The organism is Pseudomonas sp. 18175 (assembly GCF_050432925.1).
Lineage (GTDB): Bacteria > Pseudomonadota > Gammaproteobacteria > Pseudomonadales > Pseudomonadaceae > Aquipseudomonas.
This window is the reverse complement of the sequence record NZ_JBKFTO010000006.1, coordinates 55,587-110,976: the sequence shown is the minus strand read 5'-3', so window position 1 is coordinate 110,976 and position 55,390 is coordinate 55,587. Positions and strand designations below refer to the sequence as shown.

General features: G+C 60.8%; 59 protein-coding genes and 1 pseudogene (1 of these 60 running past the window's edge). 35 read left to right on the top strand and 25 right to left on the bottom strand.

Annotated features, from left to right (window positions below; genetic code table 11):
* The 5 genes from mrdA to ACLD1Y_RS10295 all read right to left on the bottom strand — a co-directional run.
* Positions 1–1,435, bottom strand: the 5' portion of a protein-coding gene (gene mrdA, locus ACLD1Y_RS10315; protein ID WP_429477783.1) for a penicillin-binding protein 2. Its footprint begins 464 nt before the window's first position; 1,435 of the gene's 1,899 nt are visible here — the first part of the coding sequence; it begins with the start codon at positions 1,433–1,435; its stop codon lies off the left edge, out of view.
* Between the two features lie 15 nt (positions 1,436–1,450).
* Positions 1,451–1,918, bottom strand: a complete 468-nt coding sequence (gene rlmH / locus ACLD1Y_RS10310) for a 23S rRNA (pseudouridine(1915)-N(3))-methyltransferase RlmH (RefSeq protein ID WP_003176297.1) — start codon at positions 1,916–1,918, stop codon at positions 1,451–1,453.
* A 9-nt stretch (positions 1,919–1,927) separates the two neighbouring features.
* Complete coding sequence (rsfS, locus tag ACLD1Y_RS10305) at positions 1,928–2,422, bottom strand: ribosome silencing factor (protein WP_010206793.1); 495 nt, start codon at positions 2,420–2,422, stop codon at positions 1,928–1,930.
* A gap of 69 nt (positions 2,423–2,491) precedes the next feature.
* Positions 2,492–3,136 (bottom strand): nicotinate-nucleotide adenylyltransferase, encoded by a 645-nt coding sequence (gene nadD / locus ACLD1Y_RS10300; RefSeq protein ID WP_429477779.1) that lies wholly within the window; start codon positions 3,134–3,136, stop codon positions 2,492–2,494.
* Complete coding sequence (locus ACLD1Y_RS10295) at positions 3,136–4,401, bottom strand: glutamate-5-semialdehyde dehydrogenase (protein ID WP_429477777.1); 1,266 nt, start codon at positions 4,399–4,401, stop codon at positions 3,136–3,138. The genes nadD and ACLD1Y_RS10295 overlap by 1 nt, the downstream gene beginning before the upstream one ends.
* A 175-nt stretch (positions 4,402–4,576) precedes the next feature.
* Between ACLD1Y_RS10295 and ACLD1Y_RS10290 the strand changes: the two genes are divergently transcribed.
* Positions 4,577–5,260, top strand: coding sequence for a DNA-3-methyladenine glycosylase (locus ACLD1Y_RS10290; RefSeq protein ID WP_429477775.1), 684 nt, complete (start codon positions 4,577–4,579; stop codon positions 5,258–5,260).
* Between the two features lie 169 nt (positions 5,261–5,429).
* Entirely contained in the window at positions 5,430–6,746 is a 1,317-nt protein-coding gene (locus ACLD1Y_RS10285) for a bifunctional DedA family/phosphatase PAP2 family protein (protein ID WP_429477773.1), read from the top strand.
* Here ACLD1Y_RS10285 and ACLD1Y_RS10280 read toward each other — a convergent pair.
* The 3 genes from ACLD1Y_RS10280 to ACLD1Y_RS10270 are packed head-to-tail and all read right to left on the bottom strand — an operon-like array spanning position 6,743 to position 8,421.
* Entirely contained in the window at positions 6,743–7,333 is a 591-nt protein-coding gene (locus tag ACLD1Y_RS10280; protein ID WP_429477771.1) for an LON peptidase substrate-binding domain-containing protein, read from the bottom strand. The genes ACLD1Y_RS10285 and ACLD1Y_RS10280 overlap by 4 nt on opposite strands.
* A 21-nt stretch (positions 7,334–7,354) precedes the next feature.
* Complete coding sequence (locus tag ACLD1Y_RS10275; RefSeq protein WP_429477769.1) at positions 7,355–8,071, bottom strand: LrgB family protein; 717 nt, start codon at positions 8,069–8,071, stop codon at positions 7,355–7,357.
* Positions 8,068–8,421 (bottom strand): CidA/LrgA family protein, encoded by a 354-nt coding sequence (locus ACLD1Y_RS10270; protein ID WP_429477767.1) that lies wholly within the window; start codon positions 8,419–8,421, stop codon positions 8,068–8,070. The genes ACLD1Y_RS10275 and ACLD1Y_RS10270 overlap by 4 nt, the downstream gene beginning before the upstream one ends.
* 160 nt (positions 8,422–8,581) lie before the next feature.
* On the opposite strand from ACLD1Y_RS10270, the gene ACLD1Y_RS10265 reads away from it, so the two are divergent.
* The 3 genes from ACLD1Y_RS10265 (at position 8,582) to ACLD1Y_RS10255 (ending at position 11,532) form a co-directional block, all read left to right on the top strand.
* Positions 8,582–9,037 (top strand): MaoC family dehydratase, encoded by a 456-nt coding sequence (locus ACLD1Y_RS10265; RefSeq protein ID WP_429477765.1) that lies wholly within the window; start codon positions 8,582–8,584, stop codon positions 9,035–9,037.
* A 105-nt stretch (positions 9,038–9,142) separates the two neighbouring features.
* Positions 9,143–10,861, top strand: a complete 1,719-nt coding sequence (locus ACLD1Y_RS10260) for a C13 family peptidase (protein WP_429477763.1) — start codon at positions 9,143–9,145, stop codon at positions 10,859–10,861.
* 29 nt (positions 10,862–10,890) lie between these two features.
* Positions 10,891–11,532, top strand: a complete 642-nt coding sequence (locus ACLD1Y_RS10255; protein WP_429477761.1) for an oxidoreductase — start codon at positions 10,891–10,893, stop codon at positions 11,530–11,532.
* A gap of 121 nt (positions 11,533–11,653) precedes the next feature.
* Here the strand turns inward: ACLD1Y_RS10255 and ACLD1Y_RS10250 are convergent, their stop codons facing one another.
* The 5 genes from ACLD1Y_RS10250 to ACLD1Y_RS10230 form a co-directional block, all read right to left on the bottom strand.
* Positions 11,654–11,938 (bottom strand): YceK/YidQ family lipoprotein, encoded by a 285-nt coding sequence (locus tag ACLD1Y_RS10250; protein WP_429477759.1) that lies wholly within the window; start codon positions 11,936–11,938, stop codon positions 11,654–11,656.
* Complete coding sequence (gene ubiX / locus ACLD1Y_RS10245) at positions 11,931–12,560, bottom strand: flavin prenyltransferase UbiX (protein WP_017735613.1); 630 nt, start codon at positions 12,558–12,560, stop codon at positions 11,931–11,933. Before ubiX ends, ACLD1Y_RS10250 begins: the two co-directional genes overlap by 8 nt.
* Positions 12,557–13,906 carry a UDP-N-acetylmuramate:L-alanyl-gamma-D-glutamyl-meso-diaminopimelate ligase gene (gene mpl / locus ACLD1Y_RS10240; protein ID WP_429477757.1) on the bottom strand — a complete coding sequence of 450 codons (1,350 nt, stop codon included), beginning with the start codon at positions 13,904–13,906 and terminating at the stop codon, positions 12,557–12,559. Before mpl ends, ubiX begins: the two co-directional genes overlap by 4 nt.
* 143 nt (positions 13,907–14,049) lie before the next feature.
* A complete protein-coding gene (locus ACLD1Y_RS10235) occupies positions 14,050–14,961 on the bottom strand; it encodes a hypothetical protein (protein WP_429477755.1) in 912 nt (303 codons plus the stop codon).
* Positions 14,962–15,264: 303 nt separating this feature from the next.
* Positions 15,265–17,172: a sigma-54-dependent Fis family transcriptional regulator gene (locus ACLD1Y_RS10230; protein WP_429477753.1), complete on the bottom strand. Its 1,908-nt coding sequence runs from the start codon at positions 17,170–17,172 to the stop codon at positions 15,265–15,267.
* A gap of 272 nt (positions 17,173–17,444) precedes the next feature.
* Here ACLD1Y_RS10230 and exaC point away from each other — a divergent pair, with 272 nt between their 5' ends.
* The 21 genes from exaC (at position 17,445) to dxs (ending at position 39,762) form a co-directional block, all read left to right on the top strand.
* The gene (exaC, locus tag ACLD1Y_RS10225) at positions 17,445–18,965 is read left to right on the top strand and encodes an acetaldehyde dehydrogenase ExaC (RefSeq protein ID WP_429477751.1); all 1,521 of its coding nucleotides are present in this window, start codon (positions 17,445–17,447) and stop codon (positions 18,963–18,965) included.
* Positions 18,966–19,176: 211 nt separating this feature from the next.
* Positions 19,177–20,610: an ethanolamine permease gene (eat, locus tag ACLD1Y_RS10220; RefSeq protein WP_429477749.1), complete on the top strand. Its 1,434-nt coding sequence runs from the start codon at positions 19,177–19,179 to the stop codon at positions 20,608–20,610.
* 52 nt (positions 20,611–20,662) lie between these two features.
* Positions 20,663–22,057 (top strand): ethanolamine ammonia-lyase subunit EutB, encoded by a 1,395-nt coding sequence (locus tag ACLD1Y_RS10215; RefSeq protein ID WP_429477747.1) that lies wholly within the window; start codon positions 20,663–20,665, stop codon positions 22,055–22,057.
* The gene (eutC, locus tag ACLD1Y_RS10210; protein WP_429477745.1) at positions 22,054–22,887 is read left to right on the top strand and encodes an ethanolamine ammonia-lyase subunit EutC; all 834 of its coding nucleotides are present in this window, start codon (positions 22,054–22,056) and stop codon (positions 22,885–22,887) included. Before ACLD1Y_RS10215 ends, eutC begins: the two co-directional genes overlap by 4 nt.
* A gap of 92 nt (positions 22,888–22,979) precedes the next feature.
* A complete protein-coding gene (locus ACLD1Y_RS10205) occupies positions 22,980–23,438 on the top strand; it encodes a GNAT family N-acetyltransferase (protein WP_003176320.1) in 459 nt (152 codons plus the stop codon).
* A gap of 322 nt (positions 23,439–23,760) precedes the next feature.
* Positions 23,761–24,417, top strand: coding sequence for a DedA family protein (locus ACLD1Y_RS10200; protein ID WP_429477743.1), 657 nt, complete (start codon positions 23,761–23,763; stop codon positions 24,415–24,417).
* Positions 24,418–24,423: 6 nt separating this feature from the next.
* Positions 24,424–25,239 carry a zinc-dependent peptidase gene (locus ACLD1Y_RS10195; RefSeq protein WP_429477741.1) on the top strand — a complete coding sequence of 272 codons (816 nt, stop codon included), beginning with the start codon at positions 24,424–24,426 and terminating at the stop codon, positions 25,237–25,239.
* A gap of 109 nt (positions 25,240–25,348) precedes the next feature.
* Positions 25,349–25,876, top strand: a complete 528-nt coding sequence (ppa, locus tag ACLD1Y_RS10190) for an inorganic diphosphatase (RefSeq protein WP_003219382.1) — start codon at positions 25,349–25,351, stop codon at positions 25,874–25,876.
* Between the two features lie 213 nt (positions 25,877–26,089).
* Complete coding sequence (locus ACLD1Y_RS10185) at positions 26,090–26,863, top strand: LexA family transcriptional regulator (RefSeq protein WP_429477738.1); 774 nt, start codon at positions 26,090–26,092, stop codon at positions 26,861–26,863.
* A 656-nt stretch (positions 26,864–27,519) separates the two neighbouring features.
* Positions 27,520–28,920, top strand: a complete 1,401-nt coding sequence (locus ACLD1Y_RS10180; protein WP_429477736.1) for an amino acid permease — start codon at positions 27,520–27,522, stop codon at positions 28,918–28,920.
* Positions 28,904–30,175, top strand: a complete 1,272-nt coding sequence (locus ACLD1Y_RS10175; RefSeq protein ID WP_429477734.1) for an aspartate aminotransferase family protein — start codon at positions 28,904–28,906, stop codon at positions 30,173–30,175. Before ACLD1Y_RS10180 ends, ACLD1Y_RS10175 begins: the two co-directional genes overlap by 17 nt.
* A gap of 75 nt (positions 30,176–30,250) precedes the next feature.
* On the top strand, positions 30,251–30,979 hold the full coding sequence (locus ACLD1Y_RS10170) for a TetR/AcrR family transcriptional regulator C-terminal domain-containing protein (protein ID WP_429477732.1): 729 nt from the start codon (positions 30,251–30,253) through the stop codon (positions 30,977–30,979).
* A gap of 119 nt (positions 30,980–31,098) precedes the next feature.
* Positions 31,099–33,111, top strand: coding sequence for an acetoacetate--CoA ligase (locus tag ACLD1Y_RS10165; RefSeq protein ID WP_429477730.1), 2,013 nt, complete (start codon positions 31,099–31,101; stop codon positions 33,109–33,111).
* Complete coding sequence (locus ACLD1Y_RS10160; RefSeq protein WP_429477728.1) at positions 33,108–34,286, top strand: thiolase domain-containing protein; 1,179 nt, start codon at positions 33,108–33,110, stop codon at positions 34,284–34,286. The genes ACLD1Y_RS10165 and ACLD1Y_RS10160 overlap by 4 nt, the downstream gene beginning before the upstream one ends.
* 1 nt (position 34,287) lies before the next feature.
* Positions 34,288–34,674 carry a Zn-ribbon domain-containing OB-fold protein gene (locus tag ACLD1Y_RS10155; protein ID WP_429477726.1) on the top strand — a complete coding sequence of 129 codons (387 nt, stop codon included), beginning with the start codon at positions 34,288–34,290 and terminating at the stop codon, positions 34,672–34,674.
* Between the two features lie 105 nt (positions 34,675–34,779).
* Positions 34,780–35,412 carry an isochorismate family cysteine hydrolase YcaC gene (gene ycaC / locus ACLD1Y_RS10150; RefSeq protein WP_135290124.1) on the top strand — a complete coding sequence of 211 codons (633 nt, stop codon included), beginning with the start codon at positions 34,780–34,782 and terminating at the stop codon, positions 35,410–35,412.
* Between the two features lie 117 nt (positions 35,413–35,529).
* The gene (locus ACLD1Y_RS10145) at positions 35,530–36,174 is read left to right on the top strand and encodes an NAD(P)H-dependent oxidoreductase (RefSeq protein WP_429477724.1); all 645 of its coding nucleotides are present in this window, start codon (positions 35,530–35,532) and stop codon (positions 36,172–36,174) included.
* Positions 36,113–36,490, top strand: a complete 378-nt coding sequence (locus ACLD1Y_RS10140; RefSeq protein WP_429477722.1) for a MerR family transcriptional regulator — start codon at positions 36,113–36,115, stop codon at positions 36,488–36,490. The genes ACLD1Y_RS10145 and ACLD1Y_RS10140 overlap by 62 nt, the downstream gene beginning before the upstream one ends.
* A gap of 136 nt (positions 36,491–36,626) precedes the next feature.
* Positions 36,627–36,869, top strand: coding sequence for an exodeoxyribonuclease VII small subunit (locus tag ACLD1Y_RS10135; RefSeq protein WP_003176346.1), 243 nt, complete (start codon positions 36,627–36,629; stop codon positions 36,867–36,869).
* On the top strand, positions 36,866–37,753 hold the full coding sequence (gene ispA / locus ACLD1Y_RS10130) for a (2E,6E)-farnesyl diphosphate synthase (RefSeq protein ID WP_429477719.1): 888 nt from the start codon (positions 36,866–36,868) through the stop codon (positions 37,751–37,753). Before ACLD1Y_RS10135 ends, ispA begins: the two co-directional genes overlap by 4 nt.
* 110 nt (positions 37,754–37,863) lie before the next feature.
* Positions 37,864–39,762 carry a 1-deoxy-D-xylulose-5-phosphate synthase gene (gene dxs, locus ACLD1Y_RS10125; RefSeq protein WP_429477717.1) on the top strand — a complete coding sequence of 633 codons (1,899 nt, stop codon included), beginning with the start codon at positions 37,864–37,866 and terminating at the stop codon, positions 39,760–39,762.
* A gap of 162 nt (positions 39,763–39,924) precedes the next feature.
* On the opposite strand, the pseudogene ACLD1Y_RS10120 reads toward dxs, so the two are convergent.
* From ACLD1Y_RS10120 to nrdR, 11 genes and pseudogenes are all read right to left on the bottom strand, one after another.
* Positions 39,925–40,020, bottom strand: a pseudogene (locus ACLD1Y_RS10120) (cobalamin-binding protein); the annotation flags it as partial.
* 2 nt (positions 40,021–40,022) lie between these two features.
* Positions 40,023–40,442, bottom strand: a complete 420-nt coding sequence (locus tag ACLD1Y_RS10115) for an MFS transporter (protein ID WP_429477715.1) — start codon at positions 40,440–40,442, stop codon at positions 40,023–40,025.
* On the bottom strand, positions 40,439–41,056 hold the full coding sequence (ribA, locus tag ACLD1Y_RS10110; RefSeq protein ID WP_016978544.1) for a GTP cyclohydrolase II: 618 nt from the start codon (positions 41,054–41,056) through the stop codon (positions 40,439–40,441). Before ribA ends, ACLD1Y_RS10115 begins: the two co-directional genes overlap by 4 nt.
* Positions 41,057–41,185: 129 nt before the next feature.
* A complete protein-coding gene (locus ACLD1Y_RS10105; RefSeq protein WP_429477713.1) occupies positions 41,186–41,914 on the bottom strand; it encodes an ABC transporter substrate-binding protein in 729 nt (242 codons plus the stop codon).
* A 54-nt stretch (positions 41,915–41,968) separates the two neighbouring features.
* Positions 41,969–42,934: a thiamine-phosphate kinase gene (gene thiL, locus ACLD1Y_RS10100; protein ID WP_429477711.1), complete on the bottom strand. Its 966-nt coding sequence runs from the start codon at positions 42,932–42,934 to the stop codon at positions 41,969–41,971.
* Between the two features lie 18 nt (positions 42,935–42,952).
* Positions 42,953–43,453, bottom strand: a complete 501-nt coding sequence (gene nusB / locus ACLD1Y_RS10095; protein ID WP_429477709.1) for a transcription antitermination factor NusB — start codon at positions 43,451–43,453, stop codon at positions 42,953–42,955.
* Positions 43,450–43,926 (bottom strand): 6,7-dimethyl-8-ribityllumazine synthase, encoded by a 477-nt coding sequence (gene ribH, locus ACLD1Y_RS10090; RefSeq protein WP_003194576.1) that lies wholly within the window; start codon positions 43,924–43,926, stop codon positions 43,450–43,452. Before ribH ends, nusB begins: the two co-directional genes overlap by 4 nt.
* A gap of 88 nt (positions 43,927–44,014) precedes the next feature.
* Positions 44,015–45,106: a bifunctional 3,4-dihydroxy-2-butanone-4-phosphate synthase/GTP cyclohydrolase II gene (gene ribBA / locus ACLD1Y_RS10085; RefSeq protein WP_429477706.1), complete on the bottom strand. Its 1,092-nt coding sequence runs from the start codon at positions 45,104–45,106 to the stop codon at positions 44,015–44,017.
* 15 nt (positions 45,107–45,121) lie between these two features.
* Complete coding sequence (locus tag ACLD1Y_RS10080) at positions 45,122–45,784, bottom strand: riboflavin synthase (RefSeq protein ID WP_429477704.1); 663 nt, start codon at positions 45,782–45,784, stop codon at positions 45,122–45,124.
* Positions 45,785–45,832: 48 nt separating this feature from the next.
* Entirely contained in the window at positions 45,833–46,969 is a 1,137-nt protein-coding gene (gene ribD, locus ACLD1Y_RS10075) for a bifunctional diaminohydroxyphosphoribosylaminopyrimidine deaminase/5-amino-6-(5-phosphoribosylamino)uracil reductase RibD (protein ID WP_429477702.1), read from the bottom strand.
* Positions 46,966–47,430 carry a transcriptional regulator NrdR gene (gene nrdR / locus ACLD1Y_RS10070; RefSeq protein ID WP_185708644.1) on the bottom strand — a complete coding sequence of 155 codons (465 nt, stop codon included), beginning with the start codon at positions 47,428–47,430 and terminating at the stop codon, positions 46,966–46,968. The genes ribD and nrdR overlap by 4 nt, the downstream gene beginning before the upstream one ends.
* A 139-nt stretch (positions 47,431–47,569) precedes the next feature.
* Here nrdR and ACLD1Y_RS10065 point away from each other — a divergent pair, with 139 nt between their 5' ends.
* The 4 genes from ACLD1Y_RS10065 (at position 47,570) to trxA (ending at position 50,886) form a co-directional block, all read left to right on the top strand.
* Complete coding sequence (locus tag ACLD1Y_RS10065; RefSeq protein WP_429477700.1) at positions 47,570–48,025, top strand: YbaY family lipoprotein; 456 nt, start codon at positions 47,570–47,572, stop codon at positions 48,023–48,025.
* Positions 48,022–48,675, top strand: a complete 654-nt coding sequence (locus tag ACLD1Y_RS10060; RefSeq protein WP_429477698.1) for a class I SAM-dependent methyltransferase — start codon at positions 48,022–48,024, stop codon at positions 48,673–48,675. The genes ACLD1Y_RS10065 and ACLD1Y_RS10060 overlap by 4 nt, the downstream gene beginning before the upstream one ends.
* Before the next feature lie 263 nt (positions 48,676–48,938).
* Positions 48,939–49,940, top strand: coding sequence for an Abi family protein (locus ACLD1Y_RS10055; RefSeq protein WP_429477696.1), 1,002 nt, complete (start codon positions 48,939–48,941; stop codon positions 49,938–49,940).
* Positions 49,941–50,013: 73 nt separating this feature from the next.
* Positions 50,014–50,886 (top strand): thioredoxin, encoded by an 873-nt coding sequence (gene trxA, locus ACLD1Y_RS10050; RefSeq protein ID WP_429477694.1) that lies wholly within the window; start codon positions 50,014–50,016, stop codon positions 50,884–50,886.
* On the opposite strand, the gene ACLD1Y_RS10045 is transcribed toward trxA, so the two are convergent.
* The gene (locus ACLD1Y_RS10045) at positions 50,883–51,224 is read right to left on the bottom strand and encodes a hypothetical protein (RefSeq protein WP_429477692.1); all 342 of its coding nucleotides are present in this window, start codon (positions 51,222–51,224) and stop codon (positions 50,883–50,885) included. The two genes, trxA and ACLD1Y_RS10045, sit on opposite strands and share 4 nt — an antisense overlap.
* Before the next feature lie 132 nt (positions 51,225–51,356).
* Between ACLD1Y_RS10045 and ACLD1Y_RS10040 the strand changes: the two genes are divergently transcribed.
* From ACLD1Y_RS10040 to ACLD1Y_RS10020, 5 genes are all read left to right on the top strand, one after another.
* Positions 51,357–51,947, top strand: a complete 591-nt coding sequence (locus ACLD1Y_RS10040) for a DUF2796 domain-containing protein (RefSeq protein WP_429477690.1) — start codon at positions 51,357–51,359, stop codon at positions 51,945–51,947.
* A gap of 6 nt (positions 51,948–51,953) precedes the next feature.
* Positions 51,954–52,664, top strand: a complete 711-nt coding sequence (locus tag ACLD1Y_RS10035; protein ID WP_429477688.1) for an ABC transporter ATP-binding protein — start codon at positions 51,954–51,956, stop codon at positions 52,662–52,664.
* A 1-nt stretch (position 52,665) separates the two neighbouring features.
* Positions 52,666–53,931 carry an ABC transporter permease gene (locus ACLD1Y_RS10030; RefSeq protein WP_429477686.1) on the top strand — a complete coding sequence of 422 codons (1,266 nt, stop codon included), beginning with the start codon at positions 52,666–52,668 and terminating at the stop codon, positions 53,929–53,931.
* 11 nt (positions 53,932–53,942) lie between these two features.
* On the top strand, positions 53,943–54,464 hold the full coding sequence (locus ACLD1Y_RS10025; RefSeq protein ID WP_429477685.1) for a DUF3299 domain-containing protein: 522 nt from the start codon (positions 53,943–53,945) through the stop codon (positions 54,462–54,464).
* A gap of 94 nt (positions 54,465–54,558) precedes the next feature.
* A complete protein-coding gene (locus tag ACLD1Y_RS10020) occupies positions 54,559–55,257 on the top strand; it encodes an OmpW/AlkL family protein (protein ID WP_429477683.1) in 699 nt (232 codons plus the stop codon).
* Positions 55,258–55,390: the final 133 nt, after the last annotated feature.

Sequence of the window (55,390 nt, the reverse complement as noted above, 5' to 3'; positions counted from 1 at the left end):
GCGGACGGTTCCAGATGCCTTTGTTGGCCACCAAGGCCGTGGCCTGGGCCAGTTGCAGCGGTGTGGCCTGCATATAACCCTGGCCGATGCCGAGGATCAATGTCTCGCCCGGGAACCACGCCTGGCGGCGGGTCGCACGTTTCCATTCCCGCGATGGCATCAGGCCAGGGGATTCTTCGAACATATCCAGGGAGACTTTCTGACCGAGGCCAAACTTGCCCATATAGGCAGACAGGCGGTCGATCCCCAGCTTGTGGGCCAGGTCGTAAAAATAGGTGTCGTTGGAGCGCATGATTGCGGTGTCCAAATCGACATAGCCGTCACCGGTGCGGTTCCAGTTACGGTATTTGTGATCGTAGTTGGGCAGCATGTAGTAGCCCGGGTCGAACACCCGGCTGGAGGCCGTGACCACGCCCGCATCCAGGCCGGCAATCGCCACCGCGGGCTTGATGGTCGAGCCCGGTGGGTACAGGCCGCGCAGTACGCGGTTGAACAGTGGCCGGTCGATCGAGTCACGCAACTCGGCGTAGGCCTTGAAGCTGATGCCCGTGACGAACAGGTTGGGGTCAAAGCTCGGCTGGCTGACCATCGCCAATACTTCGCCGGTCTTCGGGTCCAGGGCCACCACTGCGCCACGCCGCCCGCCCAACGCCATCTCGGCCGCTTCCTGCAGCTTGATGTCCAGGCTCAGCACAATGTCTTTGCCCGGCACCGGGTCGGTGCGCTTGAGCACCCGCAGCACGCGGCCACGGGCGTTGGTCTCGACCTCTTCGTAACCCACCTGGCCGTGCAGTTCAGGCTCGTAGAAACGCTCGATGCCGGTCTTGCCGATATGGTGGGTGCCGCTGTAGTTCACCGGATCAAGGCTTTTGAGCTCTTTCTCGTTGATCCGCCCCATGTAGCCGACAGAGTGAGCAAAGTGCGGACCTTGCGGGTAATGCCGCACCAACTGCGCCACTACTTCTACACCCGGCAAACGGAACTGGTTTACCGCGATCCGGGCAATCTGCTCTTCGGTCAGCTCAAACAGGATCGGCACCGGCTCAAACGGCCGGCGCCCCTGCTTCATGCGTTTTTCAAAGACCACCCGGTCTTCCGGCGTCAGTTGCAGTACCTCGACGATGACATCGAGGATCTGCTGCCAATCGCCGGACCGTTCGCGGGTCATGCTCAGGCTAAAACTGGGCCGGTTGTCCGCGACCACCACACCATTGCGGTCGAAAATCAGTCCACGGGTCGGCGGAATCGGCTGCACATGCACCCGGTTGTTCTCCGACAGCGTGGAGTGATAGTCGTACTGGATCACCTGTAGGAAATACAGGCGCGCAATCAACACGCCGATCAATCCCACCACCAAAAACGCGCCAAAGACTACGCGCGCGCGTACCAGACGTGCGTCTTTCTCGTGGTCCTTGATACGGATCGGCTGAGTCATCGGGAGGGGCGCAGACTATTTGTGGTAAGGGTGCCCGGACAGAACTGTCCAGGCGCGATACAGCTGTTCACCGATCAGAATCCTTACCAACGGGTGCGGCAACGTCAGCGCCGACAGCGACCAGCGCTGGTCCGCCCGCGCGCACACTTCCGGCGCCAGCCCTTCGGGGCCGCCGACCATGAAGTTGACAGTGCGCGAGTCCAGGCGCCAGCGGTCCAGCTCCACCGCCAATTGCTCGGTGCTCCAGGGCTTGCCGTGCACTTCAAGGGTGACGATGCGCTCGTTGGGGCCGACCTTGGCCAACATGGCTTCGCCTTCCTGACGGATAAAGCGGGCCACGTCGGCATTCTTGCCCCGGGTGTTGAGCGGAATCTCTACCAGTTCCAGCGACAGCTCAGCGGGCAGACGCTTGGCATACTCGTGCCAGCCTTCTTCCACCCACTTGGGCATGCGTGAACCGACAGCAATCAGACGCAGGCGCACAGCCGTTCCTTATTCCTGGTCTTTGTTCAGCTTGTCGAAGTGCGCGTGGCCCACTTCCGGGCTGTGGTGCTTGCCATCAGCGGCACGGCTCTGCTCGGCGCCTTTCCACAGACGCTCCAGGTCGTAGAACTGACGGGCGTTGGAGGTCATCATGTGAACGATCACGTCGTCCATGTCCAGCAGTACCCAGTCGCTGTCGCCCTTGCCTTCTTCACCCAGTGGCTTCACGCCTTGGGCTTTGACGGCTTCGCGAACCTTGTCCAGCATCGCGCCGATCTGGCGGTTGGAGGTACCGGTGGCGATGATCATGTAGTCGGTGATGCTTTGCTTGTCACGCACGTCCAGCACCTGGATGTCCTGGGCTTTAACGTCTTCCAGGGCGGCCACGGCGACTTTGACCAGTTCTTCGCCCGCCAGCTCAGGGCCGGTGTGGGCTTCGACTGGCAGCGGGGCGCTTTTGAAGGTGCCTTTGCGCTTAACTTTGCTTACGTCTTTGTTCGTCATATAAAACTCGTTTTGCTCGTATGTTCGGGCGCTCGCTGTACGACTGTTCGTACGATCAAGCGCGCCTTTTCAGTTCGACGCACGGTAAAGCCCGTGCGCATCGATGTAGGCCAGGACCGCGTCAGGCACCAGGAAACGTACCGACTTACCGCTGGCCAGCAGTTGACGGATCTGGGTGGCGGACACCGCAAGCGGGGTCTGCCAGACGAATGCAATATTCCCGCTTGGTCCGGTCAGGGCCAAGGGGTCACTTACCGACCGCGCAGCCAGCAGGTTGCGCAAGGCATCCGGCGGTTCGCTGTCGGCATCCGGGCGTTGCAAAACCAGGATGTGGCAATGCTGGAGGAGTTCCTCCCAGCGATGCCAAGAGGGCAGGCCGCAAAATGCGTCCCAGCCCAAAAGCAGAAACAACTGGTCATCGGCGCCCAACTCGGCGCGCATCAGCTCCAGGGTGTCAACAGTGTAGGACGGTTTATCGCGCTTGAGCTCGCGGTCGTCCACCACCAACGGCGCTATGCCCTCAACGGCAAGGCGCACCATTTCCAGGCGTTGTTGCGGCGACACCTGCGGTGTATCGCGGTGCGGCGGCCGGAAATTGGGGGTCAGGCGCAACTCATCCAGCGCGAGGGCATCCGCGACTTCCAGGGCACTGCGCAAATGGCCAATGTGCACGGGGTCGAAGGTACCGCCGAGCAGCCCGATGCGTTTAGCCATCAAGTGCGCACATGACCGTCGCCGAACACCACGTACTTCTCACTGGTCAGGCCTTCCAGGCCAACCGGGCCACGGGCGTGCAGCTTGTCGGTGGAAATACCGATCTCAGCCCCCAGGCCGTATTCAAAGCCGTCGGCAAACCGCGTCGAAGCGTTGATCATCACCGAAGCAGAGTCCACTTCGTTGAGGAAACGCCGCGCATCGCTGAAATGCTCGGAGACAATGGCGTCGGTGTGCTTGGAACCGTAGGTGTTGATGTGCTCGATGGCCTCATCCAGGTCATCGACGAGCTTGATCGACAGGATCGGCGCGGTGTATTCGGTGTACCAGTCAAGCTCGGTGGCTTCGATCACGTCCGCGCCCAACAGTGCACGGGTACGCACGCAGCCGCGCAACTCCACGCCCTTGTCGCGATAGATGGCAGCCAGCGGCGGCAGCACACGCTCGGCGATGCCGGCGTGCACCAGCAGGGTTTCCATGGTGTTGCACGGCGCGTAGCGGTGGGTCTTGGCGTTGTCGGCGATGCGAATGGCTTTGTCGATGTCGGCAGCGATGTCGATGTAGACGTGGCACACGCCGTCCAGGTGCTTGATCACCGGCACCTTGGCATCGCGGCTGACGCGCTCGATCAGGCTCTTGCCACCGCGTGGCACGATCACATCGACGAATTCCGGCATGGTGATCAGCGCGCCGACGGCGGCGCGGTCGGTGGTTTCCACCACTTGCACCACTTCGGCAGGCAACTCGGCCACGGCCAGGCCCTGCTGGATGCAGGCTGCGATGGCACGGTTGGAATTGATCGCCTCGGAACCGCCCCGCAGGATGGTGGCGTTGCCGGACTTGAGGCACAGGCTCGCGGCGTCGATGGTCACGTTCGGGCGCGACTCATAGATGATGCCGATCACGCCCAGGGGCACGCGCATCTTGCCCACTTGAATGCCGGACGGCAGGTAGCGCATATCGCGGATTTCACCGATGGGGTCAGGCAGCTTGGCCACCTGACGCAGGCCTTCGATCATGTCGTCGATACGTGCCGGGGTCAGCGCCAGGCGATCCAGCAGCGCTGGCTCCAAACCATTGGCACGGCCGTTGGCCAGGTCCAGTTCGTTGGCGGCGGTGAGCTCGGAGCGCGAAGCATCCAGAGCGTCGGCGGCGGCCAACAGGGCGCGATTCTTCTGCGCAGTGCTCGCACGGGCGATCAACCGCGAGGCCTGACGGGCAGCGCGACCCAGGCGGGTCATGTAGTCAAGAACGGACTCAGTCATGGTCAGGGAGTCTTGGCAGGGAGGAAAGCGGCAGATTATAGCTGTGACGCCGCCCGACTGACAGCGGTGAGGGGCGGATGGTCGAAATGAACTGTAAAAACTTGGGGTTCAGGCGAAATTAAGCTGGGAGTTGTTACTATTCCGTCACATTTAGCCGTATTAACCTCAGACCGCCATGCCCAGCCCAGCGCCCCAACACCCCGCCAGCGCCCTGCCCGACAGCTTCTTCGACCGTGACGCGCAAATGCTAGCGCGAGAATTGCTCGGAAAAGTCATACGCCATCGCGTCGGCGAAATCTGGCTTTCGGCGCGAATTATTGAAACCGAAGCCTATTACGTGGCCGAAAAAGGCAGCCACGCTTCACTGGGCTACACAGAAAAGCGTAAGGCTTTGTTTCTAGATGGTGGCCACATCTACATGTACTACGCCCGTGGCGGCGACTCACTGAACTTCAGCGCCCAAGGGCCGGGCAATGCGGTGCTGATCAAATCGGCCTATCCGTGGGTCGATGAGGTGTCCGGGCCGGCGAGCCTGGCGCAGATGCTGCTGAATAACCCGGATGCCAACGGCCACCCTCGCCCGTCACAAAAGTTGTGTGCCGGCCAGACGTTGCTGTGCAAGGCCTTGGGTTTGAAGGTGCCGATGTGGGATGCCAAGCGTTTCGACCAGGAGCAACTGTTCGTGGAGGACGTAGGGCAGACACCGGGCCAGATTATCCAGACCACGCGCCTGGGCATCCCCAGCGGGCGTGATGAGCATTTGATGTATCGCTTCGTCGATGCTGGCTACGCGCCGTATTGCACGCGGAACCCGCTGCGCCGAGGCCAGGTCGAAGGCCGGGATTATTTTTTGGTTTGAGCATTGATACCCGCCACACCACAGATCCAATGTGGGAGCGGGCTTGCTCGCGAATGCGGTGGATCAGCAATACATGCATTGACTGACACACCGCATTCGCGAGCAAGCCCGCTCCCACAGTTGATCTTCACGGTCTCAAGTTATGTATTTCAAGAATGGAGTTGAGTGTATGGGCCAATGGCTCGATAGCATCACTGGTTGGCTGACCCTGAACCCACAATGGCTGGCGGTGGCCGTATTTATCGTCGCCTGCGTGGAGTGCCTGGCCATCGCCGGGCTGATCGTGCCAGGCACGGTGTTGCTGTTTGCCATTGCGGCGCTGGCCGGCAGCGGTGCGTTGTCCCTGAGTGAAACCCTGCTGCTGGGTTTTCTAGGCGGCTTGTTGGGTGACGGGGTTTCCTACTACCTGGGCCGACATTTCCACCAGAACATCCGGCGCCTGCCCGGCCTGCGCCATCACCCCGAGTGGATGAATGGCGCAGAAACCTACTTCCACAAATACGGTATCGCCAGCCTTCTGGTAGGACGCTTCATCGGCCCGCTACGCCCCATGCTGCCGATGGTTGCCGGGATGTGTGACATGCCCTTCCCGCGCTTCGCCGTGGTGAGCATCCTGGCTGCCGCCGGTTGGTCGGTGGCTTACCTGCTGCCGGGCTGGGCCACCGGCGCGGCGTTCCGCCTGCCATTGCCGGAAGGTTTCTGGCCCGAGGCGGGGGTTGTCGCGGCAAGCATCGCGGTGTTGCTGGGGTTGAGCTTGAACAGCAGCCTGCGCGGTCACCGTCGCGCCATGTTATGGGTTGGCTGCGCCAGCCTGACCTTGTTGATCGCACTGTTTATCGGCTATCCGCACCTCAACGACTTTGATCAGGGCTTGAGCGCCTTGGTACAGGAACACCGCAGTCCGTGGCTGGACGAGGTGATGGTGCGCGTCACCCTGCTGGGTGAGTTCAAGAAGATGTTTATCGCCAGCGCCCTATTCACCGGCCTGCTGCTACTGGCACGGCAATGGCGTCACGCGCTGTTTGTCGGCGCCACACTGGCTGGCGCGGCGGTGATCAACACCGGCACCAAGTTGTTTTTCGCCCGTGGCCGCCCGGAAATCCTCACAGACCCGCTCACCAGTTTCAGTATGCCCAGCGGTCACGCGTCCGGCGCGTTTGCGTTTTTCCTGGCGCTGGCAGTGCTGGCCGGTCGTGGCCAGCCCACGCGCCTGCGCTTGACCTGGCTGTTATTGGGCTGCATCCCCGCCGCATTCATCGCATTGTCACGGGTGTACCTCGGCGCCCATTGGCCCACAGACATCCTGGCCGGCACGTTGCTGGCAATGACGGTGTGTGCATTCAGCCTGACGATCATCCAGCACCGCAGCCCATTACCGCCCATGTCGCAAAAAGCCTGGTGGCTGATACTACCGGCCCTGGTCGCGACGCTGGGCATCATCGCCTTTACCGGCACTGAGCATGCGCTGCTGCGGTATGCCTATTAAGTGAACAACTCGCCCTGCAACTCATCGAGCAACATCTGGATCGCATCCAGGCGTTGCTGCGGGTCGTCGAGTTGCAGCAGGTCGATCTTGTCGGCCTCGGTAAAGGGCAGCAGGTAGGCGAGTTGATTGCCCAGGGCCTGCTGGCCGTCGGCATGGGCGCCCATATCCAGCGAGGCAACCATCGGATGTTCGGCCAAGGCCTGGAGCAGCGCCAGCAGGTCGGCGTCTTCTTCTTCCAGCGCTTGGTCCGGCAGCTCTTCGAGCCATTGCACCTCGGCCACCAGCAACTGGTCCTTCTGCACGCCGGCATCCCGCACGCGGAAACGTCGCCCGCCTTCGACGCGAATCCCCAGCAGGCCGTTGTCCTGTTGTTTGAAATCGCGGATCAGCGCCTCACACCCGATCAACGCGTAGCCATCCGGGGCCATACCCACTTCGCTGCCGTCGAGGATGCACACCACGCCGAAGCTTTCGCCCTTTTTCATGCAGCGGCTGATCATGTCCAGGTAGCGCGCCTCGAACAGTTGCAGGTCAAGGGTGCAGCCAGGGAACAGCACGGTATTGAGCGGGAACAACGCCAGACTCATAAAGGTTTCCTTAAACCTGGTTTATACAATCACCGACACGGCCAGCGGCAAGAACACCGCTGTGGCCACGCCCATCAGACTCATGGCCAGCGCCGCAAAGGCGCCACACTCTTCGCTCTCTTGCAACGCCACCGAGGTGCCGACGGCGTGGGCGGTCATGCCCAAGGCCATGCCGCGCGCTTCGGGGCTGTGTACACCTAGGCGCGACAACAGCGCCGGGCCGACCATCGCGCCCACCACCCCAGTGATCAGCACAAACACCGCAGCCAATGCCGCCACGCCGCCGATCTGCTCGGCCACCAACATGGCAATCGGCGAAGTCACCGACTTGGGCGCCATGGTCATCAACATCATGTGTTCGGCGCCAAACCAGTCGCCCAGCAGCACGCACAGGCCGGTGGTCAATATGCCACCTACCACCAGCGTAGTAAAAATCGGCCAGAACAATTGGCGAATACGCCGCAGGTTCAGATAAAGCGGCACCGCCAGGGCGACCGTCGCCGGCCCCAGCAGGATGCCCATGATCTCGGTGCTCTTGCGGTATTCGGCGTAACTCAGGCCACAGGTGAGCAACACGCCGATCACCAGCAGCATGGAGACCAGCACCGGTTGCAGGAAAATCCAGCGGGTTTTCTCAAAACCCGCGAGTACCAACTGATAAGCGCCCAGGGTGATGCCGATGCCGAACAAGGGATGATGAATCACTGCCGTCCACGCGCCGTGCCAGTCGAAGATCATTGGCCCTTCTCCTTGCGCTTGACCATCTGCTGCATCAGTACGCCGACAAACGCCATGGCGATTACCAGCGACAGCACCAGGGCACCGACAATCGCCCAGAAGTCCGCCAGGATATCCTTGGCGTACACCATCACCCCCACCGCCGGCGGCACCAGCAGCAACGGCAAGTAGCGCAACAGACTGCTGGCGGCCAGGCTCAAGGGTTCGCCGACTTCACCGTTCCAGATCAAAAAGCCGAGCATCAGCAGCAGCCCGATAATCGGCCCCGGCAAGATCGGCAACAGCAAATGGTTGATCGCCGTACCGATCAATTGGAACAGCACCAGCCATGTCAGCCCACGTAACAGCATCCGTTCTCTCCCCCTTTTTAGCGTGCCGGCATTATAAGCACGCCCGCGCTATGCACCGGCATTCGCCAAAAGCATGGTGGCTTGACCGGCCCCGCTGCCCATGATGATCTACATTGGATCTCGCACACTTATAAAAACCGATGAACCAAGGAGAGACGCAATGCCCTATGTACCTGTAGCGCAGCTCAAAGATTATGTCGGCAAGGAACTGGGACGTTCCGATTGGCTTACCATCGACCAGGATCGCATCAACCTGTTTGCAGAAGCCACTGGCGACTATCAGTTCATCCACGTCGACCCGGTCAAGGCCGCGCAAACCCCGTTTGGCGGCACCATCGCCCACGGGTTCCTGTCGTTGTCGCTGATCCCCAAGCTGATCGAAGACATCCTGATCATGCCCGAAGGCTTGAAGATGGCGGTCAACTATGGCCTGGACAGCGTGCGTTTTATCCAGCCTGTGAAGGTCGACTCCCGAGTGCGCCTGCAGGTCACCCTCACTGACGCCACAGAGAAAAAACCCGGGCAATGGCTGCTCAAAGCCGCGTGCACCCTGGAAATCGATGGCCAGGAAAAACCGGCCTACATTGCCGAGTCGTTGTCACTCTGCTTCGTGTAAGCCCGACCCTGTGGCGAGGCACTGAAACTCGCCACAGGCTATGTAAATTTATGTATGAACCTCGCGGCTGCGGCATACTCGGCGCTCAATTACCCGGATCCCGCTATGCGCCCACTTGCTCCCCTTGCCCTTGCCCTGTTGCTCACCGCTTGCGGAGACGGCGAATCGCTGTTGCCGCCCGATGCGCGCCTGCCCGATGGCGGCCGCTACCGGGGCGATGTGGTCAATGGCCTGCTGCAAGGCCAGGGCCGCGTGGACTACCCCAACGGCAGTTGGTACGCCGGCCAGTTCGACAAGGGCCAGTGGCACGGCCAGGGCGAATGGCATGGCAGCAATGGCGAGGTCTATAAAGGCCAGTTCCAGCAGGGTCTGTTCGATGGCCAGGGCAGCCTGACCACCGCTGGCAGCCACTATGTGGGCGGTTTCAAAAATGGTCGGCGCAACGGCGAAGGCACCCTCAAAGAGGGGCAGATGACCTATCGCGGCGAATTCAAGGACGACCAGTATTCCGGCCTCGGTCGCCTGGAATTGGCCGACGGCAGCCAATACCAGGGCCAGTTCGCCCACGGCAAGCCCAATGGCGAAGGCCAGCGCAACGACGACAGCGGCAACCAGTTCAGCGGCCACTTCGTCGATGGGCAATTGGAGGGCAACGGCACCTTCAACAGCGCTGATGGCGACATTTATGTCGGCCAGTTCAAACAGAACCAGCTCAACGGCAAGGGTCGCTATGAAAACGCCGATGGCGACGTATGGATCGGCCAGTTCAAGGAAGGCGCCCTCAGTGGCAAAGGCGAACTGATCGGCGTGGACGGCAGCCATTATGTCGGCCAGTTCAGCGACTGGCGCTTTACCGGCGAAGGCCGCCTGAACCTTACCGACGGTAGCTTCTACATCGGTGGCTTCGACAGCGACAGCTATCAAGGCCGTGGCACCCTGGTGCTCACCGATGGCACCGTGCAGGCCGGCACCTGGGTCAATGGTATGCGCGTGCGTGACGCCGACGGCAAGCTGTTACCCGATCCGTTGGAGATCGGGGTACTGGCTCAGGGCCACCTACTGGATACCGCCCTCGCTGCCGTGCCTGCCTCCACTCCTGCCGTGGAGCTGTACACCCTGGTGCTGGCGGGCGATGGCAAACAAAGCGTGTTCCTGCGCGAAGCCGATTACGTCAGCAACATGCTCGCTACCCGCTTTGGTGCACGCGGGCAGATCCGCCTGGTCAACCACCGCGACCATATCGCCGATCGCCCCTTGGCCACCCGCGAAAGCCTGCGCCGCTCCGTACAAACCCTGGCCGAGCGTACCGGCCCGGAAGACCTGGTGTTCATTTATATGACCAGCCACGGCACCCACGAACACGAACTGGTACTGGACCAGCCGCGCATGGAGCTGGCCGACCTGCCCGCCGACGAGCTGGCCGCCGTGCTGGCGCCGTTAAAGAATCGCGACAAGATCATCGTGATTTCCGCGTGCTATTCCGGTGGTTTCATCCCAGCGCTCAAAGACGACCGCACCCTGATCATGACCGCCTCCCGCGCCGACCGAGTGTCCTTTGGTTGCTCCGAGGAAGCCGACTTCACCTACTTCGGCGACGCCCTCTTCGCCCAAGCCTTCAACCAGACCGACGACCTGCAGCAAGCCTTCAAGCTGGCGCAACTGCATGTGGCTGAACGCGAACAGGCGGACAGCTTCGAGGCGTCCGAACCGCAGATTTGGGCCCCCAAGGGCGTAATCGCCCATTGGCAACTATTACGCAAACAGCAGGCACGAAAGGCGCTCGAAAGCGTCTCAATGAATAGCAAGGAAGCCAAAGGCAACTAAGCTGTAATGTGTAACAAGGGGGAAACACCATGTACCTGACACCTCAGCATATCCTGCTTGCCGGCGCCTCCGGCCTGACCGGCGAACACCTGCTCGACCGCCTGCTTAACGAACCCACCGTGGCCCGCGTACTGGCGCCCAGCCGCAAGCCACTGGCTGAACACCCACACCTGGAAAACCCAGTGGGAGACCCAGCGGTATTCCTGCCGCAATTAAGTGGCCGCGTGGACCTGGCTTTCTGCTGCCTGGGCACCACCATTAAACAAGCGGGCTCGGAGGCGGCGTTCCGCGCCGTTGACCTGGATATGGTGGTGGCCTTTGCCAAGCGCGCACGGGAAATGGGCGCTCGCCATCTGGTGGTGATCAGCGCGATTGGCGCCGACCCGAAATCCTCGATCTTCTACAACCGGGTCAAAGGCGAAATGGAACAGGCGCTCAAGGCCCAAAACTGGCCGCAGCTGACCATCGTCAGGCCATCGCTGCTGCTGGGTGAGCGACTGGAACCGCGCTTGGCCGAACAACTGGCGGGGCCGTTGTCGAAGCTGATCCCCGGCAAATACCGTGGCATCGAAGTGTGCGAACTGGCCCGGGCTATGTGGCGCCTGGCGCTGGAAGAGCAGGATGGGGTGCGGGTGGTGGAGTCGGATGAGTTGCGTAAGCTCGGCAAGTAGATTTCAGCGACCAGACGGGCCTCATCGCGGGCAAGCCCGGCTCCCACATTTGACCTGTGTGAACCCGATCAAGTGTGGGAGCTGGCTTGCCTGCGATGAGGCCGGCACTAACCCCACACCCTCAAAGACCGCCCGTGGCGTTGAAGCCAACCCCCAGTACTGTCAGCACCGACAACGGCAACAACAGCGTGTCGAGCAACGCACTGGCCGGCAGGTCCACCTGGGGATAGCTCGGGGCCTCGGCACCAAACCGGTCCCTGGCGCAACATCCCCCATTGATCGCATACAGATCCAACCGCGTGCCGGCATACACCACTGGCGCGCCGGGTTGCGCCGCATCCAGCGTGCGTGCGGTGGCGCAGCCTGTCAGTTGCAGCGCCAGCAGGATCAGCAGCGCCTTATTCATCGCTGCTCAAATGGTGTTCGCCCCAACGCGGCAGCATGTCTTGGGGGATATTCAGCAGGTTGAGAATGCGCGCCACCACAAAGTCCACCAGGTCATCGATGGTCTGCGGCTGGTGATAGAAGCCCGGCGACGCTGGCAAAATCGTCACGCCCATGTTCGACAGCTTGAGCATGTGCTCCAAGTGAATGCTCGAATACGGCGCTTCACGTGGCACCAAGATCAACTGGCGACGCTCCTTCAAGGTCACATCCGCGGCGCGCTCGATCAGGTTGTTGCAGGCACCGGTGGCAATCGCCGACAAGGTCCCGGTGGAGCACGGCACCACCACCATCGCCGCAGGAGCCCCGGACCCCGAGGCCACGGGTGACATCCAGTCTTCCTTGCCGTAAACCTTGATCTGCCCCGCCGCCGCACCGGTGTATTCGGTGAGGAACGCCTGCATCATCTGCACCTTGGGCGGCAGCGCCACGTCGGTCTCGGTGGCCATCACCAACTGTGCGGCCTTGGAGATCAGGAAGTGCACCTCACGGTCTTCGCGTACCAGGCAGTCCAGCAGGCGCAAGCCGTAGGGCGCGCCCGATGCGCCGGTCATCGCCAGGGTGACGCGTTCCGGGCCACTCATTTCAATGCCTCAGCCAGTTTGCCGTGCAGGCCACCGAAGCCACCGTTGCTCATCACCACCACGTGGGTGCCAGGCTCGGCGATTTGCTTGACGTGTTCGATGATGCCTTCGATAGAGTCGCAGACTTTGGACGGTACAGTGCATTGCGCCGCAATCGCCGGTAAATCCCAGCCCAGGTTGGCCGGCGCGTACCACACCGCCTGGTCAGCGTCGTTGACGCTCTCCGGCAGACCATCGCGGTGAGCGCCTAGCTTCATGGAGTTGGAGCGCGGCTCGACGATGGCAATGATCGGCGCGTTGCCGACACGTTTGCGCAGGCCATCCAACGTAGTGGCAATCGCAGTCGGGTGGTGGGCAAAGTCGTCGTAGATGGTAATACCGTTCACATCGGCGACTTTTTCCATACGCCGCTTCACGCTTTTGAAGGCGCTCAATGCTGCGACGCCCATGGCTGGCACTACGCCCACATGCCGTGCGGCCGCCAAGGTGACCAAAGCGTTGGCAACGTTGTGCTGGCCGGTCATGTCCCACTCGACGACGCCTTGGGCCTCACCTTCGAACAGCACTTCAAATCGGGAGCCGTCGTCACTGAGCAAGCTGGCCTGCCACTGCCCGCCCGCGCCGGTGGTTTGCACCGGGGTCCAGCAGCCCATGTCGATCACTCGCTGCAAGGCCGGCTCGGTGGTCGGATGAATGACCAGGCCTTCGCTCGGGATAGTGCGCACCAAATGGTGGAACTGCCGTTCGATCGCCTGCAGATCGGGGAAGATATCCGCGTGATCGAACTCAAGGTTATTCAGGATCGCCGTGCGCGGGCGGTAATGGACGAACTTGGAGCGCTTGTCGAAGAAGGCGCTGTCGTATTCGTCGGCCTCGATCACGAAGAACGGGGTATCACCCAGGCGCGCCGATACCGAGAAGTTCTGCGGCACACCGCCGATCAGGAAGCCCGGGCTCATGCCCGCATGCTCCAGCACCCAGGCCAGCATGCTACTGGTGGTGGTTTTACCGTGGGTACCGGCCACGGCCAGCACCCAACGGCCTTGCAGCACATGGTCCGCCAGCCATTGCGGGCCAGAGACATAAGGCAAACCTTTGTTGAGTACGTACTCGACCGCCGGGTTGCCACGGGACATGGCATTACCGATCACCACCAAGTCCGGGACCGGGTCGAACTGCGACGGATCGTAGCCTTGGGTCAACTCGATGCCCTGGGCCTGGAGTTGCGTGCTCATGGGCGGGTAAACGTTAGCGTCGGAACCCGTGACGTGATGGCCAAGCTCTTTGGCCAGAACGGCCATAGAGCCCATGAACGTACCGCAAATACCGAGAATATGAATGTGCATAGTCGACCTCGTAAAACATCGAGGCAGGTTAGCGCAGGGGGGCAAAAATCGCACTCTTTAGCTGACGGCGCCACCGCCCCCCCGCGACTAAACCGGGCGTGGCTCAAGCTACCCACACGCCCGGTTTATTTCAAAAGGCCAGGTCAGGTCTTTTTAGACCGGGTCTTGGCAGCATTCTCAGCGCCCTTGAGCAGCAGCAGACGTTCCACCGCCGTTTCAATCGCCCGGCAACGCTGCTCGACGACCTCCACGCGGATACCTTCCTTGCCAGAAGCCGCCTGCTCCGGCGAGGGCTCATAAGGCGTGAAGACAATGCCGTGCTCCTTGGCCAGGTTGGTCATCATCTGTTCCGACACCGTCAGCATTTTCTCAAGGTTGTCGAGCCTGGAGCCTTTCTGCTTGGGCCATTTTTCATCGATACCCAAAGGGGTGTCGGTGGAGCCGGACACAACCGTCAGCAACCCTTCGGCAATGCCCCAGACGGTTTTTTCTGCACGATCCAGGCGTGGGGTCGGCGACGCCGTGTCTGTGGAGCTGACCGCTGGGGTGGTTGCGGCCGCTCCAGGTAGATGCGCCGGGGGCAAGGCCGCGGGCACATAGGACGCCTTGATTCGCTCTTGGACCGCAACAGCCCCGGCGTGGGCCCCCACGTTGAAAGGGGCCGTAACCAACCCCGTGATACCAGCACTGATGAACGCATCCCGAGCCACCAGGCCTGCCGATGGCGCTGTCGGAAATACGCCCGCCTTGACCAAGCGCTGTGCATCCATCAATCGCCTGGCGGTATCGGCCACCGTTACTTTCACCACGGGCTTGGCCAGCACGACCGTGCCAGAGGCCGCGCTGTGTTGAGCCTGGATTTTCTTCGCCAGGTTCTTGAATTTGTCCGCCACCGTCGCCCCGGATGGCGGGTGAGAAATAGCCAGGTTGGGCAGGCTTTTGGATTTGGGTAGCACGGGCATCGTGGCAGGTTTGCCCAGGTTGTTCAGGCTGAAACTTCTGGGCAAGGCCGAAGAGCCACTCTTGAACCCCGGCAGGCCTCGCTTGGTGCGCACATGCGGCTGCTGAGAGGGGTCCGAAGGGCCGGTATCAGGTTGCGCCACGGCCTCGTCGGCGGGCGGTGGTAGAGGAAGCGAGGGCACAGAAACACTTGTTGGAATTGTAATATTCATGTGGTTTCACTCTGGGAAAGTTGAACTGGGTTAAGTGATCAGAAGCTTTCCGTTTCTTCTGCTAACTCAGTGGAGTTCCAACATGAATAGGTCCCCGGAATCGGCACATCTGTTGCGGCGAAAGCACCTCTTTGAGATTAAGACCTGGGCAAAAATTACCCCCGACCGTTGAAATGTCCGACGCACTCAAGCCATTGAAGCGCGAGCGATCCCATGCCGACGCAACTTGCGGTACAGCGTGTTGCGGCTAACCCCCAGTTGTTCGGCGGCGTGGCTCATATGCCAGCGCTGCTGCTCCAGGGCGGCCAGCAGCGCCAACCGCTCTGCGTTGTCCAACGGGGAACGTATAGCCGCATCCTTTGGCGCAGACTCAACACGGGTTTGTCGGATGATGGCCGGCAAGTCGTTGAGCCCGACGTGGCTGTCGTCGCACAAGGCGACCAGCGTGCGCAATACGGTGCGCAACTGCCGCACATTGCCCGGCCAGGCAAATGCCAGCAGGGCCTGACGCGCCGCCGCGTCAAGCCGCACCACCTGCCCGGCGGCTTCTTGAGTCAGGAGAAAGTCCAGCAATTGCGCTTTGTCACTGCGCTCACGCAACGCTGGCAGGGCAACTTCCAGCCCATTGAGCCGATAGTACAGGTCCTCGCGAAAGCTGCCATCCTGCACACGCTCCAGCAAATTCCGGTGGGTGGCGCTGATAATTCTGACATCGACAGCCATGGGCTCCCCGCCGATGGGCACGACCAGGCGATCTTCCAACACCCTTAATAGTCGGGTTTGCAGGGCCAGGGGCATATCGCCGATTTCGTCGAGGAACAAGGTGCCGCCATCGGCCTGCTGCAATTTACCTTGCATGCCTTCTTTACGGGCGCCGGTAAAGCTGCCGCCGCGATAGCCAAACAGCTCACTCTCGATCAGGCTTTCCGGGATGGCCGCGCAGTTGAGTGCAACGAACGCCTTGTCGGCGCGCTGGCTGGCCTGGTGCACGGCCTTGGCAAACGCTTCTTTGCCGGAGCCGGTTTCGCCATTGATCAGCAACGGCACATCGCGCTCGAACACCCGCAGCGCTTTGCTGAAATCTTTTTGCAGCACCGGATCGCCCAGGCAAATGCCGGGCAGACGCGGCCCCTCCAACACGGCGGGCTTGGCGACAGGCGCAGGGGCGCTGCGTGCCTGGCCGCGCAAGGCGGCGAACAATTGCCGGCCATCGCGGGTGCGCAACGGCCAACTGGCGGTGGCATTGGCGCTGGCGCGGCCAAGCAACTGGTCCAGGGAACATTCAAAAAACGCCTCCACCGGCTGCCCCAGCAAACCGCCACGCATCTGCCCCAACAGGTTCAGCGCGCTCTGGTTCACCGCACAAATACGCCCTTCGCCATCGAACGCCAGCAGACCTTCGCTGAACAGGCCCACCGACTCCGCCTGCAAGTGAAAGCGCAGCAGCCAGTGGTTTTCAAAGTGGCGCAGGAAGTAGCAACTCTCGATCATCTTCGCCGACAGATTCACCAGCGCCATGGTGTGGAACTGGCTCTGGCGCGACACCGCTTCGCGCGCCGACGATACGTCCAGCACCGCCAGCAAGTCGCCATGGGGGTCGAACACCGGGCTCGCCGAACAGGTCAACCCCGTGTGGCGGCCGCGAAAATGCTCATCGCGATGAATGGTCAGGGATTGGCGCTCCACCAGGCAGGTGCCGATGCCATTGGTGCCTTCGCACGCCTCGCTCCAGTCGGCACCCAGCCACAGCCCGGCGCGCTCGAAGATCTTGCGCTCGGACGGCGCGGTCACACAGTTGAGGATCACGCCACGGGCATCGGTGAGCAGCACCGCATGACCGGCGCCGGAGAGCTGCTGGTGCAGGCTATTCATCTCGCTGCCAGCGATATGCAGCACTTGTTGCAGGCGCTCGCGGCTTTCCAGCAAGCGGCCGTGCTCAAGCACAGTGGGTGCGACGGTTTGCGCAGGGTCGAGGTGGTAGTCCTCCAGGCAGCGCAGCCAGGAACGGGCGATGGAAGGGTCGCTCGATGGGTCGCGGCCATGGGCAACGGTGAGGACTTGCTGGGCATGGCGGCTGAAATGATCGTTGTGCATTTCTTATTATTCTCCCTGCGTGAGAACGTCCAGCATCCCCCAGGCACCCGACCAATGCAATCCCGGCCAGACCCACCGGTCACAGGCTGTCCCGTTTATGGCACAAACTGTCACATACCCTGTACCAGCCTTGTCACAGCAACGCCTTGCAACAAACCCCAACCCCTTGATTTCACTGGGCCTCGAAGCAGTGGCCCAACCTTTGCTCTACGCTTTATAGGCGCTTGCCGCGCTGCACTCCCAATAAACATAAGAGCCAGGAGATACCCACCATGCGTTACGCACACCCCGGTACTGAAGGCGCCATCGTTTCGTTCAAGGCCAAATACGGCAACTACATCGGTGGCGAATTTGTTGCGCCGGTCGATGGCAACTATTTCACCAACACCTCGCCGGTCAACGGCAAGCCCATCGCTGAATTCCCGCGTTCCACTGCCAAAGACATCGACAAAGCACTCGACGCCGCCCATGCCGCCACCGACGCCTGGGGCAAGACCTCGGCTCAGGACCGCTCGCTGGCACTGCTGAAAATCGCCGACCGCATCGAGCAAAACCTCGAACTGCTGGCCATCACCGAGTCCTGGGATAACGGCAAGGCCGTACGCGAAACCCTCAACGCCGACATCCCACTGGCCGCCGACCACTTCCGCTACTTCGCCGGTTGCATCCGCGCCCAAGAAGGCACCAGTGCCGAGATCAACGAACACACGGCGTCTTATCACTTCCACGAGCCGCTGGGCGTGGTTGGCCAGATCATCCCGTGGAACTTCCCGATCCTGATGGCCGCGTGGAAACTCGCGCCGGCCCTGGCCGCCGGTAACTGCGTAGTGCTCAAGCCGGCCGAGCAAACCCCGCTGGGCATCAGCGTGCTGCTGGAAGTGATCGGCGACCTGCTGCCACCGGGCGTGCTGAACGTAGTGCACGGTTTCGGCAAAGAAGCCGGCGAAGCCCTGGCCACCAGCAAGCGCATCGCCAAGATCGCGTTCACCGGCTCCACACCAGTGGGTTCGCACATCATGCATGCGGCGGCCGAGAACATTATTCCGTCTACCGTTGAGCTGGGCGGCAAGTCGCCAAATATCTTCTTCGCCGACATCATGAAAGCCGAGCCATCGTTTATCGAGAAAGCCGCCGAAGGCCTGGTGCTGGCGTTTTTCAACCAGGGTGAGGTGTGCACTTGCCCATCCCGCGCGCTGGTAGAAGAGTCGATCTACGACGACTTCATGAAAGTGGTGATGAAGAAGATCGAGTCGATCAAACGCGGCGACCCGCTGGACACCGACACCATGGTCGGCGCCCAGGCCTCCGAGCAGCAGTTCGACAAGATCCTGTCCTACCTGGAAATCGCCAAGGGCGAAGGCGCGCAGCTGCTCACCGGCGGCAAGGTCGAGAAGCTCACTGGCGACATGGAGGGCGGCTATTACATCCAGCCGACCCTGCTCAAGGGCACCAATGAAATGCGCGTGTTCCAGGAAGAAATCTTCGGCCCGGTGGTGAGCATCACCACCTTCAAGGACGAAGCCGAAGCCCTGGCCATTGCCAACGACACCGAGTTCGGCCTGGGCGCTGGCGTGTGGACCCGCGACATCAACCGCGCCTACCGCATGGGCCGGGCGATCAAGGCCGGCCGTGTATGGACCAACTGCTACCACCTGTACCCGGCGCATGCCGCGTTTGGCGGTTACAAGAAGTCCGGTGTAGGCCGTGAGACCCACAAGATGATGTTGGATCATTACCAGCAGACTAAAAACTTGCTGGTGAGTTACGACATTAATCCGTTGGGGTTCTTCTAACTAATTCCCCCCTCCCACATTTGAAATGCAATTAAAAATGTGGGAGCGGGCTTGCTCGCGAAAGCGGTGTATCAGTTACAAACTCATCAACTGACACACCGCTTTCGCGAGCAAGCCCGCTCCCACATTTAGATCTTCACAAGTACTTGCGATTTGCATTCGGCACACAGAGGCCGAGTTAAAAAACAATAACAACGAAAGGTACTTTCCCATGCCTAGCGAACAGACTGGATCTTCCGTCGACTTCGAAAAAGTCGACTCCCAATACTTCCAACAACGCGAACTTAAAAAAGGCGCCGCCGGCTGGGTGCTGTTAGTGGGCCTTGGTGTTGCCTATGTTATTTCCGGCGATTACGCCGGCTGGAACTTCGGCCTGGCCCAAGGGGGTTGGGGCGGTATGTTCCTCGCCACCCTGCTCATGGCCACGATGTACCTATGCATGTGTTTTTCCCTGGCCGAACTGTCGTCCATGATCCCCACCGCCGGTGGCGGCTACGGCTTTGCCCGCAGTGCTTTCGGGCCGTGGGGCGGGTTTCTCACGGGCACCGCCATCCTGATCGAATACGCCATCGCTCCTGCGGCCATCGCTGTATTTATCGGCGCTTATTGCGAGTCGCTGTTCGGCATCGGCGGCTGGATGATTTACCTGGCGTTCTACATCATCTTTATCGGCATCCATATTTTTGGTGTCGGTGAGGCCTTGAAGTTGATGTTCGTGATTACCGCCGTCGCCGCTATCGCCTTGGGCGTGTTCCTGGTAGCGATGGTGCCGCACTTCAATGTGGCCAACCTCTTGGATATTCCGGTGACTGAGGCCAAGGGCGCCAGCACCTTCCTGCCGTTTGGCTACGTGGGCGTGTGGGCGGCGATTCCTTATGCGATCTGGTTTTTCCTCGCCGTAGAAGGCGTGCCATTGGCGGCGGAAGAAACCAAGAACCCAAAACGCGACCTGCCACGCGGTTTGATCGGCGCCATTGTGGTGCTCACCAGTTTTGCTCTGTTGATCCTGGTAATCGCTCCGGGCGGCGCCGGCACCTACGCGCTGATCAAATCCGGCAACCCGCTGGTGGAAGCGCTGGCGTTGTCCTACGGCGGTTCGACCTGGATGGGCAGTTTCGTCAACCTTGTAGGCTTGGCGGGGCTGATCGCGAGTTTTTTCTCGATTATCTACGCCTATTCGCGGCAGATTTTTGCACTGTCCCGCGCCGGTTACTTGCCGCGCAAACTGTCCCAGACCAACAAGAGCAAGGCACCGGTGCTGGCACTGGTAATCCCCGGCATTATCGGTTTTGGCCTGTCGCTGACCGGCCAGGGTGACCTGTTGATCCTGGTAGCGGTGTTCGGCGCGACCATTTCCTACGTGTTGATGATGGCTGCACACATTACGTTGCGCATCCGCCGCCCCAAAATGGACCGCCCTTACCGCACACCCGGCGGCATCTTCACCTCCGGCGTCGCTCTGGTACTGGCTTGCGTGGCCGTGGTTGCGGGCTTCCTGGTGGATCCACGCGTGGTGATTGGCGCGGCGATCATCTATGGAGTATTAATTGCTTACTTTGCTTTCTACAGCCGGCATCACTTGGTAGCAGGCACGCCCGAAGAGGAATTCGCGGCGATCCAGGCCGCAGAGGCCGCCTTGCACTAACTGCCGAAAACCTCGATGGGGGCCGCGGCCCCCATCGTCAAGGAGACACTGTATGGCAAGCTTTTCCCACGCGGTGGGCACACAAACCTACCGCTTCGACAGCCTCAAGGACGTGATGGCCAAGGCCAGCCCAGCCCGTTCCGGGGACTTCCTCGCCGGCGTGGCCGCACAGAATGATGGCGAGCGGGTGGCGGCGCAGATGGCGTTGGCAAATATCCCGCTCAAGCACTTCCTTGAGGAAGTGCTCATCCCTTATGAAAGCGATGAAGTCACCCGACTGATCATCGACACCCACGATAAACAGGCGTTTGCGCCGGTCAGCCACCTGACCGTGGGCGGTCTGCGGGACTGGCTGCTCAGCGACGCTGCCGATGAACACAGCCTACGGGCGTTGGCGCCAGGTCTTACACCGGAGATGGCGGCGGCGGTGTCCAAGATCATGCGCGTGCAGGACTTGGTGCTGGTGGCGCAGAAAATCCGTGTGGTCACCCAATTTCGCGGCACCATGGGCCTGCGCGGGCGTTTATCCACGCGTCTACAACCCAACCATCCTACCGACGAACCCGCAGGGATCGCTGCGAGCATTCTCGACGGCCTGCTGTACGGCAACGGCGACGCCATGATCGGCATCAACCCGGCCACCGACAGCATCGCCTCGATCTGCGCGATGCTGGAGATGCTCGATGCGATCATCCAGCGTTACGAAATCCCCACCCAAGCCTGCGTGCTGACCCACGTCACCACCTCCATCGAAGCGATCAACCGTGGCGTGCCGCTGGACCTGGTGTTTCAGTCGATTGCCGGTACGGAGGCGGCCAACGCCAGTTTCGGCATCAACCTGAACGTACTGCAAGAGGGTTACGAAGCAGGCTTGAGCCTCAATCGCGGCACGCTGGGCCAGAACCTGATGTATTTCGAAACCGGCCAGGGCAGCGCCTTGTCGGCCAACGCGCACTTTGGCGTTGACCAGCAAACCTGCGAAACCCGCGCCTATGCCGTGGCGCGGCATTTCAAGCCGTTTTTGGTGAACACCGTTGTAGGCTTTATCGGTCCGGAGTACCTGTACAACGGCAAGCAAATCATCCGCGCCGGCCTCGAAGACCACTTCTGCGGCAAGCTGCTGGGTGTGCCCATGGGTTGCGACATCTGCTACACCAACCACGCCGAAGCCGACCAAGATGACATGGACACCCTGCTGACCTTGCTCGGCGTGGCCGGGATCAACTTCATCATGGGCATTCCGGGCTCCGACGACATCATGCTCAATTACCAGACCACTTCGTTCCACGATGCCCTGTACGCCCGCCAAACCCTGGGTTTAAAGCCGGCGCCGGAGTTTGAACAGTGGCTGGCGAAAATGGGCATCTTTACGCAAGCCGACGGCAAGGTGCAGTTTGGCAACAGCTTGCCACCGGCCTTTCGCCACGCCTTGGCGCAATTGGGATGAAGGAGCCGCCCGTGCAACTCGACCTACCTGAGAACCCGTGGCTGGAACTGCGTCGCCTAACCCCGGCGCGCATCGCGCTGGGGCGTACCGGCACCAGCATTCCCACCAACGCCCAGCTTGATTTTCAATTTGCCCACGCCCAGGCGCGGGACGCAGTGCATCTACCGTTTGACCCTGCGGGCCTTAGCAGCCAACTGGCCGAGCGGGGCCGCGATAGCCTGTTGCTGCACAGTGCTGCGACAGACCGGCATATGTACCTGCAACGCCCGGACCTGGGGCGGCGCCTGAGCGATGAGTCGGCACAGTTGCTGCGCGAGCATGCTTCGGCCAACCCTGGCGGCGTGGACTTGGCGGTCGTGGTGGCTGACGGCCTGTCGGCCTTGGCGGTGCACAAACACACCCTGCCGTTCCTGACACGCTTGGAGGAACAGAGCAATGCAGACGGTTGGTCACTTTCACCCGTGATCCTGGTGGAGCAAGGTCGCGTGGCAGTGGCCGACGAAATCGGGCAATTGCTTGGCGCCAAGATGACCGTGATCCTGATCGGCGAACGGCCAGGGCTTAGTTCGCCGGACAGCTTGGGACTGTATTTCACTTACAACCCCAAGGTCGGCCTCACCGACGCTTATCGCAACTGCATCTCTAATGTGCGTTTGGAAGGCTTGAGTTATGGCATGGCGGCCCATCGTTTGCTGTACTTGATGCGAGAGGCGTGTCGTCGCCAGTTATCGGGAGTCAATCTGAAGGATGAGGCACAGGTTCAGACCATTGAGTCGGACGATCCGGACCTGATGAAAGGCAATTTCCTGCTTAGTCCACCTAAGGACTGATACCCACACGATTGCGCTTTTTCGCGTCTTTAGGCAGCATCGAGTCACGGCCGCTCGCGTGGTCATACCCCATTTGGAAGTTGAGGCCTGGCATGCGGATCACTCAAGCGACCCTGGAACACCTGGACCTGTTGACCCCGTTGTTCGTCAAATACCGCGAGTTTTACGGGGCTCTGCCCTTCCCGGACTCATCGCGGGCCTTCCTGGAAAAGCGCCTGCGTCGCAAGGAATCGGTGATCTACCTGGCCCTGGCTGACGATGACGACAAGAAAGTGCTCGGCTTTTGCCAGCTGTACCCGAGTTTTTCATCGTTGTCGCTCAAGCGGGTGTGGATCCTGAATGACATCTACGTGGCCGAAGACGCCCGCCGGCAGTTGGTGGCGGACAACCTGATGCGCACCGCGAAGAAAATGGCCAAGGAAACCCATGCGGTGCGGCTGCGGGTATCCACCAGCAGCGATAACGAAGTGGCGCAGAAGACCTATGAGTCGATTGGGTTTCGTGAGGATACGGAGTTCAAGAACTACACGTTGCCCATTAGTGAAGACTAAACGCCAACTCCACAAACGCCACAAATCCTCTGTGGGAGCGGGCTTGCTCGCGAAAGCGGTGTGTCAGTCGACACATGTTGGGCTGATTCACCGCATTCGCGAGCAAGCCCGCTCCCACACAAGCCCGTTCCCACATTTGGATCAGCGTATAGGCTTGATAGCTACGACATCCCCCGCTACAAAACCAACAGGCTTTTCACCTCTCAATCCGTATAATGCGGACCTTTCAGGGCTGTAAGAAACACGGCATACATTTGTAGCCTTACTTACCCCAGCGTCCGCACTGGCCTGCTGAGCCGGGCCATTCACACAGGTGCCATCCATGGATTTCAACCCGCTCGATCTCATCCTGCATCTCGACGTGTACCTCGATACGCTGGTGAGAAACTATGGAGTGTGGATTTACGCCATCCTGTTCCTGGTTATTTTTTGCGAAACCGGCTTGGTGGTCATGCCCTTCCTGCCGGGTGATTCGTTGCTGTTCATCGCTGGCGCCGTGGCGGCGGGCGGTGGTATGGACCCGGTGCTGCTGGGCGGCCTGTTGATGTTGGCAGCGATCCTCGGGGACAGTACCAACTATGTGATTGGGCGAACGGTGGGCGAACGCTTGTTCAACAACCCGAACTCGAAAATCTTCCGCCGCGACTACCTGCAAAAAACCCACGATTTCTACGACAAGCACGGCGGTAAAACCGTGACCCTGGCGCGCTTCCTGCCAATCCTGCGCACCTTTGCGCCGTTCGTCGCCGGTATCGCCAAAATGCCGTATGCACGGTTCTTCGGGTTCAGCGTGCTGGGCACTATCCTCTGGGTTGGCGGCCTGGTGACCTTGGGCTACTTCTTTGGCAACGTGCCATTTATCAAGAAAAACCTGTCGCTGCTGGTGGTGTTCATCATCCTGCTGTCGCTGGTGCCGATGATTATTGGTGTGTTCCGCAGCCGTTTTGGTCGCGCATCCTCCGAAGCAAAGCCGCACTGACCTGCGATGTGGTCCCTGAGCGCCTGGCGTCGCCGGCGCCTGCTGGCCAAGCACCCGATTGCCGATGACACCTGGCAACGGGTGCGCCACCACCTGACCTTCCTCGACGGCATCAGCGCCGAGCAGGACCAGTGGCTGCGTGAAGCCTGCGTGGTATTCCTCGCCGAAAAACACCTCACCGCCCTGCCCGGCGTGGAGCTGCACCAAGAGCAGCGCCTGTTGCTCGCCGCCCAGGCGCAACTGCCGCTGATGAACCTGGGCGACCTTGACTGGTACCAAGGTTTCCACGAAATCGTTCTATACCCCGACGACTTCATAAGCCCCCAGCGCCACCGCGACAGCAGCGGCATCGAACACGAATGGGACGGCGAGCACAGCGGCGAAGCCTGGCAACAAGGCCCGGTGATCCTCGCCTGGCCCGGCGTACTGGCCAGCGGCAACTGGGAAGGCTACAACCTGGTCATCCACGAACTGGCCCACAAGCTCGACATGCTCAACGGTGACGCCAACGGCCTGCCGCCGCTGCACAACGACATGCGCGTGCAGGAGTGGGCCAGCGTGATGCAAAGCGCCTACGACGACCTCAATCGCCAACTGGACGCCAACCCGGATGCGGACACCGAGATCGACCCCTACGCCGCCGAAAACCCTGCGGAATTCTTTGCCGTCACCAGCGAATATTTTTTCAGCGCCCCGGATTTACTGGTCAATAGTTATCCACAGGTGTACGCCCAGCTCAGCCGCTTTTATCGCCAGGATCCCCTGGCCCGCTTGCTCCAACTGCAAGCCCACGACCCGCGTTATCAGCCGCAAGACGAATGACCTTGCGACGTCTGGCGCATGGCATCGGCGTCAGAATGTGCCTATAATCGCCGCCACTTTTAGGCCAATCCGGCCAAGTTTCTTGGCCAATTAACGGGGGCAACGCCCAATGAGCTACAGCAAGATTCCGGCTGGCAAAGACCTGCCGAACGACATCTACGTCGCCATCGAGATTCCGGCCAACCACGCGCCGATCAAATACGAAATCGACAAAGACAGCGACTGCCTGTTCGTTGACCGTTTCATGGCCACCCCGATGTTCTACCCGGCCAACTACGGTTTTATCCCTAACACCCTGGCTGACGACGGTGACCCCCTCGACGTGCTGGTTGTAACCCCTTACCCGGTTACCCCAGGTTCGGTTATCCGTGCCCGCCCAGTCGGCATCCTGAACATGACCGACGACGGCGGCGGCGATGCCAAGGTGATCGCGGTTCCTCACGACAAGCTGTCCCAGCTGTACGTGGACGTGAAGGAATACACCGATCTGCCACCGCTGCTGCTGGAACAGATCAAGCACTTCTTCGAGAACTACAAAGACCTCGAAAAAGGCAAATGGGTGAAGATCGACGGTTGGGGCAACGCAGACGCCGCCCGCGCCGAGATCCTGAAGTCGGTTGCTGCCTACAAAGGCTGATACCGATTACTCATTGCTCCGGCAATCAAAAAAGCCCCGACTATTCGGGGCTTTTTTATGCCTTGAATTAAACCAATAGTTTAATTAACAACAACAGAAGTTTAGAAATCCACGCAATCCGACAATCCAAGCTACAACTAAGCAAAAACCTACACGAGCAAGTCAACGCATAGTTTATTTGAATAATTTTTCCGGCCAGTAAACTCTGCGTTTATGAATAAATCAGGTGATCGTTTAAAAGAGCTATTGCGGGAAGTTCATCTTTCCGCCTCCGATTTCGCCAAGAACCGCGGTGTCACGCCTCAACACGTGAACAATTGGTTCAAACGCGGTGTGCCCATGGGCCGACTCAACGAGTTCGCAGAACTGTTGTGCGTCTCCAGCCGCTGGCTGCGCACAGGCGAAGGTCCCAAACACCCACCGGCCAACTTTCTGTTGGAAGGCCCCACTGCAAGGAATGCACTGCCCACCCGCGAAGAGAGCGGCAAGTACCTCACGGGCCCAGCCCGCCACCCGGAAAAAGTCGACGTGGAGATCCCCCTCCACCCCACCTTCACCTCAACCGAACACATCCGCGTCTCCCTGCACACCCTGGAAACCCTCAACGTTCACCCCGACCGCGCACTGGGTGCCTATATGGTCGACAACAGCATGACCGACATCATCCAACAAGGCGCCACCCTCGCCCTGGACCGAGGCCGCACCCAAATCATCGACGGCGAAATCTACGCCGTCGAACACGACGGCATGCTGCGCATCAAATACCTCTACAACCGGCCTGGTGGTGGTTTACGCATGCGCAGCCACAACACCGCCGAACATCCCGACGAATACCTGAACTACGAAGAACGCTTCGAGCAAAACTTCAAGATCGTCGGCTGGGTGTTCTGGTGGTCCACCCTCAACAACCGCCGCCCGCCAGTGCCGCTGGATGAGCACTTGTTGGGCTGGGAAGGCTCTAAGTCGGAACCGGAGGTGGGCATTTGAGGTGAATGTGGGTATTATGCGCGGCACATTTGGCAGGGGTTGGCTCAACGCTACTCACCCTGCCAGGCAATGCGACGCAGCTGCCGCAGATGCCCCTACTATTCAGCCAGACGCGACGTTGGCTGAGCGATTTGAAGGCTGGTGAGGCTTGTCAAAAACAAGCTGAAGCAGTCCCCGAGAAGCCGGCCACAAGCCGGCTTTTTAATGCCCGCAAAAACCCAATTCAATAGCCCAACAAGTCGGTGGGCAATTGAATGGCCAAAAGCGGCCAGCACGAATCGCCCCCCGCCTCCGAATGGCGTTAGGTAGCCTGCATAGACTCCACCGCCCGATCCGCCACCATCCCCGCCATTTCCACCAAGTGCATCACCGTCCTGTGCGGCGCACCCGGATGCGCCCTGCTAACGGTTCAAAATCATGCCGAAATCCCCCCTGTGTTCCCCCCACCCACCTGTGTCCCCTGGTGACACCTCTGTGCCCTCCTCCCCACTTCATACCCCCAAATGAAACGTCCTACACAAACATCTAAACGACCCGTTTGACCCGCCATGCTCCCGCTCTGGCCCAAAACCTGCTTATTGCACACCGCACAATAAAACCGGTTCAAACCGGACCAACACCCATTACCGCTGCACACCGCAGCCAGGGGAACGCTGATGTCCACACCACCGCTTCACTCTTCCGACCATGGCCTGGCGCGGTCACTCAAGGAACGCCACGTCATGCTGATCGCAATCGGCGGAATCATCGGCGCCGGTTTGTTTTTGGGCTCGGGCAAGGCGATTGCCACCGCTGGGCCGGCGTTGTTACTGGCGTATGCATTGTGTGGAGGGATGGTGTATCTGATTGCGCGGGCGCTGGGGGAGTTGTCGTTGTACCGGCCCAGTAGTGGCTCGTTTGCGACCTATGCAGAGGAGTTTTTAGGGCCACGGGTGGCGTTTATCACGGGGTGGTCGTACTGGATGATCTGGATTCTGGTGGGGGTGCTGGAGGTGACCGGGATCGGTTTGTTGATGAAGTATTGGTTCCCGGAGTTGCCGCAATGGATTCCAGCGCTGGTCACTGTGGGCATGTTGATGGTGATCAATCTGTTCGCGGTAAAGACGTTCGGCGAAGTGGAGTTCTGGCTGGCGTTGATCAAGGTGTTGACGATTGTCGGGCTGATTGGCGCAGGTTTGGTGATTCTGGTGTTTGGGCTGGAGACGTCGGCGCAAACGACGCCTTCGGTGAGCAACCTCTGGCGTCATGATGGGTTTTTTCCGAATGGCTGGAGCGGCTTTTGGTTCGCGGTACCTGTGGCGGCTTTTACCTTTGCGGGGATCGAGGTGGTGGGCCTGGTGGCGGCGGAAACAGCGGAGCCACAGCGCACGTTGCCGCGAGCAATCAATAGCATCCTTTGGCGGATGGCAATTTTTTACCTGGGGTCGACGGCGGTGATCATGGCGCTGTACCCGTGGAATCAGATCGACACATCCCAGAGTCCGTTTGTGATGGTGTTCGACAGTATTGGTCTGGGTATAGCGGCTGGTTTGATCAATTTTGTGGTGATCAGCGCGCTGGCATCTTCATGTAATACCGGGCTGTTTGCCACTAGCCGGATGTTGTTTGCGCTGTCGCATATCCAGCAGGCGCCGCGCCAGCTACAGGTGTTGAGCCCGCGCCAAGTTCCGGCCCGGTGCCTGATGGTGTCGACGGCGATTTTGCTGGTGGGTGTGCTGCTGAATTATCTGATCCCGGAGAGCATTTTCAGCCTGTTGATCACGGGCATCCTGGGTCTGTTGATTTGGGTGTGGGTGGTGATCATCACGGCGCATATGGCCTATCGCCGTAAAGTGCAGCGCAGCGAATTGGCCGAGGTGCGTTACCGACTGCCCTGGCCCAAGGTCAGCAGTGTATTGGTGTTGGGTTACCTGGGTGTGCTGACGGTATTGGTGATCCGTGACCCGGAAACTCGCGCAGCATTTTATGTAGCCGCCGCGTGGTTCGCGTTGCTGTTGCTGGTGTATCCCAAGCGTGCCGTGTTGAAGAAGGGGGTGAGTGATGCCTCGAATGCCTGAGCTGGAGCGCTGCATCCAACGATACATCCAGGCCAACCCCAACAGCGCGCACCAGTTGGGCGCGGCGGCTCGTGTGATGCCTGGCGGTAATACCCGCTCGGTGCTGTTTTATGAGCCGTTCCCATTGGTGATGACGGCCGGCAACGGATGTTTTCTCGATGATATGGACGGGCACCGCTACGTGGATCTCCTGGCGGAATACACGGCGTCGCTGTACGGCCACTCTCATCCAGTCATAACCCATGCACTGGCTAGAGCCATGGAGAATGGGCTGAACCTGAGTGCCCATACACCATTGGAAGCGCGGCTAGCGGCATTGATGGTGCAGCGCTTCGGCTGTATCGAGCAGGTGCGCTTTACCAACTCCGGCACCGAGGCGAATCTACTCGCGCTGGCGGCGGCAAAGGCCTACACCGGGCGTAACGCAGTTATCGCGTTCAACGGCGGTTATCATGGCGGCGTGTTGAGTTTTGGCGGGGCGAACACGTCGATGAATGTGCCGCATCGGGTGCACCTCGCCGACTATAACGACCTGGATGGCGTCGAGCGTTTGCTGCGCGAGCAGGTCGACATTGCGGCCATCCTGGTAGAGCCGATGCTCGGTGCGGGCGGCTGTATCTGCGCCGAGCCGGGTTTTCTTGAAGGCTTGCGGGAAAGGAGCCAAGCCCACGGCACGTTGCTGATCTTCGATGAAGTAATGACCTCACGCCTCGCCCCCGGCGGCTTGCAGGAAAAACTCGGCATCACGCCTGACCTGATCACCCTGGGTAAATACATCGGCGGCGGCATGCCGTGTGGCGCACTCGGTGGGCGACGGGACATCATGGGGCAGTTTGATCCACGTCACGGGAGCCTCTCCCATGCGGGTACGTTCAACAACAATGTGCTGACGATGGCCGCGGGCATCGCAGGGTTGGAACAGGTGTACACCCGCGACGAAGCATTGAAGCTGAATGCGCGAGGCGACAGGTTGCGTGAGCAACTCAATGAGGTGCTGGCACCCATGGCGATGCAATACACCGGGCAAGGGTCGGTCATGAATCTGCATCCCACGGGCTTACCGATTCGTCGGCCTTCGGATATCCCAACGGACCGCAAAGAGCTACGCGACCTGTTCTTCTTTCACCTGCTCGAATGGGGGATCTACAGCGCACGACGTGGGTTGCTTGCGCTGAGTCTGCCGCTGACTGAGCACGAACTGCATCGGCTGGTCACCGCCACACAGGCGTTTGTGGAGCGCTACGCAGGGAACTGACAACGCCTGCGCAGGAGCGACAGCGAATCGGTGAGCCGCTATCCTTTCGCCGTCGCTCAACCGGAACCCACAACAATGACCAGCAAAACCGCTAACCCACGGGGCAGGCGTAAGAAGACCGCTGACGAAGACGCAAAAAACCCACTGAACAAGGACACCATCATCACCGCCGCCCTGGCGTTGATCGACCGTGATGGCCTGGAAAAATGCAGCCTGCGCAACCTGGCCAGCAGCCTGGGCGTGTACCCAACGGCGATTTATTGGTACGTATCTTCGCGGGAGTTGCTGTTGAGCGACGTACTGGCCAAAGTCCTGGAAGAGGTAGCGCCGCAACCCCAGGAGCGCTGGCAGGATTACCTGCGTGCGGCGATGGTCAACTGCCATGACGCTGTGCACCAACATCCGAATATCGCCCCGTTGCTGGGTTCGCAATTGGTGTCCAACTCCAGCACCGACTTCAAGTTGGTCGAAGGCGTGCTGGCGGCATTACAACAGGCCGGTTTCAGCGGAAACGCCTTGGCCGGCGCCTACAACACCTTTATCGCCGCCCTCGCCGGATTCACCACGCTTGAGTACGCGCCACTGCCGGAAAACACCGAGGCATGGCAACACCAAGTGCAGGAAACCCTGCGGGCTGTCGATGCAGAACAGCATCCCACCCTCGCGCAGAATATGGGCCAATTGAGCAACCGCGGGTTCAGCCTGCGCTGGGAAAATGGTGTACACGCCGCGCTGGATGAAAGTTTTGCATTCTATGTGGAGACCATCCTCTGCGGCCTGGAAACACTGGCTGCCCGCTGCTGAAAATTCATACAAAAAAACCAGAAACGCCACTAATTGTACGACGTACAACTAATCGCTACAGTCCGCTACGCAAGAGAACCCCATGACCCGAATAACAATAACGTCAGAGGTCTTTTATCGTGGCGACTGCATTCAACGACACTGCATTCAACGACGTAATCCAGGGCCAACTGCTCTGGCAGCCTCCCCCCGAACAACTTCAACACGCTCGTCTCACCCACTACCTGAATTGGCTAAGGCAGGAGCGCAGCCTCAGGTTTGCCGACTACCACGGGTTATGGCAGTGGTCGGTCAATAACCTGGAAGCCTTCTGGCAATCGATCTGGGATCACTTTCAGGTCCAGGCCAGCAGCCCCCACCACAGAGTGCTGGGTGATCGTTCGATGCCAGGAGCGCGGTGGTTTCCCGGCGCGCGATTGAATTTTGCCGAACACATTCTGCGCAATGAGCAGGACGGCGACGCATTGCTCTACCTGAATGAAACGACCGGCCTGCAGGGCATGCATTGGACTGAATTTGCCAATCAGGTACGCACGTTGGCTACCTGTCTGCGCGAGTGGGGCGTGGTACCGGGTGATCGAGTGGCGGCTTATCTGCCGAACATCCCCGAAGCGATGATCGCACTGTGTGCCTGCGCGGCCATCGGTGCGGTCTGGGCCAGTTGCTCGCCGGATTTTGGCGTGGATGGTGTGTTGGACCGAATGCGGCAGTTGTCGCCGAAGGTGTTGTTGGCGGTGGATGGCTATCGTTATGGCGGCAAACTATTTGATCGACGGGAGCAGGTCCGTCAAATCGCCCGCGAACTGGACAGCATCGAGCACATTATTGTGCTGCCTGCGCTGTTTCCCGATGAACCGCTGACACTTGCCAACACCCTCGACTGGCATGCGCTGCACCTGCGCCCAACCGTGTCCGCTGCCGATTTTCAGTGCGAGCAATTGCCCTTCGACCATCCGCTATGGGTGCTGTTTTCGTCCGGCACAACCGGCCTGCCAAAAGCCATCGTACACAGCCACGGCGGGATGCTTCTGGAGCAATTGAAGGCATTGCCCCTGCACCTGGATTTTCGCCCCGGCGATGCTGCATTCATCTTCACCACCACCGGTTGGATGATGTGGAACACCTTGTTCAGCGCCCTGCTTTGCAAGGTCCGTCCCGTGCTGTACGACGGCCATCCAACCTGGCCGAATACCGAAACGCTGTGGCAAATCGTGCAAGACAGCCGCGCCAGCTTTTTCGCTACCAGCCCCACCTATATCGAGACGATGAAACGCCACGGCGTGGTGCCCAGTGAACGCTTCGACCTGGGCGCACTGCGCACCGTGATGCCAGTGGGCTCGCCGGTTTCGCCACAGTGCAATGCCTGGTTTTATCGCAACCTCAAGGCCGATGTGTGGGTGACCACGGGCAGCGGAGGGACGGACATTTGCACCGGTTTGGTAAGCGGTGTGCCGACGCTACCGGTGTATGCCGGCGAGATCCAGGCCCGGGCCTTGGGTGTGGATGCCCAGGCATTTGATCAGCACGGCCGGGCGGTGATCGATCAGGTTGGCGAGTTGGTCGTGACATCGCCCATGCCGTCGATGCCGGTGTATTTATGGAATGATCCGGGGGGCGAGCGCTACCGCGAAAGCTATTTCCAGCCGTGGCCAGGCGTTTGGCGCCATGGGGATTTTTTCCTGCTCAACGCGCGCGGCGGTTGCCAGGTGCTGGGCCGTTCGGATGCGACGCTGAACCGCTTTGGCGTGCGTATTGGCACGGCGGAGATCTACCGGGCGCTGGAGAAAATAGCCGAAATCGACGATGCCTTGATCGTCAATCTGGACCTTCCCGAAGGCGGTTTCTTTATGCCGCTGTTTGTCCAACTGCGCCGTGGCACGCCATTGGACGAAGCACTTTGCCAGCGCGTGCGTAACTGCCTGCGCCAGGCGTGCACGCGCCGTCACGTGCCTGACCAGATCATCGCGGTGCCGCTGATTCCTCTGACCCTGACCGGTAAAAAAATGGAAGTGCCGGTGCGACGAATCCTGATGGGCCACGACCCGCAAACCGTCGCCAACCCTAGCGCGATGCGCGACCCGCAGGCGCTTGCGTTTTTTATCGAGTACGCCAGCCAAAGGCGCCAACCATGAAGGGCAAAGCCTTTCTCGTCGGCGCCTACGAACACCCCACGCGCCACGCGGTGGACCGCTCCCTCGCGCAATTGCATGCAGACGTAGCCCGAGGTGCCTTGACCGACGCGGGCTTGAGCCTCAGCGATGTGGACGGCTATTTCTGCGCGGGTGACGTGCCCGGCTGGGAAGCACCGGGTGTGGGGCCCTTTTCCATGGTTGAGTACTTGGGCATACGACCTCGGCACCTGGAGACCACAGAAAGTTGGGGTTCCTCCTACCTCCATCACGTCGCCCAGGCTACCCGCGCCATTGCCGACGGCCGCTGCACTGTCGCTCTGATAACCCAAGCCGGGCGACCACGTGCCGAGCGCCAACGACCAGACGCCAGCCACCTCGACCAAGCCCAAACCACCTGCGAGTCGCCCTTCGAAATGCCCTACGGCGCCGCCGTGACCAACCTCTATGCAATGTGCGCCATGCGCCACCAGTACGAATATGGCACCACCGCCGAGCAACTGGCCTGGATCAAAGTCGCGGCATCGCACCACGCCCAGCACAACCCCCAGGCGATGTTGCGCAACCTGGTAACGGTGGACGACGTATTGAATTCACCGCTGATCGCCGCACCATTGCGCCGCTTGGATTGCTGCGTGATCAGCGACGGCGGTGGTGCGCTGGTGGTGGTTCATCCCGCCATCGCCCGCTCACTCAAGCGACCGCTGATTACACCCATCGGCGCGGGCTACTCGATCAGCAACTTGAACGGTGGCTACTTCGATCTGCTGGCCTCTGGCGCAGTGAAGTCCGGCGCCGACGCGTTCGCCCAGGCCCGGCTCAAACCCAGCGATATCGGCTACGCCTCGCTGTATGACAGCTTCACCATCACCGTACTGATCCAACTGGAGAACCTCGGCTTCTGCGCTCCCGGCCAGGGCGGTGCCTTCGTCACCGACGGCCAATTGATCAGCGGTGTAGGGGCCTTGGCGGTCAACACCGACGGTGGCGGGCTGTGCAACAACCACCCCGGTAATCGCGGCGGCATGGCCCGGCTGATCGAAGCCGTGCGCCAGCTTCGCGGCGAAGCACACCCCGCCGTGCAACGCCCCAACTGCGCGCTGGCCCTTGCCCACGGCACCGGTGGTTTGCTGGGATCACGACATGGCAGCGCCACCCTCATTCTGGAGCGGCTCTGATATGCACCTGACCTCGCCACACATCACCCCCGAAAGTGCGCCGTATTGGGCTGCAGCCAACCGCGAGCAACTGCTGCTGCGCCGCTGCCTCGACACCGGCAAAGCGTTCTTCTACCCCCGCGACCACAGCCCTTTTACCGGCAGCGCTGCCTGCGACTGGATCGTCGCCAGCGGCAACGCCACCTTGTATAGCTTCAGCTACAGCGGTCGAGAAGACGAAAGCCATTGCATCGCCTACGTGACGCTTGATGAAGGGCCGACCATGCTGTCGGTTGTCCTGTGCGACGAGCCGCCACAGTTACGCATCGGGCAACGGCTTAAAGTGATCTTCGTGCCAACACCCAGCGGGCAAAAAATACCCGCATTCGTATTGTCGCCTACAAGTTGACGGTAAGACACATCCCACCCGATTTATCACCCCCAGCCAACCCATTAATCTGTGCCCATGTTGAACGCAACGCCCTAACCCACTTAAACAAAAAAGGATTCAACCATGAGCACTCCAACCTACAACCGCCTCAACAAAGACGACGCCGTAGTTCTGCTGGTCGACCACCAAACCGGTCTCATCTCCTTGGTGCAAGACTTCTCCCCCAACGAGTTCAAAAACAACGTGCTCGCCCTGGCGGACCTGGCCAAGTTCTTCGAACTGCCGACTATCCTCACCACCAGCTTCGAACAAGGCCCCAACGGCCCGTTGGTGCCAGAGCTGAAAGAGATGTTCCCGGACGCGCCGTACATCGCCCGCCCTGGCCAGATCAACGCATGGGACAACGAAGACTTCGTCAAGGCGATCAAGGCCACCGGCCGTAAGCAGATCATCATTGCTGGTGTGGTAACGGATGTGTGCGTGGCGTTCCCGACACTGTCGGCGCTGGCGGAAGGGTTTGATGTGTTTGTGGTCACCGATGCTTCCGGTACGTTCAACACCACGGTGCAGCAGGCGGCGTGGAACCGCATGACTCAAGCCGGCGCGCAGATGATGAACTGGTTCTCGGTGGCCTGTGAGCTGCATCGCGACTGGCGCAACGACATTGAAGGGCTGGGCAACTTGCTGTCCCAGCGGATTCCGAACTATCGCAACCTGATGAATGGTTATTCGGCGCTGACGGCACGTAAGGACTGATTAACCACGCCACACACAAAGCCTGCCCTGAAAAGCAGGCTGTTTTAATTGCTGCACACTTGACTCTCCCCTATACAGCACCCCCTACCCTGAAACCCCAATTTCAGGACCACGCTCATGCCCCAACGCATCCTCGTCATCCTCGGCCATCCCTCAACAACCAGTTTCTGCGCCGCCCTGGCCGACACCTACACCCACCGCGCACAATCCGCTGGTCACGAAGTGCGCGCCCTGTGCCTGGGCAATCTCACGTTCGATCCGGTCTTGCACCATGGCTACACCCAAATCCAGCCCCTGGAGCCGGATTTGCTCAGCGCCCAATCCGACATTCTCTGGGCCACGCACCTGACGTTCGTGTTCCCCATCTGGTGGGGTGGAATTCCGGCCTTGATGAAGGGCTTTCTCGACCGAATCTTCCTACCCGGCTTCGCCTTTAAATACCGCGCGGGCAAGGCATTCCCCGACAAGCTGCTGGCCGGCAGAACCGCCCACTTGCTGGTGACCTTGGACACGCCGCCATGGTATTACCGCTGGTTCTACCGCATGCCGGGTATCCATCAGATGCGCAAGACTACGTTGGCGTTTTGCGGGATCAAGCCGGTCAAGACGTTGCTGTTCGGCCCCGTGCTGGGCTCTACTGCGGTGCAACGGGTCAAGTGGCTGAAACGGGCTGACCTACTCGCGGGAAAAGGGAATTTTCATGTACATCGGCAAAGCCGCGCAGTTGTCGGGCACGACCATCAAGGCGATTCGTCATTATGAGGCGATTGGGCTGCTGCCCGCGCCGCAGCGTCTGGGGCAGTACCGGGTTTATACCGAGCAATGTGTCGAGCGGCTGATGTTTATCAAGTGTGCGCAGCAGTTGGGGTTCAAGCTCAAGGAGTTGCAGGGCATTCTTCGAGACCATCAGGGCGATGAACTTCCCTGGGCACGGGCGGATAAGGCCATTGCCGACAAAAAGCGCGAACTGGCCGTCCAAATTGGCCTGCTACAGAACATGTACAAGGGGTTGTCGGAATTTGAGGCACAGTTAAAGAACGCACACGGGCGGTGCTCATCATCAGCGAAAAGCGATTGACGGACCATGAGCCGAATAACTCATTTGATCGGCTCATGCCCTCGGTCCTGTCCCCCACTCATTTGCCCGCTTATTTGCCCAGAACCCCCATGTCTGCTAGTGTCGCGCCAGTTTACCGTCTACCGGAATAGCCGCCATGGCCCGCAAAAAAGTTGCACTCGATTTCGAACAATCCCTCGCCGACCTGCAAACCCTGGTCGAGCGTCTGGAGAACGGCGAGTTGTCGCTGGAAGACTCGTTGACAGCGTTTGAGCAAGGCATCGGCCTGACCCGCGACTGCCAAAGCGCCCTGGCGCAGGCTGAGCAGAAGGTGCAAGTGCTGCTGGAACGTGACGGGGAGTTGGCCGAAGAACCCTTCGATGCGGAACAGCCGGAATGATCGACGCGTATCAGGCCAGTAGCCAAGCCCGGGTCAATGCGGCCTTGGAACCCTTGTTTGTTGCGCCAAGCCCCGAATTGAATCGCCTCTATGAAGCCATGCGCTATAGCGTGATGAATGGCGGCAAGCGCGTGCGCCCACTGCTGGCCTATGCCGCCTGCGAAGCCCTGGGCGCAACCGCCGAGCAGGCCAACGGCGCGGCGTGTGCGGTGGAGTTGATCCACGCCTATTCCCTGGTGCATGACGATTTGCCGGCGATGGACGATGACGATCTACGTCGCGGCCAGCCCACCACTCACAAAGCATTCGACGAAGCCTGCGCGATCCTCGCCGGTGACGGCCTGCAAAGCCTGGCGTTCAGCGCACTGCTGGACCCAACGCTGAGCAGCGTCAATGCCGAGATCCGCTTGCGCATGGTCACCACCCTGGCTGTCGCTGCTGGCCCCGCCGGCATGGTCGGCGGCCAGGCCATCGACCTCGGTTCGGTCGGCCAGAAGCTCGATCAACAGGCCCTGGAATACATGCATCGCCACAAGACCGGTGCGCTGATCGAAGCCGCCGTACAATTGGGCGCCCTCGCCAGTGGCCGTGCTGAGGCCGAACAATTGGCCGCATTGAAGACTTATTCCCGCGCCATCGGCCTGGCCTTCCAGGTGCAGGACGACATCCTCGACGTCGAAAGTGACACCGCCACCCTGGGCAAACGCCAGGGCGCCGATATCGCCCGCGACAAGCCGACATATCCTGCATTGCTCGGGCTGGACGCGGCCAAGGCCTACGCCCTGGAACTGCGCGACCAGGCCTTGGACGCCCTGCGACCTTTCGACGCGGCAGCCGAGCCGTTGCGGGACCTGGCGCGGTATATCGTCGAACGCCGCCACTGATAACAGCGGCCTTTGCGGCCGCATATCGGCCAAGTTCGGCGCTCTGCGTGGGCAGTTTGCAATGCTTGAGGTAAACTGCCGCCTCTTCTATACCTATAACGATTCGCCTGATGCCCACGACGTTTCAAGAGATTCCCCGCAAGCGCCCGTCCACGCCCCTGCTCGACCGTGCTGTCACGCCGGCCGGCCTGCGCCGTCTGGGTGAAGCCGAGCTGGAAACCCTGGCCGATGAGTTGCGCCTGGAATTGCTCTACACGGTCGGCCAGACCGGTGGGCATTTCGGCGCCGGCCTGGGCGTCATCGAGCTGACTATCGCCCTGCATTACGTGTTCGACACCCCGGACGACCGGCTGGTGTGGGACGTGGGCCATCAGGCGTATCCGCACAAGATCCTCACGGGTCGCCGCGAACAAATGGGCACCCTGCGCCAGAAGGACGGCATTGCTGCCTTCCCACGTCGCTCCGAGAGCGAGTACGACACCTTTGGCGTCGGCCACTCCAGCACCTCCATCAGTGCAGCGCTGGGCATGGCCATTGCCGCCCGCCTGCAAGGCAGCGACCGCAAGGCCATTGCCGTGATCGGTGATGGCGCGCTGACCGCCGGCATGGCCTTCGAGGCGCTCAACCATGCGCCGGAAGTAGACGCCAACATGTTGGTGATCCTCAACGACAACGACATGTCGATCTCGCGCAATGTCGGTGGCCTGTCCAACTACCTGGCAAAAATCCTCTCCAGCCGCACCTATGCCAGCATGCGTGAAGGCAGCAAGAAGGTGCTCTCGCGCCTGCCCGGCGCGTGGGAAATTGCCCGTCGCACCGAAGAATATGCCAAGGGCATGCTGGTGCCCGGCACCCTGTTCGAAGAGCTTGGTTGGAACTACATCGGCCCGATCGACGGCCACGACCTACCCACCCTGATCGCCACGCTGCGCAACATGCGTGACCTCAAGGGCCCGCAGTTCCTGCATATCGTCACTAAAAAGGGCAAAGGCTTCGCCCCGGCGGAAGTCGACCCAATTGGCTACCACGCCATCACCAAGCTGGAACCGGTGGACGCTCCCGCTGCTGCGCCGAAAAAGGCCAGCGGCCCGAAGTATTCCGGTGTGTTCGGCGAATGGCTGTGCGACATGGCCGCCGCCGACCCGCGCCTGGTGGGCATTACGCCTGCGATGAAGGAAGGCTCGGACCTGGTGGCGTTCAGCGAGCGTTTCCCGCTGCGCTACTTCGACGTGGCGATTGCCGAGCAGCATGCAGTCACCTTCGCGGCTGGCATGGCCTGTGAGGGCGCCAAGCCGGTGGTCGCGATCTACTCCACCTTCCTGCAACGCGGTTACGACCAGTTGGTGCACGACGTCGCGGTGCAAAACCTCGATGTACTGTTCGCCATCGACCGCGCAGGTTTGGTGGGCGAAGACGGCCCGACCCACGCCGGCAGCTTCGACTTGTCCTACCTGCGTTGCATCCCCGGCATGCTGGTGATGACGCCGAGCGACGAGAACGAACTGCGCAAGATGCTCAGCACCGGCCACCTGTACAACGGCCCGGCCGCCGTGCGTTACCCGCGTGGCAACGGCCCGAATGCAGTGATCGAAAAGGACTTGGCGCCTATCGAGATCGGCAAGGGCATCGTCCGTCGCCAGGGCAGCAAGACGGCGTTCCTGGTATTTGGCGTGCAATTGGCCGAAGCGCTGAAAGTGGCCGAGAAGATCGACGCCACCGTGGTGGACATGCGTTTCGTCAAACCGCTGGATGAAGCACTGGTGCGCGAGATCGCCGGTAGCCATGAGCTGCTGGTGACTGTCGAAGAAAACGCCATCATGGGCGGCGCCGGTGCGGCGGTCAGCGAGTTCCTAGCGCGGGAGAATATCCTCAAGTCGGTGCTGCACCTGGGCTTGCCGGATGTGTACGTCGAACACGCCAAGCCGGCGCAGATGTTGGCGGAGTGCGGGTTGGATGAGGCTGGGATTGAAGCATCAGTCCTGAAACGCACGGCGCAACTGGGCCTGTAAACCGGGATCAAAAAATGTGGGAGGGGGCTTGCTCCCGATAGCGGCGGGCCAGTTAAAGAAATTGAGACTGACACACTGCAATCGGGAGCAAGCCCCCTCCCACATTTTTGACCGCGTACACCATTCAAGGTGGGAGCTGGCTTGCCTGCGATAGCGGTGCCACAGGTTCGGTGCAATCACCTGACACAACCGCCCCAGCGCCTCCACCATCTGCCCACTGGGCCTTTCCAGCCCTTTATCCGGCACCAGCCAGAGGCGCTTCATCCCAATTGGCGGGGGATGCGATAGAGGTAGAACAGCACCAAGGTCGACAGCGCCAGCAGAAACAGCGGCACCGCTTCCAGCCCCACGAACACCGCCAGCGTACCGATCCAGGCCGGCAGGGCAGCAATCATCAAGGCCGTACGCCGACGAGCCGCCAGGGTGATCCAGGCCGCTGGCTCTTCGGGGGTATCGAGGGCTTTTGAGGTGGCGATCAACGCGTGTTTATAGCCGTTGAAGTAGCGCAGGCTGAGGAACATCGAGGCCACGCCGGCGATAAAGAACGGCATGGCCAGCACCGGCAGCAAGGACTGGGCTTGGCCGAACACCAGGTTAATCACAAACAGGGGAAGCAACGCCAGGGCCAGGTACTGCCACCAGTTGAAGGACAGTCGCCGTTTTACCTGGCCACGGGTCACGCGCGGTCGACCTCGCCCTGGTGCTCGTTGCCCATCATGTGGTCGAGCTTGCTGGCCTTGGTGGCCAGGTACAGCTTGTTATGCGGGTTGTGCCCGGTGTGCAGCGGCACGCGCTCGGCCACGGTGATGCCCATCTCGGTCAAGGCTTTGACCTTGCGCGGGTTGTTGGTCATCAAGCGCAAGGATTTCACGCCGAGGTGTTCGAGCATCGGCAGGCAGATCGCGTAGTCACGCTGGTCGGCAGCGAACCCCAGGCGCTCGTTGGCTTCAACAGTGTCGGCGCCGCCATCTTGCAGCTCGTAGGCGCGGATCTTGTTCATCAGGCCAATACCACGGCCTTCCTGACGCAAATACAGCAACACACCGCGGCCTTCACGGGCAATGGCGCGCATGGCGGCTTCCAGTTGCGAACCGCAGTCGCAACGCTGGCTGAACAGTGCATCACCGGTCAGGCACTCGGAGTGCACGCGGCCAAGCACCGGGGCGCCGTCAGCGATATCGCCCAGGCTGAGCACGACGTGCTCGCGGCCGGTGGCTTCTTCGAGAAAGCCGTTCATGGTGAACGTGGCAAAAGGGGTAGGCAGCTTGGAAGCGGCGACGAAAACGACGGGCACCGTGTGCTCCTGATTTCAGTTTTTACAAAGGCGGCCATTGTAACAGCACGTTCCTACAGACGCTTAAGCTGAATTATCGCTGATAAAGATCAATAGGTTCGATTGGCCTTCATCCTGGTTCTATGCAGTTCAGAACGGATAGGGCTGTTTCCACTGCTCGAAAATTGGCTTCAGCTCGCCGCTCTTTACCAGTGCCCCCATGCGCTGGTCGAACACTGCCATCAGGCCCCGGCCTCGCTCGTTATCGGCAAACCCCACGTACAGCGGCAGTTCGGCGACATGGGTGAGGCGGAACTGGGAGGGATCGTGGGCTTGTTTGAGGACCTCGGTCACTTCGGTCAGGGCATCGATGTAGAAGTCGGCCCGGGCGTGTTGCAGCATGGAAGGGATGCCGTCGCGGCGCTCAATCTGGTTGAAGCGGCGCACGTTGGGCAGGTAGTCCTCGTACTTGTAGCCGCGTACCCAGGCCAGGCGGTAATCGCCCAGGGTCGCCGCAGTCGGGGCCGGCGTAGTTGCCAGGCCGAGGGCGTAGATGTGGTCGGAATCGAAGTTCCAATGGGGGTACAACACGCCTTTGGCTTCGTCGCGGTAGGCGCCAACCCAGCCATCCACCTCGCCACGCTGGGCCAAACCGACCGAGCGTGTGTACGGCTCGGTGCGGGTTTGCAGGGTAATCCCCGCCGGTTCGAAAACCTTGCGCAACACGTCCCAGGCCAGGCCTCGGCCGTCAGCGTCGGTGTAGTCATCCCACGCTTCACTGGCCAACAAGACCTTGCCGGGCGCTACCGGCACCTCACCGGCATGCACCCAGGATGTGAAGGCGCACAGCACTACCACCAGCCAGCGGCGCACATCCATGGGACAACCTCCTACTCCGTGATGATCGTATAGAGGGTAGCGCAGGACGCCGGCTTACGGCGCCTCGCGAAAATGCTGATAACCACGGATGGCCGGGGTTATGTCCTGCCCGCCGGCATCCAGCAGCGTCACGCCCTGCCCCGCCACGACCCGGCCGATCACGTGGACCGGCCAGCCGTCGGCCAGCAACGGCGCCAACTCGGCAGGCGGCAGGGTGAACACCAGAATGTAGTCATCGCCGCCACTCAAGGCCGCCACCCGCGCCGCTTCATCGCCGACAAACGCGAGCAAGGCCTTGGACAGCGGTAACTGCTGGCGCTCGACCAACAGACTGACAGCCGACGCCTTGGCGATATGCCCACAATCGGCCAGGAGACCGTCTGAAATATCCATCGCAGACGTGGCCTTGCCCCGCAGCGCCAGCCCCAAGGCCAACTGCGGCTGTGGCGACCAGTAATGGGCCAGCAACGGTTCGGCGATGGCGGCCTCAGCCGTGCGCTGGCCCAATACCAGCGGTAAGGCACCCGCCGCGTTGCCCAGCTCACCGCCCACACACAACAGGTCACCCGGCTGCGCGCCACTACGGGTCAACGCTTGACCGGCCGGCACACGGCCGAATACGGTCAGGGTCAGGCTGAGCGGGCCACGCGTGGTGTCGCCGCCTACCAAGCCAACGCCGCAGCTTTGCGCCATGGTGTTTAAACCCTGGGCATAGCGTTGCAGCCAATCGGCATCGACCGTCGGGGTGGTGAGGGCAAGGGTAAACGCGAGGGGGTTGGCGCCCATGGCAGCCAAGTCACTAACAGCCACGGCCAACGAGCGTTGGCCCAGCAAAAACGGGTCGCAGGGGTCAGCAAAATGCACCCCGGCCACCAATGTATCGGTGGAGATCGCCAACTGCTCCCCAGCGGGGAGCGCCAGCAGGGCGCAGTCGTCGCCGATCCCCAAGGCAATGCCTTCGCCGCCCTGCGCACAAGGCGCGGCAGCGAAGTATTTACGGATCAGCTCAAACTCGCCCATTCAGGACTCAAGCGCCGGTTAGCGCTTGTACGCCTTCACTTCGGCTTCACGCAGGCGCGGAGCCAGCTTGTCGAGCACGCCATTGACGAACTTGTGGCCGTCGGTCGAACCGTAGACTTTCGCCAGTTCGATACCTTCGTTGATCACCACGCGGTACGGCACGTCGACCCGGTGCAGCAATTCCCAGGTGGACAGGCGCATCACGCACAGTTCAACCGGGTCCAGCTCTTCGATGGTCAGGTCCAGGCAAGGTGCCAGGGCCGTGTCGATCTCGGTCAGGTGTGCATGCACACCGTGCAGGATGTCGTGGAAATAAGCTTGGTCGGCGAAGGTGAAATCGTTGTCGACGCGAAACTGCGCTTCGATTTCGTTCAACGACGCACCGGCCAAATGACGCTGGTACAGCGCCTGGGTCGCCAACTGACGAGCAGCGCGACGCTTCTCGTTCTTGGATGGCTTGCCAGCGTCTGCTGGGCGTGGCTCGCGTGGGTTGAAGTTGTCGCTCTCGTCGGAAATCACTTGGCCTCCAACTGCGACAGCAGGCTGACCATTTCCAAGGCGGACAAGGCAGCTTCAGCGCCTTTGTTGCCGGCCTTGGTGCCGGAACGCTCGATGGCTTGCTCGATGGAATCCACGGTCAGTACGCCGAAAGCAACCGGCACGCCGAACTCCATGGACACCTGGGCCAAGCCCTTGGTGCATTCGCCGGCCACGTATTCGAAGTGCGGAGTACCGCCACGAATCACCGCGCCCAGGGCGATGATCGCCGCGTATTCACCCTGTTGGGCAACTTTTTGCGCAACCAGTGGAATTTCGAAGGCGCCAGGGGCACGGATGAGGGTGATATCGCTCTCGCTTACACCGTGGCGAACCAGGGCGTCCACGGCACCGCTTACCAGGCTTTCAACCACGAAGCTGTTGAAGCGGCCAACTACCAGGGCGTAGCGGCCTTTGGGGGCGATGAAGGTACCTTCGATGGTCTTCAGGGTCATTCGACAAATCTCTTAAAGAGCCGGGACGCGAAAAGGGCGTCCCTTAGTGATGATTTAACCGCGAACAAGGGGCAAAAAACGCCGGCCTTTATTCGGAGGGCACGTATTCTACAACTTCCAGATCGAAACCGGATATCGCATTAAATTTCATCGGTGCGCTCATCAGGCGCATTTTGCGCACGCCGAGGTCACGCAGGATCTGCGAACCGGCACCGACGATGCTGTAGGTGGTCGGTTTTTTCACCGGTGCGTGGTCGGCCGTTTCGCGGATATGCGCCAGCAGTACATCGCCATCCAACGGGTGACCGAGCAACAGCACCACCCCGCTGCCAGCCTCGGAGACCGCGGCCATAGCGGCCCGCAGACTCCAACGGCCCGGTTGCTTGACCATCAGCAGGTCCCGCAGTGGGTCCATGTTGTGCACGCGCACCAGGGTCGGTTCCTCGGCACAAATGGCACCCAGGGTCAGGGCCATGTGCACATCGCCTTCCACTGAATCACGGTAGGTCACCAAATTGAATTGGCCCAGTTCGCTGTCCAGTGGCTGCTCGGCAATCCGCTGAACGGTACGTTCGTGGATCATGCGGTAGTGAATCAGGTCGGCAATGGTGCCGATCTTGAGGTTGTGTTCGGCCGCGAAGGTTTCCAGCTCAGGGCGACGGGCCATGGTGCCGTCGTCGTTCATCACTTCGCAGATCACGCCGCTGGGCTCGAAACCGGCCATGCGCGCCAGGTCGCAGGCCGCTTCGGTATGGCCAGCGCGGGCCAGGGTGCCACCCGGTTGGGCCATCAGCGGGAAGATGTGGCCAGGGCTCACAATGTCTTCGGCCTTGGCGTCCTTGGCGGAGGCGGCTTGCACGGTGCGCGCGCGGTCAGCGGCGGAGATACCGGTGGTGACGCCGGTGGTTGCTTCGATAGAAACCGTGAACTTGGTGCCAAAACCCGAGCCATTACGCGGCGCCATCAACGGCAGCTTGAGCAGTTCGCAGCGCTCGCGGCTCATGGGCATGCAGATCAACCCACGGGCGTGCTTGGCCATGAAGTTGATGTGCTCGGCCTGGCAGGCCTCGGCGGCCATGATGATGTCGCCTTCGTTCTCGCGGTCTTCGTCATCCATCAGGATGACCATCTTGCCTTGGCGGATGTCTTCAACCAGTTCTTCGATGCTATTGAGCGCCACGCGGCACCCCCTTGGTCAGGATTTCAGGTAGCCATTAGCGGCCAGAAAACTTTCGGTGATGTTACCGGCAGCAGGCTCTGCGGCCTTTTCGCCCAGCAACAGGCGCTCCAGATAACGGGCAAGCAAGTCGACTTCCAGGTTCACCCGGCGACCTGGCTGGTACGCGGCCATGATGGTTTCGCTGAGGGTGTGGGGAATGATGGTCAGTTCAAATTCGGCGCCATTCACGGCGTTCACGGTGAGGCTGGTGCCATCAACCGTGATCGAGCCTTTGTGGGCGATGTACTTGGCCAGCTCTTTGGGCGCGCGGATACGAAACTCCACGGCGCGTGCATTTTCGCTGCGGGAAACCACTTCGCCTACGCCATCGACGTGGCCGCTGACCAAGTGACCGCCCAGGCGAGTGGTAGGTGTCAGGGCTTTTTCCAGGTTGACCGGGCTGCCGGCCTTGAGGTCGTTCATCGCAGTGCAGTCCAGGGTTTCCCGGCTGACATCGGCGGCAAAACCGTTGCCCGGCAACTCGATAACGGTGAGGCACACGCCGTTGATGGCGATGCTGTCGCCCAGCTTGACGTCGCCGAGGTCGAGCTTGCCGGTTTCAACCGACAGGCGAACGTCGCCGCCCTTTGGGGTCATTGCACGAATGCTGCCGATGGATTCAATGATGCCGGTGAACATGGCCTTCTCCTGGAAATCGGTGCGGGGCCCTTGAGCGCCCGGTCAGAATTATACGCTCGCTGGTGATACCGGGACGGCAGTGACTCGCCAGTCGTCGCCCACAGCGCGCATTTCAATGATCTTGAGTTGGGGGGCATCGGCCAGTTTCTCAAGCGGCCAGTCCAGCAAAGGCCGCGCAGCGGAGCCGAGGAACTTGCCGGCGATGAAAATTACGTACTCATCCACCAGGCCCTGCTGGGCAAAGGCACCGGCGAGACTTGGACCGGCTTCCACCAACACTTCGTTGACGCCACGGGCCGCCAGGGCCACCAAGGCTGATCGCAGATCCACTTGCCCTTCGACGCCGGGCACCACCAGGCACTCAGGGCCACGGGGGAATTGATTTTCCGGGGTCACACAGGTGATGACCAATGCAGGCCCCGCCTTGAAGAACGGCGCGTTGAGCGGCACCCGCAGGCGGCCATCGATCAACACCCGCAACGGCGGGCGCGACATCGCGAGCGCGGTGGTCGCTTCATCCAGGCCCAGTTCGGCGGCGCGTACGGTCAGACGGGCGCCATCGGCCAGCACCGTGTCAGCGCCGGTCAGCACCACGCTGGCCTCGGCGCGCAGACGCTGCACGGCGGCACGGGCGGCAGGGCCGGTAATCCATTGGCTTTCGCCACTGGCCATCGCGGTGCGACCGTCCAGGCTCATCGCCAGCTTGACCCGCACAAACGGCAGGCCGTGTTCCATGCGCTTGAGGAAGCCGGGGTTCAGCGCACGGGCTTCACTTTCCAGCACACCGCTGCGGGTCTCGATCCCGGCCTGGGCCAAGCGTTGCATGCCACGCCCAGCCACCTCCGGGTTCGGGTCCTGCATGCCTGCCACAACACGCGCCACACCGGCACTCACCAGTGCATCGGCGCAGGGAGGCGTACGGCCATGGTGGCTGCACGGTTCGAGGGTCACGTACACCGTGGCGCCACGAGCCTTGTCGCCAGCGGCCCGCAGGGCATTCGGCTCGGCGTGGGGTTCGCCGGTGCGCTCATGCCAGCCTTCGCCAACAATCTGCCCATCGCGCACGATCACGCAACCGACCCGTGGGTTGGGGTGGGTGGTGTACAGGCCCTTGCGGGCCAGTTCCAGGGCGCGGGCCATGTAGTGGGCATCGAGGACGGCTTGTTCGGCAGACAGTGGGGTCATTGTTTGGCAGGCTCTCGGGCCAGGCGGTCGATCTCTTCGCGGAACTCATTGAGGTCCTGGAAGCGTCGATACACCGAGGCGAAACGGATGTAGGCAACTTCGTCGAGCTTTTGCAGCTCGCCCATCACCAGTTCACCCACCACCAGGCTCTTGACCTCGCGTTCACCGGTCGCCCGCAGCTTGTGCTTGATATGCACCAGCGCCGCTTCCAGGCGCTCGACGCTCACTGGGCGTTTTTCCAGGGCACGCTGCATACCGGCGCGCAGTTTTTCTTCGTCGAAGGGTTGGCGGCTGCCGTCGGACTTGATCAGCCGTGGCAACACCAGTTCGGCGGTTTCGAAGGTGGTGAAACGTTCACCGCAGGCCAGGCATTCGCGCCGGCGACGCACTTGATCGCCCTCGGCGACCAGACGCGAGTCAATGACCTTGGTGTCGTTGGCACCGCAGAAGGGACAGTGCATGGTGGCAGGCAACAAAAAAAGGGAGGGCCATGGTAGCGCATCCCCGTGGCAAGACAAGCCATAGCCTTTACGGTATACAGGCAGGCTTATATGTTTATTTGTGTTCAAGTCACGGATTTTGCCCTTCCTGGAGCCGTACATGCAGTTACGACCACTTGTTTTGCTCGCCCTGTTCAGTGTTTTGGTCGCCTGCAGCAGCGAAGCCCCCAAGCCTGCCGCCCCGCAACCGACGCCCGCCCAAGAGAAAAAAGTGCCCGGGATTGAAGACCTCGGCCCGTTGCCGGCGTATCAGCGCGAAATCAGCGGCACCCTCAACGGCGTACCTGCCGCTGCCGAGGTCGAACTGGCCTTGCTGGTGATCGACGACCGTTCGCGCCCACAACAGCTGCTCGCCAGCAGCGTGCTGACCGGCAACGGCCAACCTTTGGCCTTCCGCCTGCGCTTTAACCCCGAAGCCTTCCCGGCCGGTGCGCGGGTTGAATTGCGTGGCCGCGCCAGCCAGTCAGGCCAATTGATCCTGCACCTGCCCGCCGTGAGCATCACCCAGGCGATTACCCAATCCACAGGCCCCCTGCAATTCGTCAAGGCACCATGACACCACCGCTGGCCCTACAAGCGGCGCTGAGTGAACTGATCGGCGACGCCCACCTGGTGCCCTGCCCGCTGCCGGGCACCGCGCTGTCGTTGTGGCTGCTGGACGCGGACAACATGGACCGCGCCTTCAGCCCCGAAGAAACCCGTCGCATCCTGCACGAGCCACCCTACTGGAGTTTTTGCTGGGCCAGCGGCTTGGCGCTGGCCCGTTACCTGGCGGCCAACCCCGAGTGGGTCGCGGGCAAGCGCGTGCTGGATTTCGGCGCAGGTTCCGGCGTGGCCGGGATTGCCGCCGTCAAAGCCGGGGCGCTGGAAGTGGTGGCTTGCGACCTTGACCCGCTGGCGCTGGCCTCATGCAGGGCAAATGCCGAACTCAACGGTGTAGAGCTGGGTTATTCGGAGGACTTTTTCGCCGAAGCCGACCGCTTCGACCTGATCCTGGTGGCCGATGTGCTCTACGACCGCGCCAACCTGCCGTTGCTCGACCAGTTCCTCACCCGTGGCCGAGAGGCGCTGGTGGCGGATTCACGGGTGCGGGACTTTCAGCATGCGGCTTACCAGCGGCTGGAGATCCTCGACGCACTGACCTTGCCAGACTTGGCCGAGCCTTGGGAGTTTCGCAAGGTGAGCCTGTACCATTCGCGGCGCTGAGCTCGCACGTTACAAATTTTCGGCAATAGATTGGCTGAGACAGTTAAAGACGGGGTATGGACAATGCCCACCTTCTGTACACGGCCTGGACAATCGACCTGCATGCCCTTCCAGATAAAGCCACTTATCACCCGCCCTCTTAAGGGCTTGCACAAATCCAGGCAGCTGCCTAATCTTTACGGCAATACACCCGCCATGCCTCTGGTTGCGTCAGTAGCCAAGCACAAATTGTGCGGGTTTTTTATGCCCGGTACTTTCCTGTCATGAGGGCATTCAGGAAACCCGCCATCGACGTTCCTGCCCAGTTGGAACTGCTCAAACGCCGCGGATTGCACATTCAAAATGAGGAACACGCCGCAGCTTTTTTGCAGTCGGTCAGTTTCTTTCGGCTTAGCCCTTACATGCGCCCCTTCCAACAACCGGAAGATATCGGCCATCGTTTTCGTGAGGGCAGCCAGTTTAGGCAACTCACCCGCCTCTATGATTTCGATCGACGGCTTCGCTTATTGACCATGGACGCCATCGAGAGAGTCGAAGTGGCATCGCGCTCGGTCATTAGCAACCACATGGGGCCTAACCATGGCTGCCATTGGTATCTCAATCCGCAGATGTTCCATCACGCTTTTGATCATCAACGTCTCCTTGCAACGTTGTCGAACAAACAGGCCGCAGCAACGCGTGACTATTTACGCGAATGCGAGCGCATCGATAGATCCCACGCTGACCACTCAAAAAAAGACCGCCTAAAACGGCAAAGGGCGAAAGAAAGCTACGCTCGCCATTATCCCGCAACCTATATTGACCCGCCGCTGATGCCTGGCTGGGCAATGCTGGAAGAACTGACATTGGGAGATTTATCCCACTTGTACAAAGGCCTGTCGAAAGACTCGGACAAGAAAGCGATTGCCAAGCGCCTCGGGCTGGCAGCTCCGCTGATGCAGTCTTGGTTGCACACCCTGACCACGATCCGAAATATGTGCGCCCATCACTCACGGATGTGGAATCGGGAACTGGGTATTCGCCCAGAGTTGCCGAAGAAGGCGAATTTCTTATGGCCTGTGCATCTACTCCAAAAAGGGCCACATACCCGAATCTTTGCGGTGCTTTGCATCCTTAATCACTTGATGCACCAGGTCAGTCCGCGTACTCGTTGGGATCAAGGCCTGCTTCAACTGATCCAGGAGTTACCCGACGTCGACCTGAGGTCGATGGGATTCCCAAGCGACTGGTACCAAGATCCTTTTTGGCATGTACCCCGCACCTGAGCCGCATGTTGCTTCCGATAGCCGTCTCCAGCCCTTATAGTTCCCCCCATTCCCGCTTTATTCGAGACGCGCCATGAGTGAGCCCACGCCGTATATCTTCGATGTCACCACTGCCACGTTTGATCAGGCGGTGATCGAGAACTCCTTCCACAAGCCTGTACTGGTGGATTTCTGGGCCGAGTGGTGTGCGCCGTGCAAGGCGTTGATGCCGCTGCTGGCGCAGGTTGCCGAGAGTTATCAGGGCGAGTTGCTGTTGGCCAAGGTTGATTGCGAGGCCGAGCAGGATATCGTTGCGCGCTTTGGCATTCGCAGCCTGCCGACGGTGGTGTTGTTCAAGGACGGCCAGCCAGTGGACGGGTTTGCTGGAGCGCAGCCGGAGTCGGCCGTGCGGGCGATGTTGGAGCCTCATGTGCAGATGCCGCCGCCGGCTGCGGCCGACCCGTTGGAGCAAGCTCAGGCGTTGTTTGCCGAGGGGCGCATCAGCGATGCCGAGGCGGTGCTGGTGGCCTTGCTCGGCGAGGACAACACCAACGCTGCGGCGCTGATTCTGTACGCACGCTGCCTGGCCGAACGCGGCGAGCTGGGCGAAGCCCAGGCCGTGCTGGATGCGGTCAAGAGCGACGACCACAAAGCCGCCCTCGCTGGCGCCAAGGCGCAGATCACCTTTCTGCGCCAGGCCGCCGACCTGCCTGACGCTGCCGACTTGAAAAGCCGCCTGGCGCAAAACCCGCAGGACGATGAAGCCGCCTATCAACTGACCATCCAGCAACTGGCGCGCCAGCAGTACGAGGCAGCGCTGGAAGGTTTGCTCAAGTTGTTTATCCGCAACCGCAGCTACAGCGAGGGCCTGCCCCACAAGACCTTGCTGCAGGTATTCGAGCTGCTGGGCAATGACCACCCGCTGGTCACGGTGTACCGCCGCAAGTTGTTCGCCGCGCTGTACTAATCGCCGATCCAACTGTACAGCGGCGTATCCACGCCGCTGGCCACCTTCACCTTGGCGCTATGGCGCAGGCGCACCAGCAGGCGCTTGCCCGTCGCGGCATCGCCGGCCAGGCCTTCCAACTGATCGAGCAGTTCCAGGCCACTGAGCTGCCCGGCCTTGCGCAATAGGTCCTGGGCGTTCTGCCACTGATCCTCATCTTGCTTGACTGGCGCCGCTGCCGGTGCGCTTGGCACCGGCGTGGCCTGCAATTGCGCGCCCAGGCGTGCCCAATCGCCGTCGTCCAGCTCCAGGGTCAAGTCCACCGGCAGGTCACCGACGGTTCCACGAATTCGCAACATCGTCCTTCCTCCTGCAGTTTTTCTGACGAGCATGCTCCCATGTGGCTTGCGCAACGCCAAGCGGGCGGTCAAACTCTCGGCTCTATTGTTATAAGATCACATAACAAAACTTTCATACTCTGGAGCCGTCCCATGCGCCGTCTGTTGCTCGCTTTGCCGTTTGCCCTGCTGCCACTGGCGGTTGCCCATGCTCACGAAGATCACGACCACGAACACGGCAGCCTGGGTGCTCACGAACATGGCGTCGGTCGTCTCAACGCCGTTTTGGACGGCCAGGCCCTGGAACTGGAACTGGACAGCCCGGCAATGAACCTGGTGGGCTTCGAACACCTGGCCACCACCGCCGCCGACAAAGCCAAGGTTGCGGCGGTACGCAAACAGCTGGAGAACCCGCTGGCCCTGTTCAACCTGCCCAAAGGCGCCGGTTGCGTGGTGAGCACCCAGGAACTCAACAGCCCGCTGTTCGGCGACAAGCCAGAAGCCGATCATGACGACGATGACCACGATCACGACGCCAAAGCCGGCGAACATCATCACGACCACAGCGAAATCCACGCCCACTACCAGTTCACCTGCGCCACGCCGACCGCCTTGAGCAACCTCGACCTGAGCCAAGTATTCAAGACCTTCCCCGCCACCCAGAAAATTCAGGTACAACTGATCGGCCCGAGCGGCCAGCAAGGTGTTGAAGCGACGGCCACAGCAGCCACCCTGAAGTTCTGAGTTCCCATGACCCAAGCACTGATCCAACTGTCTGACCTGGGCTTCAACTGGCCCGGTCACCCGCAGTTGCTGGACATCCCTGCTTTCCGCCTGGAAGCAGGGGAAACCCTGTTTCTCAAGGGGCCGAGCGGCAGTGGCAAAACCACGCTGTTGGGCCTGCTCGGCGGCGTACAGAAGCCCAGCCGAGGCAGCATCCGCCTGCTTGGCCAAGAGCTCACCGAGCTGTCGGCCGGCGCCCGCGATCGCTTTCGCGTTGACCACACTGGCTATATCTTCCAGCAATTCAACTTGCTGCCGTTTCTATCGGTGCGCGAAAACGTCGAGTTGCCGTGCCACTTCTCCAAGCTGCGCGCACGGCGGGCCAAGCAGCGCCACGGCAGTGTCGACCAGGCCGCTGCTGCCTTGCTCGCGCACCTGGGTTTAAAAGACAAAAACCTGCTGGAGCGCCGCGCCGACTCACTCTCCATCGGCCAACAGCAACGGGTCGCCGCAGCCCGCGCGCTGATCGGCCAACCGGAACTGGTGATCGCCGACGAGCCCACCTCAGCCCTGGACTACGACGCCCGCGAAGCCTTCCTGCAATTGCTGTTCGCCGAATGCCGCGATGCGGGCGCCAGCCTGTTATTTGTCAGCCACGACCAGAGCCTGGCCGCGCTGTTCGACCGCAACCTGTCGTTGGCCGAACTCAATCGCGCCGCCACGCCCGCAGAGGTTTGAGATGTATCTGTTCCGTCTAGCCATGGCCAGCCTGGCTAACCGCCGCTTTACCGCGATCCTCACCGCCTTCGCCATCGCCTTGTCGGTATGCCTGTTGCTGGCGGTGGAGCGCGTGCGCGTCGAGGCGCGCAACAGTTTCGCCAGCACCATCAGCGGCACCGACCTGATCGTCGGCGCCCGCTCAGGCTCGGTGAACCTGCTGCTGTACTCGGTATTCCGCATCGGTAACGCCACCAACAACATCCGCTGGGACAGCTTCGAGCATTTCGCCGCCAGCCCCCAGGTGAAGTGGGCGATCCCGATTTCCCTCGGCGACTCCCATCGCGGCTACCGCGTGATGGGCACCAACGAAGCCTACTTCGAGCACTACCAATACGGCCGCAAACAAAACCTGGAACTGGCCAGCGGCCGCGCCTTCGCCACCGACCCGTTCGAAGTGGTGCTGGGTGCCGAAGTCGCCGACGCGTTGCACTACAAGCTCGGCGACAAGCTGGTACTGGCCCACGGTGTGGCCGTGGTCAGCCTGGTCAAGCATGACGACAAGCCCTTCACGGTGGTCGGCATCCTCAAGCGCACCGGCACGCCGGTGGACCGCACGTTGCATATCAGCCTCGGTGGCATGGAGGCGATCCACATCGACTGGCACAACGGCGTGCCGGCCCAGGGCAAAGGCCGCATCAGCGCCGACCAGGCGCGCAATATGGACCTCACGCCCCAAGCCATCACCGCGTTTATGCTGGGCCTGAACAACAAAATTTCTACCTTTGCCTTGCAACGAGAGATCAATGAATTCCGTGGCGAGCCGATGCTGGCGATCCTGCCCGGTGTAGCCTTGCAAGAGCTGTGGAGCATGATGGGCACCGCCGAAAAAGCGCTGTTCGTGATCTCGTTGTTCGTGGTGTTGACCGGTTTGATCGGCATGCTCACGGCGATCCTCACCAGCCTCAACGAGCGCCGCCGCGAAATGGCGATCTTGCGTTCAGTGGGCGCACGCCCTTGGCACATCGCGACGCTGCTGATCTTTGAAGCGTTCGCCCTGGCGTTGTCGGGTGTGATTGCCGGCGTTGGCTTGCTCTACGTGTGTATTGCTGCGTCACGCGGTTACTTGCAGGCCAACTACGGCCTGGACCTGCCGATGGCGTGGCCCAGCGAATATGAATGGACCCTGCTGGCCGGTATCCTGGCCGCCGCGCTGTTGATGGGCAGCGTGCCCGCGTGGCGCGCCTATCGACAATCCCTGGCCGACGGCCTGTCCATACGTTTATGAGGAAGGCTTCGATGCGTCGTGTGCTGTTTGCGCTGTTGCTGCTGGTGGTCGTGCCGGCTTGGGCCGATGAGCAGCCCAAGGATTTGTCGTGGCAGGAAATGATCCCACCGGACGCGCCGCCGGAAGTGCCCAATATGAAACCGCTGCACGACCTGTCGAACATGGCCGATGCCTTGTCCGTCGAGGCCGCGCCTGCGGCCAAGCAGGACCTGCCCAACGCGCCGGTGGTGCAGGGCCTGGACGGCAAGCACATCCGCCTGCCGGGCTATATCGTGCCGCTGGAAGTGAATGAAGAAGGCCGCACCACGGAGTTCTTGCTAGTGCCGTATTTCGGCGCGTGCATCCATGTGCCGCCACCGCCGTCGAACCAAATCGTGCATGTTAAAAGCGAAGTCGGCGTGAAGCTCGACGAGTTGTATCAGCCGTATTGGATCGAAGGCGCGATGCAGGTGAAGCCGTCCACCAGCGAACTGGCCGATGCCGGTTACCAGATGGCCGCCGAGAAGATTTACATGTACGAACTGCCGGAATAAGGCTGATCACCCTTTCATTGAGCTGAGTCAAAAGACCGAACGGAACGATCTTTACCATTGGACCTACAACTTTTAAACGTCCTTTGGAGCTCCCATGAACAAGTCTCTGCTCGGCGCGTCCCTCTTCGCGCTCGCCCTCGTCGCCCCCGTTGCACACGCTCACGAAGCGGGCGACATTCTGGTTCGCGCCGGTGCAATCACCGTGAACCCGAAGGCCGACAGCGGCCACGTGAAGGTTGACCAAGGCCCGCTGGCCGGGACCAACCTGGGCGGCAAGGCGACCATGAGCAGCGACACCCAACTGGGTTTGAACTTTGCCTACATGATCACCGACCACGTCGGTATCGAACTGCTGGCGGCCACGCCGTTCGAGCATGATGTGAAGATCAAAGGCACCGCCCTGGGCGCTGCCAACGGCAAGCTCGGTACGCTCAAACACCTGCCGCCGACCCTGAGCGTCGTGTACTACCCGCTGGATAACAAGTCTGCGTTCCAACCGTATATCGGTGCCGGTATCAACTACACCTGGATCTACGACGAACACGTCGGCAGCCGCGCCTCCGAAGCAGGCTTCAGCAACTTCAAGGCCAATAACTCCTGGGGCTGGGCCGCGCAGATCGGTGCGGACTACATGATCAACGACAAGTGGATGATCAACGCCCAAGTGCGTTACATCGACATCAGCACCACTGCCACTGTGGAAAACAACGCTGTGGCTGCGGGCACCCGTGCCAAGGTGGATGTGGACGTGGACCCGATGGTTTACATGGTGGGTATCGGTTACAAGTTCTAACTGAGATCCAACAAACACCGCATAGCAAATGTGGGAGCGGGCTTGCTCGCGAAAGCGGAGTGTCAGTCAACAGATTCATTGACTGATTCACCGCTTTCGCGAGCAAGCCCGCTCCCACATTTTGGATCTCTGT

Excerpts from the sequence above, each read along its gene's own strand:
- ACLD1Y_RS10290 (WP_429477775.1), top strand. The coding sequence starts at position 4,577 with ATGCCCAGCCCAGCGCCCCAACACCCCGCCAGCGCCCTGCCCGACAGC.
- nadD (WP_429477779.1), bottom strand. The coding sequence starts at position 3,136 with ATGGCTAAACGCATCGGGCTGCTCGGCGGTACCTTCGACCCCGTGCAC.
- ACLD1Y_RS10215 (WP_429477747.1), top strand. The coding sequence starts at position 20,663 with ATGGCAAGCTTTTCCCACGCGGTGGGCACACAAACCTACCGCTTCGAC.
- ACLD1Y_RS10060 (WP_429477698.1), top strand. The coding sequence starts at position 48,022 with ATGACACCACCGCTGGCCCTACAAGCGGCGCTGAGTGAACTGATCGGC.
- ribD (WP_429477702.1), bottom strand. The coding sequence starts at position 46,969 with ATGACCCCACTGTCTGCCGAACAAGCCGTCCTCGATGCCCACTACATG.
- eat (WP_429477749.1), top strand. The coding sequence starts at position 19,177 with ATGCCTAGCGAACAGACTGGATCTTCCGTCGACTTCGAAAAAGTCGAC.
- trxA (WP_429477694.1), top strand. The coding sequence starts at position 50,014 with ATGAGTGAGCCCACGCCGTATATCTTCGATGTCACCACTGCCACGTTT.
- ACLD1Y_RS10160 (WP_429477728.1), top strand. The coding sequence starts at position 33,108 with ATGAAGGGCAAAGCCTTTCTCGTCGGCGCCTACGAACACCCCACGCGC.
- rsfS (WP_010206793.1), bottom strand. The coding sequence starts at position 2,422 with ATGACGAACAAAGACGTAAGCAAAGTTAAGCGCAAAGGCACCTTCAAA.
- ACLD1Y_RS10025 (WP_429477685.1), top strand. The coding sequence starts at position 53,943 with ATGCGTCGTGTGCTGTTTGCGCTGTTGCTGCTGGTGGTCGTGCCGGCT.
- ACLD1Y_RS10020 (WP_429477683.1), top strand. The coding sequence starts at position 54,559 with ATGAACAAGTCTCTGCTCGGCGCGTCCCTCTTCGCGCTCGCCCTCGTC.
- ACLD1Y_RS10260 (WP_429477763.1), top strand. The coding sequence starts at position 9,143 with ATGCGCCCACTTGCTCCCCTTGCCCTTGCCCTGTTGCTCACCGCTTGC.
- eutC (WP_429477745.1), top strand. The coding sequence starts at position 22,054 with ATGAAGGAGCCGCCCGTGCAACTCGACCTACCTGAGAACCCGTGGCTG.
- ACLD1Y_RS10230 (WP_429477753.1), bottom strand. The coding sequence starts at position 17,172 with ATGCACAACGATCATTTCAGCCGCCATGCCCAGCAAGTCCTCACCGTT.
- ACLD1Y_RS10145 (WP_429477724.1), top strand. The coding sequence starts at position 35,530 with ATGCCCCAACGCATCCTCGTCATCCTCGGCCATCCCTCAACAACCAGT.
- ACLD1Y_RS10155 (WP_429477726.1), top strand. The coding sequence starts at position 34,288 with ATGCACCTGACCTCGCCACACATCACCCCCGAAAGTGCGCCGTATTGG.
- dxs (WP_429477717.1), top strand. The coding sequence starts at position 37,864 with ATGCCCACGACGTTTCAAGAGATTCCCCGCAAGCGCCCGTCCACGCCC.
- mpl (WP_429477757.1), bottom strand. The coding sequence starts at position 13,906 with ATGCACATTCATATTCTCGGTATTTGCGGTACGTTCATGGGCTCTATG.
- ACLD1Y_RS10280 (WP_429477771.1), bottom strand. The coding sequence starts at position 7,333 with ATGAGTCTGGCGTTGTTCCCGCTCAATACCGTGCTGTTCCCTGGCTGC.
- ACLD1Y_RS10185 (WP_429477738.1), top strand. The coding sequence starts at position 26,090 with ATGAATAAATCAGGTGATCGTTTAAAAGAGCTATTGCGGGAAGTTCAT.
- ACLD1Y_RS10030 (WP_429477686.1), top strand. The coding sequence starts at position 52,666 with ATGTATCTGTTCCGTCTAGCCATGGCCAGCCTGGCTAACCGCCGCTTT.
- ycaC (WP_135290124.1), top strand. The coding sequence starts at position 34,780 with ATGAGCACTCCAACCTACAACCGCCTCAACAAAGACGACGCCGTAGTT.
- ACLD1Y_RS10055 (WP_429477696.1), top strand. The coding sequence starts at position 48,939 with ATGAGGGCATTCAGGAAACCCGCCATCGACGTTCCTGCCCAGTTGGAA.
- exaC (WP_429477751.1), top strand. The coding sequence starts at position 17,445 with ATGCGTTACGCACACCCCGGTACTGAAGGCGCCATCGTTTCGTTCAAG.
- ACLD1Y_RS10035 (WP_429477688.1), top strand. The coding sequence starts at position 51,954 with ATGACCCAAGCACTGATCCAACTGTCTGACCTGGGCTTCAACTGGCCC.
- ACLD1Y_RS10275 (WP_429477769.1), bottom strand. The coding sequence starts at position 8,071 with ATGATCTTCGACTGGCACGGCGCGTGGACGGCAGTGATTCATCATCCC.
- ACLD1Y_RS10270 (WP_429477767.1), bottom strand. The coding sequence starts at position 8,421 with ATGCTGTTACGTGGGCTGACATGGCTGGTGCTGTTCCAATTGATCGGT.
- ACLD1Y_RS10255 (WP_429477761.1), top strand. The coding sequence starts at position 10,891 with ATGTACCTGACACCTCAGCATATCCTGCTTGCCGGCGCCTCCGGCCTG.
- ACLD1Y_RS10045 (WP_429477692.1), bottom strand. The coding sequence starts at position 51,224 with ATGTTGCGAATTCGTGGAACCGTCGGTGACCTGCCGGTGGACTTGACC.
- ACLD1Y_RS10175 (WP_429477734.1), top strand. The coding sequence starts at position 28,904 with ATGCCTCGAATGCCTGAGCTGGAGCGCTGCATCCAACGATACATCCAG.
- ACLD1Y_RS10200 (WP_429477743.1), top strand. The coding sequence starts at position 23,761 with ATGGATTTCAACCCGCTCGATCTCATCCTGCATCTCGACGTGTACCTC.
- ACLD1Y_RS10295 (WP_429477777.1), bottom strand. The coding sequence starts at position 4,401 with ATGACTGAGTCCGTTCTTGACTACATGACCCGCCTGGGTCGCGCTGCC.
- ACLD1Y_RS10140 (WP_429477722.1), top strand. The coding sequence starts at position 36,113 with ATGTACATCGGCAAAGCCGCGCAGTTGTCGGGCACGACCATCAAGGCG.
- ACLD1Y_RS10105 (WP_429477713.1), bottom strand. The coding sequence starts at position 41,914 with ATGGATGTGCGCCGCTGGCTGGTGGTAGTGCTGTGCGCCTTCACATCC.
- nrdR (WP_185708644.1), bottom strand. The coding sequence starts at position 47,430 with ATGCACTGTCCCTTCTGCGGTGCCAACGACACCAAGGTCATTGACTCG.
- ubiX (WP_017735613.1), bottom strand. The coding sequence starts at position 12,560 with ATGAGTGGCCCGGAACGCGTCACCCTGGCGATGACCGGCGCATCGGGC.
- ACLD1Y_RS10180 (WP_429477736.1), top strand. The coding sequence starts at position 27,520 with ATGTCCACACCACCGCTTCACTCTTCCGACCATGGCCTGGCGCGGTCA.
- ACLD1Y_RS10080 (WP_429477704.1), bottom strand. The coding sequence starts at position 45,784 with ATGTTCACCGGCATCATTGAATCCATCGGCAGCATTCGTGCAATGACC.
- ACLD1Y_RS10250 (WP_429477759.1), bottom strand. The coding sequence starts at position 11,938 with ATGAATAAGGCGCTGCTGATCCTGCTGGCGCTGCAACTGACAGGCTGC.
- ACLD1Y_RS10135 (WP_003176346.1), top strand. The coding sequence starts at position 36,627 with ATGGCCCGCAAAAAAGTTGCACTCGATTTCGAACAATCCCTCGCCGAC.
- ACLD1Y_RS10285 (WP_429477773.1), top strand. The coding sequence starts at position 5,430 with ATGGGCCAATGGCTCGATAGCATCACTGGTTGGCTGACCCTGAACCCA.
- ACLD1Y_RS10195 (WP_429477741.1), top strand. The coding sequence starts at position 24,424 with ATGTGGTCCCTGAGCGCCTGGCGTCGCCGGCGCCTGCTGGCCAAGCAC.
- ispA (WP_429477719.1), top strand. The coding sequence starts at position 36,866 with ATGATCGACGCGTATCAGGCCAGTAGCCAAGCCCGGGTCAATGCGGCC.
- ACLD1Y_RS10065 (WP_429477700.1), top strand. The coding sequence starts at position 47,570 with ATGCAGTTACGACCACTTGTTTTGCTCGCCCTGTTCAGTGTTTTGGTC.
- ACLD1Y_RS10265 (WP_429477765.1), top strand. The coding sequence starts at position 8,582 with ATGCCCTATGTACCTGTAGCGCAGCTCAAAGATTATGTCGGCAAGGAA.
- ppa (WP_003219382.1), top strand. The coding sequence starts at position 25,349 with ATGAGCTACAGCAAGATTCCGGCTGGCAAAGACCTGCCGAACGACATC.
- ribH (WP_003194576.1), bottom strand. The coding sequence starts at position 43,926 with ATGACCCTGAAGACCATCGAAGGTACCTTCATCGCCCCCAAAGGCCGC.
- ACLD1Y_RS10040 (WP_429477690.1), top strand. The coding sequence starts at position 51,357 with ATGCGCCGTCTGTTGCTCGCTTTGCCGTTTGCCCTGCTGCCACTGGCG.
- ACLD1Y_RS10170 (WP_429477732.1), top strand. The coding sequence starts at position 30,251 with ATGACCAGCAAAACCGCTAACCCACGGGGCAGGCGTAAGAAGACCGCT.
- thiL (WP_429477711.1), bottom strand. The coding sequence starts at position 42,934 with ATGGGCGAGTTTGAGCTGATCCGTAAATACTTCGCTGCCGCGCCTTGT.
- ACLD1Y_RS10205 (WP_003176320.1), top strand. The coding sequence starts at position 22,980 with ATGCGGATCACTCAAGCGACCCTGGAACACCTGGACCTGTTGACCCCG.